Source organism: Acinetobacter sp. YH12155 (assembly GCF_013418255.1).
Taxonomy (GTDB): Bacteria; Pseudomonadota; Gammaproteobacteria; order Pseudomonadales; family Moraxellaceae; genus Acinetobacter; species Acinetobacter indicus.
In genome coordinates this window covers 1-57,671 of sequence record NZ_VPCK01000011.1, presented here as the reverse complement: position 1 = coordinate 57,671, position 57,671 = coordinate 1, and the positions used below count along the sequence as shown (strand labels likewise).

The 57,671-nt window shown below is 45.5% G+C and carries 54 protein-coding genes, 1 tRNA gene and 2 pseudogenes (1 of these 57 running past the window's edge); 37 read left to right on the top strand and 20 right to left on the bottom strand.

What is annotated here, in order from left to right; genetic code table 11:
* The 6 genes from FTU86_RS09155 to FTU86_RS09130 form a co-directional block, all read right to left on the bottom strand.
* Positions 1–139, bottom strand: partial view of a CysB family HTH-type transcriptional regulator gene (locus FTU86_RS09155; protein ID WP_075167787.1) — the beginning only. Its footprint begins 785 nt before the window's first position; the window shows 139 of its 924 coding nt (coding positions 1–139); it begins with the start codon at positions 137–139; its stop codon lies off the left edge, out of view.
* Positions 140–193: 54 nt separating this feature from the next.
* Positions 194–1,255, bottom strand: a complete 1,062-nt coding sequence (locus FTU86_RS09150) for a sulfate/molybdate ABC transporter ATP-binding protein (protein WP_005176652.1) — start codon at positions 1,253–1,255, stop codon at positions 194–196.
* 11 nt (positions 1,256–1,266) lie between these two features.
* Positions 1,267–2,160: a sulfate ABC transporter permease subunit CysW gene (gene cysW / locus FTU86_RS09145; protein ID WP_075167788.1), complete on the bottom strand. Its 894-nt coding sequence runs from the start codon at positions 2,158–2,160 to the stop codon at positions 1,267–1,269.
* Positions 2,157–2,990, bottom strand: coding sequence for a sulfate ABC transporter permease subunit CysT (cysT, locus tag FTU86_RS09140; RefSeq protein WP_005176654.1), 834 nt, complete (start codon positions 2,988–2,990; stop codon positions 2,157–2,159). Before cysT ends, cysW begins: the two co-directional genes overlap by 4 nt.
* Before the next feature lie 83 nt (positions 2,991–3,073).
* Complete coding sequence (locus tag FTU86_RS09135) at positions 3,074–3,679, bottom strand: alpha/beta hydrolase (RefSeq protein ID WP_104511212.1); 606 nt, start codon at positions 3,677–3,679, stop codon at positions 3,074–3,076.
* Positions 3,680–3,726: 47 nt separating this feature from the next.
* A complete protein-coding gene (locus FTU86_RS09130; RefSeq protein WP_180048486.1) occupies positions 3,727–4,737 on the bottom strand; it encodes a sulfate ABC transporter substrate-binding protein in 1,011 nt (336 codons plus the stop codon).
* A gap of 161 nt (positions 4,738–4,898) precedes the next feature.
* Between FTU86_RS09130 and pabC the strand changes: the two genes are divergently transcribed.
* From pabC to mtlD, 5 genes are all read left to right on the top strand, one after another.
* A complete protein-coding gene (gene pabC / locus FTU86_RS09125; protein WP_180048487.1) occupies positions 4,899–5,711 on the top strand; it encodes an aminodeoxychorismate lyase in 813 nt (270 codons plus the stop codon).
* Position 5,712: 1 nt separating this feature from the next.
* On the top strand, positions 5,713–6,771 hold the full coding sequence (mltG, locus tag FTU86_RS09120) for an endolytic transglycosylase MltG (RefSeq protein ID WP_180048488.1): 1,059 nt from the start codon (positions 5,713–5,715) through the stop codon (positions 6,769–6,771).
* Positions 6,772–6,773: 2 nt separating this feature from the next.
* Positions 6,774–7,385: a dTMP kinase gene (tmk, locus tag FTU86_RS09115; RefSeq protein WP_005176660.1), complete on the top strand. Its 612-nt coding sequence runs from the start codon at positions 6,774–6,776 to the stop codon at positions 7,383–7,385.
* A 61-nt stretch (positions 7,386–7,446) separates the two neighbouring features.
* Complete coding sequence (locus tag FTU86_RS09110) at positions 7,447–7,866, top strand: PaaI family thioesterase (RefSeq protein ID WP_045795123.1); 420 nt, start codon at positions 7,447–7,449, stop codon at positions 7,864–7,866.
* Between the two features lie 368 nt (positions 7,867–8,234).
* Positions 8,235–10,379: a bifunctional mannitol-1-phosphate dehydrogenase/phosphatase gene (gene mtlD / locus FTU86_RS09105; RefSeq protein ID WP_180048489.1), complete on the top strand. Its 2,145-nt coding sequence runs from the start codon at positions 8,235–8,237 to the stop codon at positions 10,377–10,379.
* Positions 10,380–10,483: 104 nt separating this feature from the next.
* Here mtlD and nadB read toward each other — a convergent pair whose 3' ends face one another.
* Complete coding sequence (gene nadB, locus FTU86_RS09100; RefSeq protein WP_075174747.1) at positions 10,484–12,130, bottom strand: L-aspartate oxidase; 1,647 nt, start codon at positions 12,128–12,130, stop codon at positions 10,484–10,486.
* 228 nt (positions 12,131–12,358) lie between these two features.
* Between nadB and FTU86_RS09095 the strand changes: the two genes are divergently transcribed.
* From FTU86_RS09095 to FTU86_RS09045, 11 genes are all read left to right on the top strand, one after another.
* On the top strand, positions 12,359–13,744 hold the full coding sequence (locus tag FTU86_RS09095; RefSeq protein ID WP_104469870.1) for a Do family serine endopeptidase: 1,386 nt from the start codon (positions 12,359–12,361) through the stop codon (positions 13,742–13,744).
* Between the two features lie 117 nt (positions 13,745–13,861).
* Complete coding sequence (locus tag FTU86_RS09090; protein WP_005176672.1) at positions 13,862–14,323, top strand: thioesterase family protein; 462 nt, start codon at positions 13,862–13,864, stop codon at positions 14,321–14,323.
* Between the two features lie 174 nt (positions 14,324–14,497).
* On the top strand, positions 14,498–16,315 hold the full coding sequence (gene lepA, locus FTU86_RS09085; RefSeq protein WP_180036445.1) for a translation elongation factor 4: 1,818 nt from the start codon (positions 14,498–14,500) through the stop codon (positions 16,313–16,315).
* Between the two features lie 23 nt (positions 16,316–16,338).
* Positions 16,339–17,166 (top strand): signal peptidase I, encoded by an 828-nt coding sequence (gene lepB / locus FTU86_RS09080; RefSeq protein ID WP_005176674.1) that lies wholly within the window; start codon positions 16,339–16,341, stop codon positions 17,164–17,166.
* A gap of 25 nt (positions 17,167–17,191) precedes the next feature.
* Positions 17,192–17,563 (top strand): DUF4845 domain-containing protein, encoded by a 372-nt coding sequence (locus FTU86_RS09075; protein WP_005176678.1) that lies wholly within the window; start codon positions 17,192–17,194, stop codon positions 17,561–17,563.
* Positions 17,535–18,236 carry a ribonuclease III gene (gene rnc, locus FTU86_RS09070; protein ID WP_005176685.1) on the top strand — a complete coding sequence of 234 codons (702 nt, stop codon included), beginning with the start codon at positions 17,535–17,537 and terminating at the stop codon, positions 18,234–18,236. The genes FTU86_RS09075 and rnc overlap by 29 nt, the downstream gene beginning before the upstream one ends.
* Positions 18,233–19,261, top strand: coding sequence for a GTPase Era (era, locus tag FTU86_RS09065; protein ID WP_016660033.1), 1,029 nt, complete (start codon positions 18,233–18,235; stop codon positions 19,259–19,261). The genes rnc and era overlap by 4 nt, the downstream gene beginning before the upstream one ends.
* A gap of 21 nt (positions 19,262–19,282) precedes the next feature.
* A complete protein-coding gene (locus FTU86_RS09060; protein ID WP_005176688.1) occupies positions 19,283–19,471 on the top strand; it encodes an NF038104 family lipoprotein in 189 nt (62 codons plus the stop codon).
* A gap of 17 nt (positions 19,472–19,488) precedes the next feature.
* Positions 19,489–20,199 carry a DNA repair protein RecO gene (gene recO / locus FTU86_RS09055; RefSeq protein ID WP_180036446.1) on the top strand — a complete coding sequence of 237 codons (711 nt, stop codon included), beginning with the start codon at positions 19,489–19,491 and terminating at the stop codon, positions 20,197–20,199.
* A gap of 13 nt (positions 20,200–20,212) precedes the next feature.
* Positions 20,213–20,938, top strand: coding sequence for a pyridoxine 5'-phosphate synthase (gene pdxJ, locus FTU86_RS09050; RefSeq protein WP_180036447.1), 726 nt, complete (start codon positions 20,213–20,215; stop codon positions 20,936–20,938).
* A 15-nt stretch (positions 20,939–20,953) separates the two neighbouring features.
* The gene (locus FTU86_RS09045; RefSeq protein ID WP_180036448.1) at positions 20,954–21,607 is read left to right on the top strand and encodes a tRNA-(ms[2]io[6]A)-hydroxylase; all 654 of its coding nucleotides are present in this window, start codon (positions 20,954–20,956) and stop codon (positions 21,605–21,607) included.
* 260 nt (positions 21,608–21,867) lie between these two features.
* Here FTU86_RS09045 and FTU86_RS09040 read toward each other — a convergent pair.
* Positions 21,868–21,943: transfer RNA gene (locus FTU86_RS09040), tRNA-Asn, on the bottom strand.
* A gap of 236 nt (positions 21,944–22,179) precedes the next feature.
* Here FTU86_RS09040 and FTU86_RS09035 point away from each other — a divergent pair.
* The gene (locus tag FTU86_RS09035) at positions 22,180–22,638 is read left to right on the top strand and encodes a hypothetical protein (protein ID WP_180036449.1); all 459 of its coding nucleotides are present in this window, start codon (positions 22,180–22,182) and stop codon (positions 22,636–22,638) included.
* 96 nt (positions 22,639–22,734) lie between these two features.
* On the opposite strand, the gene FTU86_RS09030 is transcribed toward FTU86_RS09035, so the two are convergent.
* A complete protein-coding gene (locus FTU86_RS09030) occupies positions 22,735–23,970 on the bottom strand; it encodes a pyridoxal phosphate-dependent aminotransferase (RefSeq protein ID WP_005176698.1) in 1,236 nt (411 codons plus the stop codon).
* A 219-nt stretch (positions 23,971–24,189) separates the two neighbouring features.
* Between FTU86_RS09030 and FTU86_RS09025 the strand changes: the two genes are divergently transcribed.
* On the top strand, positions 24,190–24,372 hold the full coding sequence (locus tag FTU86_RS09025; protein ID WP_005176699.1) for a hypothetical protein: 183 nt from the start codon (positions 24,190–24,192) through the stop codon (positions 24,370–24,372).
* Positions 24,373–24,418: 46 nt separating this feature from the next.
* Here the strand turns inward: FTU86_RS09025 and FTU86_RS09020 are convergent, their stop codons facing one another.
* Entirely contained in the window at positions 24,419–24,613 is a 195-nt protein-coding gene (locus FTU86_RS09020) for a diguanylate cyclase (protein ID WP_180036450.1), read from the bottom strand.
* Positions 24,614–24,676: 63 nt separating this feature from the next.
* Between FTU86_RS09020 and FTU86_RS09015 the strand changes: the two are divergent.
* Positions 24,677–25,290: pseudogene (locus tag FTU86_RS09015) on the top strand (IS607 family transposase).
* Positions 25,287–26,444: an RNA-guided endonuclease TnpB family protein gene (locus tag FTU86_RS09010; protein ID WP_016659040.1), complete on the top strand. Its 1,158-nt coding sequence runs from the start codon at positions 25,287–25,289 to the stop codon at positions 26,442–26,444. The pseudogene FTU86_RS09015 and the gene FTU86_RS09010 overlap by 4 nt, the downstream one beginning before the upstream one ends.
* Positions 26,445–26,578: 134 nt before the next feature.
* Here FTU86_RS09010 and FTU86_RS09005 read toward each other — a convergent pair whose 3' ends face one another.
* Positions 26,579–26,785, bottom strand: coding sequence for a hypothetical protein (locus tag FTU86_RS09005; RefSeq protein WP_225876408.1), 207 nt, complete (start codon positions 26,783–26,785; stop codon positions 26,579–26,581).
* 160 nt (positions 26,786–26,945) lie between these two features.
* Positions 26,946–27,725, bottom strand: a complete 780-nt coding sequence (locus FTU86_RS09000) for a hypothetical protein (protein WP_016660041.1) — start codon at positions 27,723–27,725, stop codon at positions 26,946–26,948.
* A 309-nt stretch (positions 27,726–28,034) separates the two neighbouring features.
* Between FTU86_RS09000 and uvrB the strand changes: the two genes are divergently transcribed.
* From uvrB to FTU86_RS08970, 6 genes and pseudogenes are all read left to right on the top strand, one after another.
* Positions 28,035–30,056: an excinuclease ABC subunit UvrB gene (uvrB, locus tag FTU86_RS08995; protein WP_035362953.1), complete on the top strand. Its 2,022-nt coding sequence runs from the start codon at positions 28,035–28,037 to the stop codon at positions 30,054–30,056.
* 124 nt (positions 30,057–30,180) lie between these two features.
* Positions 30,181–30,768, top strand: a complete 588-nt coding sequence (locus FTU86_RS08990; RefSeq protein WP_168398848.1) for a lipocalin family protein — start codon at positions 30,181–30,183, stop codon at positions 30,766–30,768.
* Positions 30,769–30,901: 133 nt separating this feature from the next.
* A complete protein-coding gene (gene rarD, locus FTU86_RS08985; protein ID WP_005176706.1) occupies positions 30,902–31,831 on the top strand; it encodes an EamA family transporter RarD in 930 nt (309 codons plus the stop codon).
* Between the two features lie 269 nt (positions 31,832–32,100).
* Positions 32,101–33,567 carry a glyceraldehyde-3-phosphate dehydrogenase gene (locus FTU86_RS08980; protein ID WP_180036975.1) on the top strand — a complete coding sequence of 489 codons (1,467 nt, stop codon included), beginning with the start codon at positions 32,101–32,103 and terminating at the stop codon, positions 33,565–33,567.
* A 166-nt stretch (positions 33,568–33,733) separates the two neighbouring features.
* Positions 33,734–34,249, top strand: a pseudogene (locus FTU86_RS08975) (MFS transporter); the annotation flags it as partial.
* 72 nt (positions 34,250–34,321) lie between these two features.
* A complete protein-coding gene (locus FTU86_RS08970) occupies positions 34,322–34,996 on the top strand; it encodes a hypothetical protein (RefSeq protein WP_180036973.1) in 675 nt (224 codons plus the stop codon).
* A gap of 13 nt (positions 34,997–35,009) precedes the next feature.
* Here FTU86_RS08970 and FTU86_RS08965 read toward each other — a convergent pair whose 3' ends face one another.
* Positions 35,010–35,861 carry an SDR family oxidoreductase gene (locus FTU86_RS08965; RefSeq protein WP_180036972.1) on the bottom strand — a complete coding sequence of 284 codons (852 nt, stop codon included), beginning with the start codon at positions 35,859–35,861 and terminating at the stop codon, positions 35,010–35,012.
* Positions 35,862–35,976: 115 nt separating this feature from the next.
* On the opposite strand from FTU86_RS08965, the gene FTU86_RS08960 reads away from it, so the two are divergent.
* Positions 35,977–36,351, top strand: a complete 375-nt coding sequence (locus FTU86_RS08960) for a helix-turn-helix domain-containing protein (protein WP_168396279.1) — start codon at positions 35,977–35,979, stop codon at positions 36,349–36,351.
* 494 nt (positions 36,352–36,845) lie between these two features.
* On the opposite strand, the gene FTU86_RS08955 is transcribed toward FTU86_RS08960, so the two are convergent.
* Positions 36,846–38,033, bottom strand: a complete 1,188-nt coding sequence (locus FTU86_RS08955; RefSeq protein ID WP_180036971.1) for an MFS transporter — start codon at positions 38,031–38,033, stop codon at positions 36,846–36,848.
* Positions 38,034–38,299: 266 nt separating this feature from the next.
* Between FTU86_RS08955 and cgtA the strand changes: the two genes are divergently transcribed.
* From cgtA to FTU86_RS08940, 3 genes are all read left to right on the top strand, one after another.
* Entirely contained in the window at positions 38,300–39,511 is a 1,212-nt protein-coding gene (cgtA, locus tag FTU86_RS08950; protein ID WP_005176732.1) for an Obg family GTPase CgtA, read from the top strand.
* A gap of 29 nt (positions 39,512–39,540) precedes the next feature.
* Entirely contained in the window at positions 39,541–40,674 is a 1,134-nt protein-coding gene (gene proB, locus FTU86_RS08945) for a glutamate 5-kinase (RefSeq protein ID WP_005176735.1), read from the top strand.
* 65 nt (positions 40,675–40,739) lie between these two features.
* Complete coding sequence (locus FTU86_RS08940) at positions 40,740–41,255, top strand: hypothetical protein (RefSeq protein ID WP_168406711.1); 516 nt, start codon at positions 40,740–40,742, stop codon at positions 41,253–41,255.
* 537 nt (positions 41,256–41,792) lie between these two features.
* Here the strand turns inward: FTU86_RS08940 and FTU86_RS08935 are convergent.
* Positions 41,793–42,500 (bottom strand): SIMPL domain-containing protein, encoded by a 708-nt coding sequence (locus FTU86_RS08935; protein ID WP_180036970.1) that lies wholly within the window; start codon positions 42,498–42,500, stop codon positions 41,793–41,795.
* Positions 42,501–42,973: 473 nt separating this feature from the next.
* On the opposite strand from FTU86_RS08935, the gene FTU86_RS08930 reads away from it, so the two are divergent.
* The 7 genes from FTU86_RS08930 (at position 42,974) to sohB (ending at position 52,684) form a co-directional block, all read left to right on the top strand.
* Positions 42,974–44,347, top strand: coding sequence for a diaminobutyrate--2-oxoglutarate transaminase (locus FTU86_RS08930; protein ID WP_005176742.1), 1,374 nt, complete (start codon positions 42,974–42,976; stop codon positions 44,345–44,347).
* 3 nt (positions 44,348–44,350) lie between these two features.
* On the top strand, positions 44,351–45,883 hold the full coding sequence (locus tag FTU86_RS08925; protein WP_180036969.1) for an aspartate aminotransferase family protein: 1,533 nt from the start codon (positions 44,351–44,353) through the stop codon (positions 45,881–45,883).
* A gap of 597 nt (positions 45,884–46,480) precedes the next feature.
* Positions 46,481–47,506: a substrate-binding domain-containing protein gene (locus FTU86_RS08920; protein WP_005176746.1), complete on the top strand. Its 1,026-nt coding sequence runs from the start codon at positions 46,481–46,483 to the stop codon at positions 47,504–47,506.
* Positions 47,507–47,607: 101 nt separating this feature from the next.
* The gene (pstC, locus tag FTU86_RS08915; RefSeq protein WP_180036968.1) at positions 47,608–48,987 is read left to right on the top strand and encodes a phosphate ABC transporter permease subunit PstC; all 1,380 of its coding nucleotides are present in this window, start codon (positions 47,608–47,610) and stop codon (positions 48,985–48,987) included.
* Positions 48,987–50,381, top strand: a complete 1,395-nt coding sequence (gene pstA / locus FTU86_RS08910) for a phosphate ABC transporter permease PstA (protein ID WP_160241466.1) — start codon at positions 48,987–48,989, stop codon at positions 50,379–50,381. The genes pstC and pstA overlap by 1 nt, the downstream gene beginning before the upstream one ends.
* Positions 50,382–50,394: 13 nt before the next feature.
* Entirely contained in the window at positions 50,395–51,324 is a 930-nt protein-coding gene (pstB, locus tag FTU86_RS08905; protein ID WP_005176754.1) for a phosphate ABC transporter ATP-binding protein PstB, read from the top strand.
* Between the two features lie 397 nt (positions 51,325–51,721).
* The gene (gene sohB, locus FTU86_RS08900; protein ID WP_075174762.1) at positions 51,722–52,684 is read left to right on the top strand and encodes a protease SohB; all 963 of its coding nucleotides are present in this window, start codon (positions 51,722–51,724) and stop codon (positions 52,682–52,684) included.
* Between the two features lie 30 nt (positions 52,685–52,714).
* Here sohB and FTU86_RS08895 read toward each other — a convergent pair whose 3' ends face one another.
* The 5 genes from FTU86_RS08895 to FTU86_RS08875 all read right to left on the bottom strand — a co-directional run bounded on the left by FTU86_RS08895 (position 52,715) and on the right by FTU86_RS08875 (position 57,312).
* Complete coding sequence (locus FTU86_RS08895) at positions 52,715–53,353, bottom strand: DUF2238 domain-containing protein (RefSeq protein WP_180036967.1); 639 nt, start codon at positions 53,351–53,353, stop codon at positions 52,715–52,717.
* A 150-nt stretch (positions 53,354–53,503) separates the two neighbouring features.
* The gene (purB, locus tag FTU86_RS08890) at positions 53,504–54,892 is read right to left on the bottom strand and encodes an adenylosuccinate lyase (RefSeq protein ID WP_005176761.1); all 1,389 of its coding nucleotides are present in this window, start codon (positions 54,890–54,892) and stop codon (positions 53,504–53,506) included.
* A gap of 50 nt (positions 54,893–54,942) precedes the next feature.
* The gene (gene hflD / locus FTU86_RS08885; RefSeq protein ID WP_005176767.1) at positions 54,943–55,674 is read right to left on the bottom strand and encodes a high frequency lysogenization protein HflD; all 732 of its coding nucleotides are present in this window, start codon (positions 55,672–55,674) and stop codon (positions 54,943–54,945) included.
* 14 nt (positions 55,675–55,688) lie between these two features.
* Positions 55,689–56,822, bottom strand: coding sequence for a tRNA 2-thiouridine(34) synthase MnmA (mnmA, locus tag FTU86_RS08880; protein WP_075166642.1), 1,134 nt, complete (start codon positions 56,820–56,822; stop codon positions 55,689–55,691).
* Positions 56,823–56,826: 4 nt separating this feature from the next.
* Entirely contained in the window at positions 56,827–57,312 is a 486-nt protein-coding gene (locus FTU86_RS08875) for an NUDIX hydrolase (protein WP_005176771.1), read from the bottom strand.
* Positions 57,313–57,671: the final 359 nt, after the last annotated feature.

Genomic DNA, 57,671 nt, shown 5'->3' with positions numbered 1-57,671 from the left:
GCACACCCAGTTCATCTTCCAGGTCTTTAATATGCTTGCTCACTCCGGACTGGGAGGTGTACAGCGCCGCAGAGGCTTCGGTTAAATTGAAGTTCTGGCGCACAGTTTCTCGAATAATTCTGAGCTGTTGGAAGTTCATGTCCTTTTTTCCCTCAAAAAAGGATGGGGCTTGAAATGCCCCATCGGTGCGCGGTTAAGCGACTTGATTTTCAAATAAATGTAATTGACTTGCTGTCAGCCAGACGGTCTGGTTTGGACGGAACTGATGCAAGCGTGCTTCTTCTGGGGTGAGGGAAATTTCAATTAAGTTCCCTTGACGGTCGTTCAGTTCTGCCAGCACTTTACCGGCAATCCAGACTTCACGTAAGAAGGTGGCCTGAATGGCATTGTCCTGTGGCTGGGCATGAATGGTCAGCTCATCCGGGCGGGCAAAGGCAATGATCTCGCCCTGAGGCCCCTGTTGTGCGCTGGCCAGCTGAATACGGTCTTCACCCAGCTGAATCAGGCCATTGCTGTTCTGACCTTCAAAACGGTTGGCCTGACCCAGGAAGTCAAACACAAACGGCGTCGCCGGTTTTTCGTAGACTTCGCGTGGTGAACCAATCTGCTCGATGTTGCCTTTGTTCATCACCACGATCTGGTCCGCCACTTCTAAGGCTTCTTCCTGATCATGGGTAACAAAAATAGAGGTAATGTGCAATTCATCATGCAGGGTACGTAACCAGCGGCGTAGTTCTTTACGCACTTTGGCATCCAGCGCACCAAACGGTTCATCCAGCAGCAGGACACGTGGTTCAACGGCTAAGGCACGCGCCAGGGCAATACGCTGACGCTGACCGCCAGACAATTGCGCCGGATAACGGTCGGCCAGAAAGCCGAGTTGTACCAGATCAAGCAGGCGGGTCACGCGTTTTTTAATTTCAGCTTCCGATGGACGAGTGGCACGCGGACGTACACGTAAACCAAAGGCAATGTTGTCAAAAACGGTCATGTGACGGAACAGCGCATAATGCTGGAAGACGAAACCGACCTGACGCTCACGCACGTGAACATCGGTGGCATCCTGACCTTCCAGAATCACCTGACCACCATCGGCAGATTCCAAACCGGCAATAATCCGCAGCAGGGTGGTTTTACCACAGCCCGATGGACCTAGGAGAGCCACCAGTTGGCCGTCTGGAAAATCAAGGGAGATGTTGTTCAGTGCATGGAATGCACCAAAGTGTTTTTCAATATTTTTAACTTGAATACTCATGAGGTCATTCCTTAAGAAACTGTTGAATCTTCATTACGTTTGTCCTGCTTTTCCTGACGGATTTCGACCCAGGTTTTCAGGATCAAGGTCACAATTGCCAGTAGGGCCAGCAGGGATGACACCGCAAACGCAGCACTGAAGGTATATTCGTTATAGAGAATCTCAACGTGTAAAGGCAAGGTATTGGTTTCACCGCGAATGTGTCCAGACACGACCGAGACCGCACCAAATTCACCCATCGCCCGGGCATTACACAGAATGACACCGTAAATCAGGCCCCATTTAATATTCGGCAAGGTAACTTTCCAGAAGGTTTGCCAGCCAGAGGCACCCAGTACAATGGCCGCTTCTTCTTCTTCGGTGCCTTGCGCTTCCATGAGTGGAATCAGTTCACGTGCCACAAACGGTACGGTAATAAAGATGGTGGCAATGACAATCGCTGGCACGGCATATAAAATCTTGATGTCGTTGTCCATTAACCAGTTGCCCATCCAGCCCTGGGTACCAAAAATCAGTACCAGCATCATCCCGGCAATGACCGGAGAGACCGAGAACGGCAAATCAATGATGGTGGTCAGAATCGATTTACCCGGGAAGTTAAACTTGGCCACCGACCAGGCTGCGGCTACACCAAACACCACGTTGAGTGGAACGGCAATGGCCGCGGTGAGTAAGGTCAGTTTGACTGCAGATAAGGTATCTGGATGTACCAGCGCCTGGGTATACACGCCCACACCTTGTTTAAAGGCTTCAACGAACACCAGAATTAACGGCAGAATCAGGCAGCTCAGGAAGAAAATCAGGGCAATGGCCAGTAAGGTGTAGCGAACCCAGGTCGGTTCACGGGTGGCATCACGCGATTGCAGCTTGTCGGCCAAAGCATTGCTGTTGGTATTTAAACTCATCGGGCTGTTCTCCCTGTACGACGGCTGGCCCATGCTTGTAACAAGTTAATCAGGAACAGCATCACAAATGAAATCAGCAGCATTACCACCGCAATAGTGGTTGCACCGGCATAATCATATTCTTCTAAACGGGAGATAATCATCAGCGGGGCAATTTCAGTTTCAAAAGGCTGGTTCCCGGCAATGAAGATTACCGAACCATATTCACCCACGCCACGGGCAAAGGCCAGGGCAAAACCAGTAATTAATGCCGGCAGTAAAATCGGGAAAATGACTTTGGTAACAATCTGCAGACGGTTTGCGCCCAGAGCAGATGCCGCTTCTTCCAGCTCGGTTTCCAAATCGCTGAGTACCGGTTGTACGGTACGCACCACAAATGGAATACCAATGAAGATCAGGGCCAAGGTAATCCCGATTGGGGTATAGGCCACCTGAATGCCTAAAGGTTCCAGATACTGACCAATCCAGCCGGTCGGTGCATATAAAGAGGTCAGGGCAATACCGGCCACGGCGGTCGGTAAGGCAAAAGGTAAATCGACCAGCGCATCAATCAGGCGTTTGCCCGGGAAGCGGTAACGCACCAGACACCAGGCCAGCAATAAACCAAAAACGACGTTCACCAGCGCTGCAATCAGCGCAGCACTAAAACTTAACTGCAAAGATTTTAAGATACGTTCAGAACTTAAAATTTCCCATAAACCTTCCCAGCCAATGTCCAGCGATTTTAAAAATACGGCAGACAAAGGAATCAGAACGATTAATGATAAATACGCTAGGGTAAAGCCTAGAGAAAGACCAAATCCTGGCAGCACTCGGGACCGCTGCGACATGATTACTCCTCAAAGAGAGAATGCGGGCTGAAATCAGCCAGCGAAAAATAAATAAATTTCGGCACAAGCATAATTTGCGAGGGTTAAATTGCAAATTTAAATAAATACTTGCTGTCATCAGTAATACTGATATGCTGCATAGCCTTTTCTGAAATCAGGTAATTCCAGAGTTCAGGAAAAGGACCAAAACCAGAGGCGACATTAATATGCCCGACATGGCCCAAGCTTACCGGTTCTAATTGCCAGGACTGCGCCAGTTCCAGTGCATGTTCGGCATTTAACCAGGGATCATTTTCACTGATCAGCATGCTGGCGGGAACCTGCACTTGCAGCTGATGAAAATAGTCCTGATAGTCATGCTGGCTGTCACGGACAAAACCTGCTTCACCAAAACGGCCCGGGTTGGCCGGCGCCACCAGCACCAGATTCTTGACCTTGCGTTGCAGCGCCGGGTATTGCGCCAGAGCGGCTACGGTAGTCAGGCAGCCAAAGCTATGCGCCACAATTTGCAGCGGTGCATCAATCGCCGCCACGGTGCTTCGGAACTGTTCTACCCAGGTTTTGAGTACCGGAGCATTCCAGTCCTGCTGCTCGACGCGGGAGCAGGACATGAGCTGTCGTTGTAACCAGGATTGCCAGTGGCTATATTCACTGCCACCTACGCCCGGAACAATTACGGTATGAATCATGTCGATGCTCCTGTGCTTACCTTACAGTTGCTGATGCTACAGCTGAATTATTTAGCGCTATTGGCTTTTACGATCTGGTCGAAAATACCGCCATTTTCAAAATGTGCAGACTGGACTTCGGCCCAGCCCCCAAATTCCTGATCTACCGTGACCAGCTTTAACGGCTTAAAGACCTGGCTGTATTTCTTTAATGCTGCTTCGCTACGAGGACGATAATAATGTTTGCCGGCTAAATCCTGTCCGAGTGGGGAATACAGGAAGTTTAAATAGCCTTGGGCCAAATATTTGTTGCCGTGTTTTTCCGCATTTTTCTCAACAATGGCCACCGGTGGTTCTGCCAGTACCGACAGGCTTGGGGTAATAATTTCAAATTTACCCGGCTGCTCACGAATGGCGAGATGCGCTTCATTTTCCCAGGCCAGCAGCACATCACCAATGCCACGCTCGGCAAAGGTGGTGGTTGAACCGCGGGCGCCCGAATCAAGGACTTTGGTGTTTTTATAAATTTTACGGACAAATTCCTGTGCGGTTTGATCATTGCCACCCGGCTGATGTTTAGCCCAAGCCCAGGCGGCCAGATAGTTCCAGCGTGCACCGCCTGAGGTTTTCGGGTTCGGGGTAATAATGCCCACACCCGGCTTGACCAGATCGCCCCAGTCCTGAATGCCTTTCGGGTTGCCTTTACGCACTAAAAATACAATGGTCGAGGTATAAGGTGTCGAGTTATGTGGTAATTTCTTTTGCCAGTCTGCCGGAAACAGTTTGGCTTTTTCCGCAATTACATCAATATCGGCGGCCAAAGCCAGTGTCACCACATCGGCACTCAGGCCATCAATCACGGCACGGGCCTGCTTGCCTGAACCGCCATGCGACTGTTTAAAATTAATTTTTTGTCCGGTCCGGCTTTCCCAGTATTTGCCGAACTGTTTATTCACATCATCATATAATTCACGGGTCGGGTCATACGACACGTTCAGAAAATCTTTTGCAGCAACACCAAAGGAGGATGCCGAAATTAATGCGGCCAGTACCCCAATTTTTAATTTTGTAAAACTCATGACTAACCTCAAACTTTTCGCTTTTTTGTAACATGAGGCAAGAATAGCGCTAGTCTTATTCCTAAAAAAATAATAAAAAATGAATTTTATATGAATAAAAAAGAAATATAAATAGATCTTCCATTCTTACACTAAAGCCAGCTCAAATGGATACTTGTTGTATGCAATGTTTTAAGAATGCTGAGGAAATATCGGCCGTTTCAGTGCTGGACCGTGCCTTTCATTATGGCGATGGCTGCTTTAGTACCGCGCGCATCCGCAATGGCCAGATTGAACTGGAGGCCTTACATTTGCTGCGGCTACAACGCGGCTGTGAGCATTTGTATTTACATGCCAATCTGGCGTTTATCCAGCAGTCGATTCAACAGCTGCAGCAGCGCTATCCGCAGGTTAACGGCACCTTAAAAATCATCATTAGTCGGGGAGATGGACAGCGCGGTTATAGCCTGCCCGCACAAGAGGCTGATGTCTGGGTCTTTTTTTATCCTAAAGCAGTGGATGATTTTCACTATGAAAAAATCGCCAGTGGTGTGTTGAAACAAGCGATGGGGCTGAGTATGCCACATCTGGTCGGCATCAAAAGCCTGAACCGTTTAGAACAAGTGATACTGAAAAAAGAAGCCGATGCGCAGGGCTGGCCAGAAGCCTTGGTGACTGATGTGCAAGGCTCGGTTGTTGAAGGGGTGAGCAGTAATTGTTTCATTCTTATAAACAATGAATGGATTACGCCGGAACTTCGCTATAATGGCGTCCACGGCGTGATGCGGGCTGAAATTCTGGCCCGTATGCAGCAGCACGGCATTTCCTGTCGCCAGCGTTATGTCGATATGGAAGAAATTGCGCAGTTCCAGAGTCTGTTTTTCTGTAATGCGCTCAGTCCGATGAAAATCGTGATCCAGCTCGATGCACGCCCTTTAGATGTTCAAGCCTGTATTGAACTGTTTAATCGTCTTCAATTGAATCAGATGCATTAATATGTCTTCATCCCGCTCTAAAACGAAAAAGAAAAACAAGCCTCGCTCCCCATTACCGATTAAAGGTATTTTAACCCTGTTATTGGGCGTACTCCTCATTGTCGTGGTGATGCTCTGGTCCAGCCTGTTTAAAGACTATCCGGTAAAAGGCCAGAAAGAATTACTGGCCATTGGCGATGGCGATACCTATTCCGGTTTTATTGATCGTCTGGAAAAAAATGATCAGGTCAGTTTTCCGATTATTCTGAAGCTGTATCAGAAAATCATGATTCATGATTCGATGAAAGCCGGGGTTTATGAAATCCAGCAGGGTATGAGCATCCGTGAAGTCATGGAAATGATCTCCAATGCAGAAAATGCGCAGATGAACCGGATTCTGGTCATTGAAGGCACCACCTTTAAACAATTGGTGCAGCATCTGCAAAAGGATGAACTGGTGACTAAAGAAGTCAGCCATCTGCCGACCGATCAGTTGTTAAAAGCGCTGAATATTCCATTTGAGCATCCGGAAGGCCTGTTTGCGCCAGATACCTATTTCTTTGCCAAGGGCGAATCGGATCGTAAAATTCTGACCGATTTATATCAGCGTCAGATGAAAGCACTGGATGAAGCCTGGGCCAACCGTGCACCAGATTTACCGTACAAGAATAAATATGAAGCGCTGGTGATGGCGTCGATTATTGAAAAAGAAACCCATGTCGATAGCGAACTGCGTCAGGTCTCTGGCGTATTTGTGCGCCGTTTAAAGATAGGCATGCGTTTACAAACTGACCCAACCGTCATTTATGGAATGGGCGACAAATATCAGGGCAATATTACCCGTAAGGATTTACGCACCCCAACGCCTTACAATACCTATACCATCTATGGTTTGCCGCCAACACCAATTGCACTGCCAAGCAAGCGCGCGATTGAAGCGGCGATGCATCCAGATGATTCCGACAATCTCTATTTTGTCGCCACCGGTGATGGCGGGCATAAATTCAGTACCAATCTGCAAGATCATAACCGCGCAGTCCAGGAATATCTGGCGGTCATTCGTGCGAAGAACAAGGAGTGAGCATGTTTATTAGCTTTGAAGGCACCGAAGGGGTAGGTAAAACCACGCTCATCCGTCGTATTTATGAACATTTGCAGGCTCAAGGCAGTGAAGTAGTGCTAACCCGTGAACCGGGTGGCACCCCGATGGCCGAGCAGATTCGCAGTCTGCTGCTTTCAGTCAATCATGACGAGCAGATGTGTAATGATACTGAATTACTGCTGATGTACGCAGCGCGCGCCCAGCATCTGGCGCAGGTAATTCTGCCTGCACTGGCAGCTGGCAAAACGGTACTCTGTGACCGCTTTACTGATGCCAGCTTTGCCTATCAGTGTGCTGGGCGTGGCCTAAGCCGGGAAAAGTTGCAATTGCTGAACCAGAATTTTGTTTCGCACATGCCGGCTCTGACTTTCTGGCTGGATGCACCGATTGAACTGGGCATGTCCCGTGCGCGTGAACGTGGTGCGCTGGACCGTTTTGAACAGGAAAAAGTCACCTTTTTTGAAAAGGTGCGTGCTGGTTATCAGGAGTTGTGGCAGGCAGAACCAGAACGGATTAAACGTTTAGATGCCACCCAAAGTCCGGATCTGGTCTTTGCCGAGGCGCTCAAATATTTACAGACAGTCGCTGCTTAAATTTGGGTCAAGACTAAAAATCTTCTATAGTAGCGTGATGATAGAGGATTTTTTGATCACAATGAAAAGTAACCGTGCTGAAATTATTGAATTTTTACAACAAGAATTTCCCCAGAGTCTGGAAAAATGTGAGATTGATGCGGTCACGCCAATGGGTGCCTGCTTGACCTATCGGGTTGGGGAAAGTGAATTACGTCCGGGTGGCACGATCTCTGGTCCGACCATGATGACGGCTGCAGATCTGGCTTTATATGTAGCCATTCTGGGCCAGATTGGGATTGTCGGGTTGGCGGTCACCACCAACCTGAATATCAATTTTTTACGCAAACCGGCCGGTGGGCAAAACCTGCGGGCGGAATGCCGGCTCATGAAACTGGGTAAAAGTTTGGCCGTGGGTGAAGTCTGGATTTATTCAGTCGGGCAGGAAGAGCCGGTGGCGCATGTGACCGGAACCTATTCAATTCCACCCCAAGTGGCTTGATTCTCAGGTCACTTGTTCTTTTGATCTGGCTCGCTTGATTTTATCCTTTTCTTACTCGTCTTAATTTTGCCTGCTTCAGTTTCTTCGCCAATCTGGCGTTTCCAGCTTTTTATTTTTTGAAGCCTATTTAATTCGCCGAAAAGCACCCTCCGAATTATTTAAAACTTATCTTTATATTTCAAAAAAATTGCTTCATTGATTTACATGATGTTACTCGGTGGTTACTTTAAGTTACATATCTTGAATCTCATTCTAATCAGGTGATTAATTTTTAACCTTAAATATTTCATTCTTTGTCTAAGGTGTTGTTCCCTCAAAAATTGCTCTAGGCTCTAGGCCTGTTGAAAAATGATCAAATGAGGGGGGAAATGCTTAAATTTAAAAATAAAATGATCCAGGGCGCAATTTTCGATATGGATGGCACAATGTTTGATACTGAGCGTTTACGGTTTCAAACCTTGAAACAGGCATCTCGGGAATTGATTGGAGTCGAGTTCAGCGATGACTATTTAATTGGTTGTCTGGGCTTGAGTGCGCGGAGTGCCAAACAGCTGGCACAGGCTGAATATGGTGAAGATATTCCCTATACCGAAATTCGCCAGCGTGCCGATGAGCTGGAACTGGAAAGTGTGCGTCAGTTTGGCGTGCCGATTAAAACCGGTTTGCTACAGGTGCTGGAGCGCTTGCGTAAATCCGGGCTGCGCATGGCAGTGGCGACGTCCAGTCGCCGTGCCATTGCCGAAGAATATTTAATTAATGCCAATGTCTATAAATTTTTTGATGTACTGGTGTGCGGAGATGAAGTCCAACGTGGCAAACCGCATCCGGAAATTTTCCTGACCGCTGCGCAAAAGCTGAATCTCTCCGCCAGTGACTGTTTCATGTTTGAAGATTCAGACAATGGTGTGACCTCGGCCTATGCAGCGCAGGGCATTACCGTGCTGCTGCGGGACATTAAAGCACCAAATGAACAGATGCTGTCTAAGGCGCATTACTACTATGAAAGCATGGAAGATTATCTGGAAGATTTAAACCTGTATATTCCGGCCTTGGGCATGCCCAGCCTGCAGGAAGCCTTTCCACAAACCTTGAACCAGCTAACTGTCGGAATCCATGGTTTTGGTGCGATTGGTGGCGGTTATCTGGCGCAGGTATTATCGCATTGGGATGGTTATACCCGTCCGAAACGGATTTACGCTTCTACCCGTAACCAGCTGTATCGCTCTGCGGTGAATGCTTTTGGCACCTATTGCATTCGTTATGGGCAAATGTCCTATGATGAACGTATTGAAAACATGAGCATTATTGATGCAGATAACCTGCAGCACATGCAGGAGATGTATATCGAATCCAGCTTGATTGCCTTATGTCTGCCAGAAAAAGCGCTGAGCAGCGAAGCTGAGGTGATTGCGCAAGGCCTGTATGCACGTTATCTGGCCCATCAGGACCAGCCGGCTGCGCCTTTAACCGTGCTGATTATTTTAAATAAAGTCGGTGCCAAGCAGTTATTGCTGGAGCATATCCGTAAAGCCCTGGTGGCCTTAAGTGATGTGCAGACCGCACAAGCCATTTTAGCGCAGCATTATTTCTGCGATACCGTGGTCAACCGTATGGTATCCAAACTGACTGACCAGAACCTGTACCGCCAGCTACGGATTAAATACAACATCTTCAAGCAGTCGCAAACGGAAGATGAAGCCGAGCCGGTTGAAATTGAGGATAACACCCGTTTGCAGCCGGAGCAGGAACGTCAGGCCAGCCTGTATGTGGAAGATTTGCGCCGTAATTTCCAGCCGAGTCATATTCTGCAAACGATGGATCTCATTCTGTTTAATGCAGAAATTGACATGCCGATTTATGTGGAAAATGCCAGTCCGTTACTGCAAAAAATGCGGCAGATGATTCTGGTCGAAGACATCAGTGAAATCCAGCTGATTAAAAACCGGCTCTGGAACGGGGTGCATGCCATGCTTGCCTGGTATGCCAGCCTGCGTGGTCATCAAACCATTGGTGTGGCTCTGGCCGACCCGCAGATTGAACAGTTCATGCAGCAGTTGTTACAGCAGGTTCAGCAGGGACTGGCGGTGGTGTTACCACACCGACAGAAAGATCTACATGCACTGGCACAAAGTTTTGCAAACTCCTGTGTCCATGCCTATAAAGACCCATGTGCGCGGGTGGCGCGTGATCCGCTACGCAAGCTCAGTGCGTCCGAACGGGTGTTAGGTTCAATTGCCAGCAATGCTCAGGCCGGGTTGCCGTATCAGTTTTTGGCACAAGGCGCCTTATTGGGCTATGTCTATGCGGTGCAAACCCATCAGCTGAATGAAACGCAGGCTTTGGCACATTTACAGACACAATTGCAGCAGCCACATTTTTCGGCACAAGTGGCATTGACTTTACGTAATTATGTGCAGACCTATCTGCCGCAATTACTGTCCGGAGTGCTAGAACCTGAGCAGTTGCCATTATTAAAGCCAACCTCGAGTGCAGCGCAATATGCTTCAACTTGAGGAACCATCCGGCTGAAACCATTTTTGGCTGATCCCAATAAAAAACCGAATCACATCCTGCGATTCGGTTTTTTATCTTTCAGAACTGAAGATGTAAAAGCATTTTAAGCCGGCACATCCTCATTCACCAATGGCGTTTCTACCTGGAAGTTTGGCGGCGTGAGGACAGTTTTACGCAGCTCATCTGCCAGTTCTGGATAATCCAGGGTGTAATGCAGGCCACGCGATTCTTTACGCTGCATGGCACAGCGCACAATCATTTCTGAAACCAGCACCAGATTACGCAGTTCAATCAGGTTTTTACTGACTTTGTAGTCCTGATAATACTCGGTAATTTCACGTTTCAGCATTTCAATACGGTGCAGGGCACGTTGTAAACGCTTGGTGGTGCGGACAATCCCGACATAGTTCCACATGGTGGCGCGCAGTTCATCCCAGTTTTGTAGAATTACCACATCTTCATCGGGATGGGTCACTTGAGAATCATCCCAGGCCGGCACATTTGGTGATTGATAATCGGGCTTGAATTCAGCCTGAATATGTTCAGCAGCACTCATGCCATATACAAAACATTCTAAAAGTGAGTTACTGGCCATACGGTTAGCACCATGCAGGCCGGTATAAGACGTTTCACCAATGGCATACAGGCCGGCAATATCGGTCTGGCTGTGTTCATCAACCACTACACCGCCACAGGTATAATGCGCTGCCGGGACCACCGGAATCATATCTTTGGTGATGTCGATGCCCAGTTCCAGTAAACGCGCATACAGGGTCGGGAAGTGTTCTTTAACAAACTCGGCCGGTTTATGGGTGATGTCTAGCCAGACATGACGAATCCCCAGACGCTTGATTTCAAAGTCAATCGCACGTGCCACAATATCACGTGGTGCCAGTTCGGCACGTTCATCGAAACGCAGCATAAAGCGTTCACCATCTGGCAGGCGTAAATAGGCGCCTTCGCCACGCATGGCTTCGGTAATCAAGAAGGAACGGGCTTGCGGATGGTATAAACAGGTCGGATGGAACTGGTTAAATTCCATATTGGCGACGCGGCAACCGGCGCGGTAGGCCATGGCAATCCCGTCACCGGTGGCAATATCCGGGTTAGAGGTGTACAGATAGGCTTTCATGGCACCGCCGCAGGCTAGGGCGGTAAAGGGCGCCAGGAAGGTATCAATCTGGTCGGTGTTTTCATCCAGGGCATACAGGCCCAATGCACGATTGTTACCGGTTTGACCGAGTTTCTGTGTGGTAATCAGGTCAATGGCAACAAAGTTTTCAAAAATCTGGATATTCTGTTTTTCTCTGGCCCGCTGGACCAGTGTCGTTGAAATGGCACGTCCCGTGGCATCTGCCGCGTGAATGATCCGGCGCTGGGAGTGGCCGCCTTCACGGGTTAAATGCAGTTGTTCCTGTTCATCGAGGGTAAATTGAACGCCATGTTCAAGCAGGAAATCGACCGAAGGTTTACCGCCCTCTACAGTTTGCTGCACGGCATTCAGTTCACATAAATGCGCGCCTGCAATCATTGTGTCATCTATATGCTGTTGAATAGAGTCGGTTTCATCCAGTACGGCTGCGACCCCACCTTGGGCATAAAAGGTGCTGGCATCAGTCAGGGCCGACTTGGCCAGCACGGCAATTTTAAAATGAGCTGGTAATGATAGTGCCAGACTTAAACCTGCGCCGCCACTACCCACAATGATCACATCAAAATGATGAGTTGCATGTAAATTAGACATGTCCATCAGCTAATTTGAAAAAAGTCTGGTAATGACAACGCTTTTTAAAACAAAAGGCAAGGGTCAAGATGCTTATTAATGATGAGAAAAAGCAATAAAACTCCATTTTATAAAAAATGGCGCAAGCACTTGTATCCTGTTGAGGAATTGAACATATTATTACGAAATCTTAAAAAGCGTTATGTTAAAAACAGAACATCACATTTTTATAAACAAATTGAGTGAATGCTATATATGAATAATCGCTACTTACAGAAGGGTCTCTATGCAGCTGTGTTCACTATGGCATCTGTTCAAGCACAGGCCTCTACTTCAGTAGATTTTTCCAACCTGGTTGAACAGGTCAGCCCCGGTGTTGTCAGTGTCAATGTGGTCAAACGTTTAAGCCAGGAAGAGCTGTTACAACAACAGGTTCCGGAACTGTTACGCCGTTTCTTTGGCGATGGGGTGGTGATTCCGCAGCGTCAGGCGCCACAGGAAAAAACCGGTTATGGCAGTGCCTTCTTTATTAGCAAAGATGGCTACCTGCTCACTAACCACCATGTGATTGAAAATGCCTCCAAAGTCACCATTGTCCTGAATGATCGCCGTGAAATTGATGCCACCGTGGTCGGCAGTGATGAACGGACCGATGTGGCTTTGCTGAAGGTATCTGGCAGCAACTTCCCTGAACTGCGTACCGGTAATGTTGATCGCCTGAAAGTCGGTGAGCCGGTGCTGGCAATTGGTTCACCATTTGGTTTTGACTATTCCGCCTCTGCTGGTATTGTCAGTGCCAAAATGCGTAACATGATGGGGGAAACCTCGGTACCGTTTATTCAGACTGACGTTGCCTTAAACCCGGGTAACTCGGGTGGACCGCTATTTAACCAGCGCGGTGAAGTGGTTGGGGTCAACTCGCGCATCTTTAGTGGAACGGGCGGCTATATGGGCCTGTCTTTCTCGATTCCGATTGATGTCGCCATGGAAGTGGCAGACCAGTTAAAACAGCATGGTAAAGTCACCCGTTCCTATTTAGGTGTGAGCCTGCAGGATATTGACCGGACGCTGGCAGAATCGTATCGACTGGATAAACCGGAAGGGTCCTTAATTACCCAGGTGGCACCGGATTCTCCAGCCTCCAAAGCCGGCTTGCGTGCGGGTGATGTGATCTTAAAATACAACGGTACCCCAATTTCGCGCACCAGCGAATTACTCAATTATCTGAACCGTACTGCACCTAAACAGACCATCCAGCTGGAAGTTTTACGCGATGACCGTCGCCGGAATATCTCGGCCACTTTAAGCACCGCACCGGATGACACCCCGGCCAAGAGCAATGTGACGCCAAGCCAGAATAAAGGCCCGGTACTTGGGGTCGCAATCCGGAATCTGTCAGCAGCAGAAATGCGTCAGCTGGAAATTAAAGGCGGCGTGCTGATTCAGGAAGTCCGTCCGGGCAGTATTGCAGCGCAGTCGCGAATTTTACCGGGTGATGTCATCGTACAGCTGAACAATAGCCCAGTCACCGACAGCAACAGCTTTGTTCAGGCGGTTTCGCAGCTGAAAAAGGGCAGCGTGGCGCGTGTGACCTTAATCCGTCAGGGACAACGTGCTATTGTCGGCATGCGAATTTCCTGATCTGAGCCAGTTAAAAACCACAGCCTGCTGTGGTTTTTTTATTTTTCAATTTATCCAGGGCCAATTTTCAGTAGACTAGGGGCCTCAATAGCCGATACCACAGTACAGTAACAGAGCATGAGCAGTACATTTTTTGATTTAAAACTTCAGGTTCAACCCGAGCATATTGACAGTCTGGGCCATGTCAACAACGTGGTTTATGTGCAGTGGATGCAGGATGTGGCTAGCGCCCATATTGAAACCTTAGGCCTGGGCATGGCGCAGTTTCTGGAAATGAAACATGCCATGGTGGCGGTGGAGCATCATGTGCAGTATCGCAAGGCTGCATTTGCCGGTGAAGAGCTGATTTTAAGAACCTGGCTCAGTGAAATTAATGCGTTGTACCTGTTTCGCCAGTATGTGTTTTATCGTCCGCAGGACCAGAGCGTGCTGTTTGTCGCGCAGACCAAATGGGCCTGTGTGGAAATTGACAGCGGCCGTCCAAAACGCATGTCGCCAAGTTTTTCCCAGGCGTATCAGCCTATTCCAGCCGATCTGAATCCGATGGATTTTAACCAGTATCCGCCACAGCCGGCATAAGCATCGTCACTGGCCGGTTTGTATCGGATGATCTAAAACCGGCCGGGCCGAAAAGCTTTGCATTATTTTGGATACTTTAAAAAATCCATCTGCTATAATCCTTCGCAATTTCTATTCGGCTTTTGCTGTGCACTGAATCTGGTTTGCATAGCGCGTTATTTTTTAAGGTAGCCCATGGCGCAAGCTAAAAAATCTGTTGATATTAAAAACATTCGTAACTTCTCGATCATTGCACATATCGATCATGGCAAGTCGACCCTTGCGGATCGTTTCATTCAGACCTGTGGCGGTTTGCAGGATCGCGAAATGCAGGCGCAAGTACTGGACTCAATGGAACTTGAGCGTGAACGTGGGATTACCATTAAAGCGACTTCGGTGACCTTGTACTATACCCATCCGAATGGTCAGGAATACCAGTTAAATTTCATTGACACCCCGGGACACGTTGACTTTTCTTATGAAGTTTCACGTTCACTGGCAGCGTGTGAAGGCGCACTACTGGTGGTTGATGCTGCCCAGGGCGTAGAAGCACAATCGGTTGCCAACTGCTATACCGCGATTGAGCAAGGGCTGGAAGTTTTACCAATTCTGAACAAGATTGACCTGCCGCAAGCAGAGCCTGAACGTGTGATTCAGGAAATTGAAGATATTATTGGTATTGAAGCAACCGATGCGCCGACCTGTTCAGCCAAAACCGGTCTGGGGATTGCGAGTGTGTTAGAGCGTCTGGTCGATGTCATTCCAGCACCAACCGGTGATCGTGATGCGCCATTGCAAGCTTTAATTGTCGACTCATGGTTTGATAACTACCTGGGCGTTGTGTCTCTGGTGCGTGTGAAGCAGGGACGTGTGCGTAAAGGCGACAAGATGTTGATGAAATCAACCGGTCAAACGCACATCATTACCTCGGTGGGTATTTTCAATCCGAAACATACTGAAACCGATATTCTGGAAGCGGGCGAAGTCGGCTTCGTGATTGCCGGCATTAAAGACATTTTTGGTGCACCAGTTGGCGATACCATCACTTTGGCAACCACGCCAGAAGTGGAAGTGTTACCGGGCTTCAAGAAAGTAAAACCGCAGGTCTATGCCGGTTTGTTCCCGATTGATGCCAGCGATTTTGAACCGTTCCGTGAAGCACTGCAAAAGCTGCAAATCAATGACTCGGCGCTATTCTTCGAACCGGAAAGTTCAGATGCGCTCGGTTTTGGTTTCCGCTGTGGCTTCCTTGGTATGCTGCACATGGAAATCGTTCAGGAACGTTTAGAACGTGAATACGATCTGGACCTGATTTCTTCTGCGCCAACGGTTATTTATGAAGCCGTAATGAAAAATGGCCAGACCGTATATATTGACAGTCCATCGAAAATGCCAGACGGTTCCACCGTTGAAGACTTACGTGAACCGATTGCCGAATGTCATATTCTGGTGCCGCAAGAATACTTGGGTAACGTCATGACCTTGTGTATCGAGCGTCGTGGTGTGCAAAAAGATATGAAATTCATGAGTAATCAGGTATCCATTACCTTTGAAATTCCAATGGCCGAAGTGGTGATGGATTTCTTTGATAAATTGAAATCCTGCTCACGTGGTTTTGCATCACTAGATTACAACTTCGTGCGTTTTGAAAGTTCATCGCTGGTGAAAGTCGATGTCTTGATTAACGGTGAAAAAGTCGATGCGCTGGCAATGATCTGTCACCGTCAGGATGCCCGTCATCGTGGTATTGCACTGGTTGAAAAAATGAAAGACCTGATTCCACGTCAGATGTTTGATGTCGCAATTCAGGCGGCCATTGGGGCGCAAATTATTGCTCGTTCAACGGTAAAAGCCATGCGTAAGAACGTATTGGCCAAATGTTATGGCGGTGACGTGTCGCGTAAGAAGAAACTGCTGGCCAAGCAGAAAGAAGGTAAGAAACGTATGAAGCAAGTGGGTAGCGTTGAAATCCCACAAGAAGCGTTCTTAGCTGTATTAAAAGTCGAACGCTAATAAGATTAGAAGGATAAACGCCCATGGATTTTGATTTTAATTTGATCCTCGTTCCTGCCACGCTGTTTTTTATTGCTGTGTGGTTGCTGGATAAATTTGTCTTCAAGCAAAGACAGACCAAAGGGCGGGGCAATGAAAATTTCATTATCACATGGGCGTATGACTTCTGGCCGGTACTGGCCGTTGTGCTGGTGCTGCGTTCGTTTTTATATGAGCCGTTTAACATCCCGTCAGATTCAATGGTGCCAACCCTGGAGACCGGGGATTTTATTCTGGTAAATAAATTTGACTATGGCGTGCGTTTGCCAATCGTCAACAGCAAAATTATTGATACCGGTTCGCCAGAACGCGGTGATGTGGCGGTGTTCCGTTATCCGCCACAACCAAGCATTAGCTACATTAAGCGGATTGTGGGTTTACCGGGTGATCATATTGTTTATGATCATGGCCAATTTACCATTAACGGCGAAAAGGTGCAGAAAGTTGCACTGGAATTTAGCCGTGAAAAAGACAGCCTCGATACACCCAACTCGATTTACCATCAGGAAACTTTAGGCAAGCATACTTTTACCATGCGTGAACTGGAAGGCGTAAACGTGGCGCGTCAGGCACCCTTTATTAATTATGTCGAAAATGGTAAATATGCTTCTACAAATGGTTTATATTGGGAAGTCAAAGTTCCAGAAGGTCATTACTTCGCGTTAGGGGATAACCGCGATCAGAGTGCTGACAGCCGTTTCTGGGGTTTTGTACCTGAAGAAAACCTGACCGGCCGTGCCGTCTATATCTGGATGCACAAAGAGCCTGGTTTTAAATTGCCGTCTTTTAGCCGAAACGGCAGCATAGATTAAAATCATCCATTAGGAAAATAACAAAATGCGTCATCAACAAGGGGCATCGTATATTGCAATTCTGGTTGCAATTATTGGTTTTGCTTTTATGGCAAAAATTGCAGTTGCGGTTTGGGGACCGTATTTCGATGATCGAATGCTGGATAACCAGATTAAAGAGCAGTTGATTCATGGACCCAAAAACCTGAGTCCGCAAAAATTCATTGGGGAAATGGATAAGCGTTTAAGTATGAACAATATTCGTGATATTAAATTTGCGGATGTTGCCCAGGTCACCAATGTAGATGGTCTACAGGTGAAGAAAGACTATGAGATAAGAAAACCGTTCTTATTGAATATTGATATTGTCATGAAATTCGAGAAAAGTTTTGATCAAAGCTCAGTCCAAGCTCAATGAAACGCGTTTGGCCAGCCGCATCGGATACCAGTTTAAACAGCCGGATCTGCTCAAGCTGGCGCTGACGCATCGTTCGGTCAGTCACAAACACAACTATGAACGCCTAGAATTTCTAGGCGATTCACTTTTAGGGATGATTATTGCCAATTATCTCTACACCGCCTATCCGCAGGAAAACGAAGGGCGGCTGACCCGTATGCGCGCAACGCTGGTGCGTCAGGAAGCGCTGGGTAAAATCGCCAATGATTTAAAACTCAGTCAAAATTTAATTCTCAGTACCGGTGAATTGAAATCAGGCGGTCATCATCGCGAGTCTATACTTGCAGATGCAGTCGAGGCGATTATTGGTGCGATTTATATCGACTGTGGGGATTTAAACCTGCTACAGACGATTGTGTTAAAATGGTACGTGCCTTATCTGGATCATATTGAGCCAACCGATCAGCTCAAAGATCCGAAATCACGCCTACAAGAGTATTTACAAGCACGTAAAAAACCTCTCCCAGTTTACGAGGTTGTAGATATTCAGGGTGATGCCCCGAACCAGCATTTCAAGGTGGAATGCCGGGTCGATGCTTTACCGGTAATGAAAGGTGAAGGTTCTAGCCGCCGCTTTGCCGAGCAGGCAGTTGCCGCGGAAATTTTAAAACTCTTGGAGCAAACGTCTCAATGACAATCCATTCCGATCACAACGATGCTGATCACGAGTCGCAAAGCGACAGCCACGATTTAATCAATCAATTCTTCAGTTCACAAGGTCAGGAAATTCCATCGGATTACCGTAGCGGATTTGTGGCCATTGTGGGCCGGCCAAACGTGGGTAAATCTACCCTGATGAACCACTTGTTGGGTCAAAAACTGTCTATTACCTCGCGTAAGCCGCAAACCACCCGCCATAAAATTGTCGGGATTGATTCGCGTGAAAAATCTCAGGCGGTCTATGTCGATACCCCGGGGATGCACAAAAAAGAAGTGCGTGCCATCAACAAAATGATGAACCGTGCCGCGCACTCGGCGCTGCGTGATGTGAACCTGGTATTATTCGTCGTCGATGCACAAAAATGGACCCAGAACGATGAACTCGTACTGGAGAAATTGAAAAATGCAGACATGCCAGTCATTCTGGTGATCAATAAACTGGATACCTTCGAGAATAAAAATCAGGCGCTGCCGCTGATTCAGGAGCGCGCCAAGCTGATGAACTTCGCAGAAATTGTACCGGTATCTGCGCTGCGTGGTGCCAATCTGGAACATCTGCGTGACACCATTGAGCAATATCTGCCATTCCAGCCACCGCTATATTCATTTGATCAGGTTACCGACCGTTCCGAGCGCTTCCTGGCCTCTGAAATTATTCGTGAAAAAATCATGCGTCAGCTCGGTGAAGAGTTGCCATACGATTTAACCGTACAGATTGAATCATTTAAAACCGAAGAGCCGGCTTTAAATGAAAAAACCGGTCGTATGAAACCGGCCTGTACTTATATTGATGCCACCATCTTCGTAGACCGTCCGGGCCAAAAAGCCATTGTGATTGGTGAAAAAGGTGCTAAGCTGAAAAAAATCGGGATGGATGCCCGTGTCGATATGGAAAAAATGTTCGAACAGAAAATCATGCTCACGCTTTGGGTGAAAGTCAAAGGTGGCTGGTCAGATGATGAACGTGCATTAAAAAGCTTGGGATATAGCGATATCTAAGCCATGAAACGAGGAACTGTAATGACCAAAATTGCTGTGATTTTAGCCTGCATGTTCATGCTGCAGGGCTGTATTCATAAGGTGGTTACAGTTCCGGTTAAAGTGGCCTATAAAACCACCAAAGGCGTGGTCAAAGGCACGGCCGCTGTGGTCGGTGCAGTCATTCCCGATGGGGATGAAGAAGATGAAAGCAAAAAGAAAGATGATTAGGCTGATATCCTGCCCGCATGCGTAATGAAGTCTTGCATGGCTACCTGATCCATCATCGTAAATACCGCGAGCGTAGTCATATTGTGCATCTGTTTACCCAGGAATATGGGCGGATTGATGGTATTTTAAGACAAACCCCGCCACCACAATATCAACCGATTAGCCTGCAGGCCTCGGGTAAATCTGAACTGAAAAATTTTACCAAACTGGAAATTATCAACCAGCCCGTATTTTTCTTTGGCGATGCCTTTTTTTCCGGTTTTTATCTGAATGAAATTTTGCTGCGTCTATGTCCGCTCGAAGTAGAGATGCCCGAGACTTTTCTGCAATATGCCACCACTTTGCAGCAATTGCAGCAGCTGTCAAGCCATCCGCAGCCGAACAGCTTTTTAAGACAGATTCTGCGCCAGTTTGAGTATGTATTGCTGCAAGAGCTGGGTTATGCCATCGACTTTGAAGTGGATGCCAACCAGCAGCCGATTGGTGCAACGCAGCAGTACCAGTTTTTATTAAATGAAGGCTTTATGCCAACGGCGCAGGCTTCCCGTTCCAGTTTAAGTGGTGTGCAGATTTTGAGTATGCGTGACCATGAAAAGGGTAGGGATTTTAATCCAGAACAGTTACAATTACTGTCTAAATTATATCGGCAGATGATCAGCTCCCTGCTGGGAGATCGGCCGTTAAAAAGTCGTCAATTGTGGATACAGAACTCCCAAACACAATCGTAATTAGGAAAAGAGTATGGCTGCATTACTTGGTGTAAATATTGACCATGTTGCAACATTGCGACAAGCACGTGGCACCACTTACCCAGATCCGGTCAATGCCGCACTGATTTGTGAACAGGCCGGTGCAGAGGGTATTACCTTGCATCTGCGTGAAGATCGTCGTCATATTCAGGATGATGATGTGCGTCGTATGCGTCCATTGCTGAAAACCCGCATGAATCTGGAAATGGCGGTGACTGATGAAATGGTCGAGTTTGCTAAAGAAATCAAACCACATCATGTTTGCTTTGTCCCTGAAAAACGCCAGGAAGTCACCACAGAAGGTGGACTGGATGTGGTCGGTAATTTTGCTGCAGTCCAAGCGGCAACACAGGCTCTCTCTGTTCTGGGCTGTGATGTATCCCTGTTTATTGATGCCGACTTTGCCCAGATTGATGCTGCAGTTGCTTGTGGTGCACCGACCATTGAAATTCATACCGGTGCCTACGCCGATGCTGAAACCGCAGAGGCGCAGCAGGCCGAGCTGGAGCGTATTGTGAAAGGCGCCGAATATGCCGCGGCCAAAGGTCTGGTGGTGAATGCCGGCCATGGCCTGAATTTAGATAACGTGACGCCGATTGCTGCAATTCCGCAAATTCATGAACTGAATATTGGTCACTCGCTCATTGCCGATGCCGTGTTTGTGGGTCTGGCCCAAGCTGTACAGCAAATGAAAGCAGCGATTAAAGCTGCACGATAATTCTGAAGTTTTTGTATGTCGACAATCAATTATGATGAACTCATGAAGCCGGTGATCGGCTTCCTGGGCTGTGAAACCCCGCAAGCCTGGCTGGATGAAGCATTGAGCAATTTGGAAATCCTGATGCAGGATCATGCCAACTGCGAGAAAAAAGCCGCGGGCACGGCCATGAACCTGATGTTCCGCTATAGCTTCTTTACCGATTTGCAGGTCAAACTGGCGCAACTGGTTCGAGAAGAAATGCTGCACTATGAACAGGTGCTGGAATTCATGAACAAACGCGGACAGGAGTGGAAAGGCTTGAGCGCAGGCCGTTATGCCGGCGGCTTACGCAAAGAAATCCGTACCTATGAGCCTGAAGCGTTAATTGATGTACTGGTGATTGGTGCCTTTGTAGAAGCACGTTCCTGCGAACGTTTTTATGCCTTGGCACCGCATGTTGATGAAGAGCTGGGGCGCTACTACCGCTATTTGCTGAAATCTGAATCGCGTCATTATGAAGATTATCTGGCACTAGCATTGGACGTTGCCAAAACTGCCAAGCTAAAAAATCCGGAAGAAGATATTCAGGGCCGGATTCAGCATATTCGTGAAGTGGAAAAAAATCTGATTTTAAGCCCGGATGATACTTTCCGTTTCCATAGCGGTGTGCCGGCGCAGGCAGCTTGAAACAGTCAATATTTTTTGAGAGAAAACGGGACTTCGGTTCCGTTTTTTTATGGCTGCGAGAAGGGAATCGGGATTGATCTGCCTGTTTGAAGATAGAACTGATCTGCTGATGGACGTCTTGCTATTAGATCGCTCGGGAAGATGTCATCCTCTTTTGGCAGCCTTCAGATGTGAATCGCTGTGGGAATTAAAAAGATTGGAAGCTATAAATTTTGGCAATAAAAAAGCCCAAGTCTTAAATGCTTGGGCTTTCTTGAATTTGGCTCTCCCACCTGGGCTCGAACCAGGGACCTGCGGATTAACAGTCCGTCGCTCTACCGACTGAGCTATGGGAGAATCTGAATGCGATTATAGAGGGATTTTGGCAGGGGTCAAGCGAAAACTGTCATCTTTTTTACATTTAAAGTTTATATGCTTTTTATTTGTGCAAAATAAAATAAAACACGAAAAAATCTTGCAAAGCAAAAAATCTGTTGTTAGATTAAATCCAGAAAGTCGTTTGACCAAATGGTTAAACAGTGTGGATTTAAACCAACTTGCCAGCACAAAAATGGCTAAATCGGAGACAGCGAATGAATACGCTCAGCATCCCTGAAATTTTTGCAAACCTCAATTTTTACAAAGACAACTACCTTTCTCTTATCAGCAATCCAGAAGATTATTATACGCCTGTTGCTTCGGCCTATATCAACGTATGGCCAGTCGGGCATGTCGATCTGTATCTGGGCGATTTGCTGCAGCTGTGGTTTAGTGAAAAATGGCTGATCAATGGGCCATGTTTCCAGCTTTCAGAGCATCCGGATCATGCGATCCGCACGCCATTACAGCGCAGCCAGGATTTATACCTGTATCAGCTTGCCGGCAGTGCCTTGTCGGGTAGTAACCGCTGCCGGGTCTGGTCGGCTTCTGAACAAAAAGAACTGCGGGTGAGTCTGGATAGTGCCTTTAAATATTACTGTATTTATAAGGGTACAGACCGTCCTGACATCTCACGCAGTCAGCTCATTCAGGCGCTGAAAAAGGCCATCTAACCGTTATCTATGGTCCGCTGAATTGAGCGTTTAGAGTTAAATCAGGCCATAAAAAAACCGCGAACAGGTCGCGGTTTTTTTATTGCTCAGAAGAGATTATTGAGCAGCTTTTTCAGCTTCGATAGACGCAATCGCTTCATCAACGCCTTCGATTGAATCCGCCGCTTTCTTGATACGCGCTAACGCATCTACCAGCACTTCATCAGCTGTTGCATAAGAGATACGCATGAAACCGCCTAAACCGAATGCATCACCTGGAACCACGGCAACGCCCGTTTCTTCCAGTAACCATGCAGAGAATTCTGTGCAAGATTTTAAGCCTTTAGCACGAATCAGTGGTTTGATGTTGGCGTAAGCATAGAACGCACCATCTGCAGGTAAGCAAGAAATACCTTTGATGTCGTTCAGGCCGTTTACCACCAGGTCATGACGGCGTTTGAACGCTTCAATCATTGGTTGTAGAACGTCTTGAGGGCCGTTTAATGCAGCTTCTGCAGCCACTTGTGAAATAGACGTCGGGTTAGAGGTTGACTGAGACTGGATTTTTTTCATCGCACCGATCAGTTTAGCAGGGCCCGCTGCATAGCCGATACGCCAGCCAGTCATGGCATAGGCTTTAGACACACCATTTAACACGATAGTGCGGTCATACAGGTCTGGTGCAACAGTAGCGATGTTGTAGAACTCGTCATCCCAGCGGATTGGTTCGTACATGTCGTCAGATGCGATATACACTTCTGGGTATTTACGCAGTACTTCAGCCAGAGCTTCCAGTTCAGCTTTGGTGTAGATCATGCCTGTCGGGTTAGACGGGCTGTTCAGTACCACTAAACGGGTTTTGTCTGTGATGGCTGCTTCTAACTGAGCAGGAGTGATTTTGAAGCGTTGTTCTTCGCCACATTTTACAATCACTGGCACGCCTTCAGCGATGATGACCATATCTGGATAGCTTACCCAGAATGGCGCAGGGATGATCACTTCATCACCTTTGTTTAACAGTGCAAGTGCCAAGTTAAAGAATGATTGTTTACCACCGCAAGACACCAGAATCTGGTTGGCTTGGTAGTCAAGGTTATTGTCACGTTTTAGTTTCGCAATAATGGCTTTTTTCAGGCCTGGCGTACCGTCAACAGCGGTATATTTGGTAAAACCGTTGTTAATCGCTGCAATTGCTGCATCTTTGATGTGTTGTGGTGTATCGAAATCCGGTTCGCCTGCACCCAAGCCAATTACGTTATGACCAGCAGCTTTCAATTCAGCAGCTTTGTTTGTCACAGCAAGCGTTGGGGACGGTTTGATGGCATTTACACGATCAGAGAGACGTACGTCCACGGCAGTATTCCTTCTTATAGGGATTAAAAAATAAAAAGCACACTATCTTAGCTCAAAAATAGTCACTTCGTCGTTTAAAATCTCAACAAATTAATAAAAAATCACGAAATTTGTGCTTCTGCGCCTCAAAATAAGGCATTTTTGAGAATAAAAAGCCGGAGGCTCGCTTCTGACTGCAAAAAACCTTAAAATAGCGCTAATTTGATTTGAGTTATCGTCATGAGTAAGCAGCAGCCTACTTCAAAAAAACCTGTGGTAAAACTCCCATTCCCAATGCCATCTGCGGAAGAAAAAGCCCAGATGGATGCCTTGCATAATCAGGTTCGTCCTAAAGATGAAGGTTATGCCGACAAGCTGTTTCCACCACCACGTGGGACCCGTAAATCTATGGGTAAACGCTAAGAAAAATGCCACGTTCTGTGGCATTTTTTATGGGCACTTGATGGGTTTAATCCTGGGTTTCACGCCGGTCAAACTGGACATAATAGGCGCGTTTTTGGGTGTACATGGCCTGATCGGCGCGTTTTAGCATCTCTTCAATACTTTCCTGTGGTAGTGTGGTCGCAGACCCAATCGACAGATTCAGCATCTGATTACCATGAAACTGACTGTCAATTAACAGCAGTTCCTGCAAGCCTGCCAAACAGTTGTGCAGGGTTAATAACTGCTAATTGAAATCTACTTATTTCTATATTATTATATACAAATGAGTAGATATGTTAGTATTGGCGTTGCAGCTAAAACACTGGGTGTTTCCATCCAAACCCTAAGAAGATGGGATGAGGAAGGCACTTTAGTCGCAGATAGAACCCCAAAAAATCACAGACGTTACGATCTAAGCAAGATCACACCTGAACTTATCCATGATCTATCAATCCAGAACAGCCGAAAAACTATTGCTTATGCAAGAGTATCTAGTCACGATCAAAAGGCTGATCTTGAGCGACAAAAACAAGTTTTGGAAATGTACTGTGCCAAGCAGGGATGGACATTTGAGATTATTAGTGATTTAGGCTCAGGGATGAATTATCACAAAAAAGGCTTAAGGCTCTTTTGGATGGAATTATTAATAATGAAATTGGTCGATTGGTTTTAACCCACAAAGATCGATTATTACGTTTTGGTGCTGAATTGGTTTTTGCTTTATGTGAAGCTCGGAATGTTGAAATTGTAATTATTAATCAGGGTGAAAATTTGAGTTTTGAGGAGGAACTGGCTCAAGATGTCCTGGAAATTATTACTGTATTTTCAGCACGATTATATGGAAGCCGAAGTAAAAAGAACCAAAAGTTAATACAGGCGGTCAAAGAAGCACTATGAGTCGATTTATACGAGGGCATATCATTGAATTGATGCCCAATAATAAACAAGCAAGCCATTTTGCTCAGGCAAGTGGTGTTGCTCGTTTGTCGTATAATTGGGCTTTAAGAGAGTGGCAGCGACAATACAAGGCTGATAAGGAATATCGAGATCAGTGTGAGTATTATGATGTTGCGGTGAATGAAATGCTTCTTAATAGACCTAAAGAGAGTAAATTAAGAAAACACCTAAACACTTTTAAATTTGAAAAATATCCTTTCATGAAGAAAGTGACTAAGTGCGCACCACAGTTGGCGATTAAGCAGTTGGGTAGTGCTTTTGATAGATTTTTTAACGGCAAATCAGGATACCCCAAGCCAAGAAAAAAAGGCAAGGATGACCGTTTTTCATTATCAAATGATCAATTTAGCGTCAAGGGTCGGTCTATTAAAATCCCTAATTTGGGTTGGGTGAAAATGACTGAGAATCTGCGCTATAAGGGTAAAATTCTCTCGGCCAAAATATTTAAACAAGGTGGTAAGTGGTTTGTATCAATCGCTGTCGAACTCACCCAGATCGAAAAGCTTAAACCGAAAACAGGTTTAAGTATCGGTGTTGATTTGGGTGTCTCTAATCTTGCCACCCTTTCAAATGGTGAGGTTATTCCTTCTAACGCACCACTTAAAAGACAGCTTGCAAAACTAAGACGACTCAACAAGTCTTTTAGTCGTAAGAAAAAAGGTAGTCAGAATCGAGAAAAAGCAAAAGCCAAGCTATCTCGCCTGCACTATAAAATTGTCTGTCTACGCAAGAATAATCTTCATCAAGTCACAACGGATTTGGTAACACGTTTTGATGTGATTGCGATTGAAGATTTGAATGTTAAAGGCATGTTGAGGAATCGTAAACTCGCAAGAGCTATATCCGATATGGGTTTTTATGAGTTTAAAAGGCAGTTGATTTATAAAGCCAAACAGCATGGAAAATCGGTACTTTCGGTTGGTCGATTCTTCCCAAGTAGTAAAATGTGTTCGTGCTGTGGTGAATTAAATCAATCTCTCACACTTTCTGCGCGAGAGTGGAAGTGCTTAGTTTGCCAAACCATCCAAAATCGTGATGTTAATGCATCAATTAATATCCTGCGATATGCGGATAAAGATTTAATCACTGCATAAGTGGTGATTAAGGCGGTGAGTTACACCGTGACAGCCTATGGAATTGAGGTAATCCCTAAAGCAAATGCTTTAGGTTCTTGATGGTGAAGTAGGAATTAAACATCAAACCCACATTGAGTAGGTTTGAGTAGGTTTTAAATAACGGTTTTCTGGTTTACGCTCAGAATTTTAATTTTACGGGCACATTCAATGACACGGCTTGGATCTTCCAGTAAATAGCCACGTAAATCCTGAATGCCTTGTGCGCGCCACAGCTCAAACTGTTTTTTAATTTCACTAAAGTCTTCCAGCCACAGGGCAATCGGCGCAAGGGTAAAAACAGGCGTGTCCAGTATTGTCATAGTCTGAAGCTCGATTATTCTAGTGAATGAAAAATAGAATTATAATCAAGTTTTTTATTATGTGATAAGAATTTTATTTATTTTTATAAATGTGATTTGCATCACTGAATTAAAAAGCAGCCGGCTCAGTGGCCGGCTGCTCTGGTATTAAAAAGAGGGATTATTTTTTGGCCCGATGCGCCGGACGCGGTGGGGTAATTTCACGTTGACCATGCCAGACTTCGGCAAAATCCTGTTCATTAATACTATACAGTTCCAGTAAGGCTAGAATCACCCCGCCAAACAGCATGGAACCTTCAGAGTTGCTTTGCCATTCGAAGACCTTGCCTTTCAGGCCATATAAAATATCTTCAATTTCAAAAATCCGGTCACGGCCATTGCTGTCGGTCGGGTACATCTGGGTATTCAGCAAAATTTTAGCCAGACTTTTTTCATTGTCATTTAAAGCCAGTACTTCAATCAGCTCATCCGGATTGCTGGCAAAAATCACCGGATCACGAAAAATGGTATGCAGAAAATGCTGGTTCAGTTTCGGTAAAGATTTCTCGACAAAAGGCCGGAAGGAGGCCGGGAAAATCACATTGTGGGAAATGCCTTTAAACATCGGGGCGATTTCCTCGACTTTATAACCGGCAATACCACAGCCAATTGAAGTCAGAAAATACTTCATTTTCGGATGATTTTTGGTATAGGTTTTAAAGTCATCTATATAGTGCTGAATTTGCGACAGCGGCATTTGCTGCAAATGCTCGTTCATGGTTGGAATGGCAAAGCTTTGTCCGGCCCAGCCACGCCCTACGCCGCGCACGGCGCCAAAGTGTTGCAGGGCAGTGCGCGCTGCACCGCCGGCATGATCACCCGCCAGATTACTGCCAAAGACAAAAATCGTATCTTCAGGCAAGCTTTTAATAATACTTTCATCATGATATCGGTAAGTCATTGTCATTAAATCTATGTGATCCCTTGTGTTCATGTTGCCCGTGAAGCGGGGCAGAATCAAGTGAAAAAGCACAAGACGAGGGTGTTTTTCTGTTTCACATGAAGATTTTGCTTTGATCTGGGTATGTCTGGTGAGAGTGTGCCAAACAGCAGCGGGTGAAGGTCTTTATTTCAGTTGCACTGCGGACTAAAAACAGAACCTTGCCGATGCTGCCGGTGACAAGAAAGTGTACAAAAATTACAATCTGAAGCCAGATAATAGGCTGAATCTGTTAGACTATTTTTTTCGATCTGTATGAGTACGCTATCCGTGAGTGATCATCAACCTTTTGAATTGGTTACCCATTATCAACCTGCTGGAGATCAGCCACAGGCCATTGAAAAGCTGGTGCAGGGAATTCAAAAGGGCATGCATGATCAGTTGCTGCTGGGGGTAACCGGTTCCGGCAAGACCTATACCATGGCCAACGTGATTGCCCAGTTACAGCGGCCAACTATTGTGATGGCGCATAACAAGACTCTGGCGGCCCAGCTCTACGGCGAATTTAAAGCCTTTTTCCCGCATAACTCGGTTGAATATTTTGTCAGTTATTATGACTACTATCAGCCGGAAGCCTATGTGCCATCTTCCGATACCTTTATTGAAAAAGATGCTGCCATTAATGATCACATTGACCAGATGCGACTGTCGGCGACGCGGGCATTACTGGAACGTCGTGACTCGATTATTGTGGCATCGGTATCGGCTATTTACGGTCTGGGTGATCCGAATGCCTATATGAGCATGTTGCTGCATGTGGTGCAGGGCGACCGGATTCAACGTGAAGACATCATCCGCCGGCTGGTGGAAATGCAATATAGCCGCAATGAACTAGAGTTTTTGCGCGGGACCTACCGGATTCGCGGTGAAATTATTGATATTTTCCCGGCAGAATCGGAGCAGAATGCCATCCGGATTGAACTGTTTGATGATGAAGTCGATTCGATCCGCTGGTTTGATCCGCTGACCGGCAAAATGATCCGCAAAGTGCCACGCGTCACCATCTACCCGAAAAGCCACTATGTCACGCCTAAAGACCATCTGCAGCGCGCCATTGAAACCATTCGTGAAGAACTGAAAGAACGTTTAGGCTTTTTCCGTGCACATGACAAGCTGCTGGAAGCACAGCGCATCGAGCAGCGTACCCGTTATGATCTGGAAATGATGCAGCAGCTCGGCTATACCAACGGCATTGAAAACTATTCCCGTCATTTATCCGGTCGTCCGGCCGGTGAAGCGCCACCAACCCTGTTTGATTATGTGCCGGATGATGCCTTGCTGATTATTGATGAGTCGCATGTTACCGTGCCACAAATTGGCGCCATGTATAAAGGTGACCGTTCGCGTAAGGAAAACCTGGTCAATTATGGTTTCCGTTTGCCAAGTGCGTTGGATAACCGGCCAATGAAATTTGAAGAATGGGAACGGATTATTCCAAGCACTATTTATGTCAGTGCCACACCGGCGCAGTATGAACTGGAAAAAGCTGAACAGATTGTCGAGCAGGTGGTGCGTCCAACCGGTCTGATTGACCCGGAAATTGAAATCCGTCCGGTGCTGACCCAGGTCGATGATGTCCTGTCGGAAATTAACCTGCGTAAAGATAAAAACGAGCGGGTTCTGGTCACGACCTTAACCAAGCGCATGGCCGAAGATTTAAGTTCCTATTTAAAAGAATACGGCATTAAAGTGGCCTATCTGCATTCCGATATTGATACGGTCGAGCGGGTCAAGATTATTCATGAGCTGCGTACCGGGATTTATGATGTGCTGGTGGGGATTAACCTGCTGCGTGAAGGTCTGGATATGCCAGAAGTCTCGCTGGTGGCGATTCTGGATGCCGACAAGGAAGGCTTCCTGCGTTCCGAACGTTCGCTGATTCAGACTATTGGTCGTGCTGCGCGGAATATTGCCGGTAAGGCGATTTTATATGCTGACCGGATAACCGATTCCATGCAAAAAGCCATTGATGAAACTGAACGTCGCCGAGCCAAGCAAATTGAATTTAACCAGCTACATGGTATTACTCCGCGCAGTGCTGTGCGTCAGGTCATTAAAGAAATTGATACCGGCGAGGTGCTGGAAGAAGATGTAATTGATGAGCAGATGGCAGCACAAACCTTGGCATTAACCGCGGATGAACGGCATATCGTGTCGGACCCGAAACTGTTTGCCAAGCATGTGGCCAAGCTGGAAAAAGAGATGCTCAAAGCCTCAAAAGAATTGCAGTTTGAACAAGCCGCACGTCTGCGTGATGAAATTATTCGTTTGAAGGCACAAATGCTGCAGTAAAGAAAAGTGTGGGAACTGTTAAAAAACTCCTTACATAACACAACAGTAAATACCTGAATTTACCGTTAATTTAGCCAAGTATGCTGAGAACTCCAGAACAATATTGAAGGTATAAGGTGACCTGATGAAAACGAATAATCTCCCTAAAGCGAGTTATAAATTGGCAAAAATTGCCGTAGGCGGGGCAGTGCTGGTCGGTTTAGGGCTGGCCACCATGGCTTATGCCCAGAAAGAGCCACTACCCACCGTTGAAAAAGTGGAATTGGATCGTTACCTAGGGGTCTGGTATGAGGTGGCACGTAAACCGATGTCCTTCCAGAATAAATGTGATCGGGATGTCACGGCGACCTATACCTTAAATGAAAATGGCAATATCAAGGTCGATAATCGCTGTATCACCAAAAATGGCGAACAAACCATCTCTATTGGTGAAGCCTTTGTACAAAATGCGCCGTTTAATACCAAACTGAAAGTCAGCTTCCTGCCAGAATTTATCCGCTGGATGCCAATTGGTCGCGGTGATTACTGGGTGCTAAAACTGGATGAAGAGTATCAGACTGTGCTGGTCGGTGAGCCACATCGTAAATATATGTGGGTGTTGTCGCGTACCCCGCAGGCCAATCCGGAAGTGATCAATGAATATCTCGAGTATGCCAAATCTTTAGGCTATAACCTGGATGATATTATTCACACCAAACAGACAGCCCGTTAAAGCAATCTCCTACTAAAAATACACCATGCTCCGGCATGGTTTTTTATTTTTCGGTCAATAATTCATGCACGAACAGAGTTTTCCGGAGATGAACTGAGTATAATCAGCGCTCGGCAAAGATCAGGAGTGAAAGATGTATAAAGGCGTTGCTTTGTCTGTATTGGCATCCATCACTTTTGGTGTGCTGTATTTCTATACCCAGTTTCTGCAACCTTTAGACAGTGAAGAAACTTTTGCCTGGCGCATGCTGTCCACCTTGCCTTTTATCACCCTGTTTATGTGGTGGAGTGGTGATTTAAAGCATGTGGCCGAGATTTTCAGGCGGGTGCTACAACAGCCGCTTTTATTGCTGTGGCTGCTGATCAGTTCGTTCTTATGTACCACGCAACTGTGGCTGTTTTTATGGGGGCCAATTAACGGCCGTGGTCTGGAAGTGTCGCTCGGTTATTTCCTGTTGCCACTGGTGATGGTGCTGGTTGGCTGTGTGCTGTATAAGGAAAAACTGTCCAGCTGGCAAATGCTGGCGGTGGCGCTAGCCGTACTGGGCGTCGGACATGAAATCTGGCGCATTGGCAGTGTGGCCTGGGAAACTGTGTATGTGGCGCTGGCTTATCCTTTGTATTTCTTTTTACGCCGTCAGTTTAAAACCGACAATTTAGGCGGTTTCTGGTGGGATCTGTTCCTGATTTTACCAGTCGCGTTTTATCTGGGCTTTGTCTATAGCGACAGCATGGCATTGCTGTTGAATTACTCGCATCTGATCTGGGCTGTGCTGGGACTGGGCTTTTTAAGTGCCTTAGGTTTGGGCAGTTATATTCTGGCCAGCCGTTATTTGCCTTTTGTGATTTTTGGTTTGCTTAGCTATCTGGAACCGGTGTTGCTGGCTTTCGCCTCGATGATGCTGGGCGAGCGTGTTGAAGCCGATGAATGGCTGACCTATATTCCAATCTGGCTGGCGGTATTGCTGCTGGTGATTGAAGGTGTACTGCATGTACTGAAACAGAAACGGCAGGAACGGGCCTTGCAAAAAAATGTCCAGAACTATCAGGACCGGCTGGAATAGCAAAAAAATATTGTTATCAGTCGGTAAAACTTGTCTGATAAAGCAACAAACAGATAACTTGCTCTTTTTTATATGAAAAATAGCGGTTTTTAAAGATTTAGGAGCGAAATCATAAAAATAATTACAACTATTTTGCAAATTTATACTGAATATATAGCAAAATAGAGCGGTCTTAGACAGCTTTTGATTCAATCTTGCCGCCAATTCCATTACAATTGTCGGGTTTTGAATTTTATGCCTAGATATACAATTAATTAGAGGACGTATCTGTGAGCAAAGAGACTATCATCGCCCTACACGCAGAGCACCAAGGTCGCTGGAAAAACCGTGAAGAAATCGCGGAACAAATGATCGCTTTGATCGGTAAGCTGTACCGTGAGAAAAATATTGTTGTTTCAGTATTTGGACGTTCTTTAGTTAACCGTTCAGTGATTCAGATTTTAAAAGCACACCGTTTCACGCGTATGATGGACGTTGAGCTTTCAGTTGTACACACTTTCCCGATTCTTGAAGCATTAGCAAAAGTTGAAAACATTGGTACTGCTGAAATCGACCTGGGTAAACTTGCGGTTGCCTTTAAAGAGCAAGGCGGCGATGCAGATGCATTTGTAGCAGCTGCAGTCAAAGCGGTTGAAGGTCGTCCAACTTCTGTAGAAGGCCGTGATGTTGTACTTTACGGTTTCGGTCGTATTGGTCGTATCCTGGCACGTTTAATGATTGGTCAGTCTGGTCTTGGCCGTGGCTTGAACTTAAAAGCCATCGTAGTGCGTAAATCTGCAGATGGTGATTTGGAAAAACGTGCGTCTTTATTACGTCGTGACTCGATCCATGGTCCATTCTCTGGCACCATTTCTGTTGATGAAGAAAACGAAGCAATTATTGCGAACGGTCAGTTCATTAAAGTGATCTATGCATCTAACCCGTCTGAAGTAGATTACACTGCATACGGTATTAACAATGCACTGGTAATCGACAACACCGGTAAATGGCGTGATGCTGACGGTCTGGCTCAGCACCTGCAATGCCCAGGCGCAGCACGTGTCATTCTGACTGCACCTGGTAAAGGTGACATGAAGAACGTTGTTTATGGTGTAAACCAGGGCGACATTCTTGATGAAGATGCCATCATCTCTGCAGCAAGCTGTACTACAAACGCAATCACGCCAACCTTGAAAGTGTTAGACGACAAATACAAGGTGCTTAACGGTCACGTTGAAACAGTTCACTCGTTCACTAACGACCAGAACCTGATCGACAACTACCACAAAGCTGACCGTCGTGGCCGTGCTGCTACATTGAACATGGTAATTACTGAAACTGGCGCAGCGAAAGCAGTTGCGAAAGCACTTCCAGCGCTGAAAGGCAAGTTAACCGGTAACTCTGTACGTGTTCCAACACCAAACGTATCACTGGCGATTCTGAACCTGACGCTTGAGAAAGAAGTTGAGCGTGACGAAGTGAACGAATACATCCGTCAAATCTCAATCAGCTCGAACCTGCAAGGTCAGATCGGTTATACCAACTCGACTGAAGTGGTATCTTCTGACTTCATCGGTTCACGTACTGCAGGTGTATTCGACGCGCAAGCAACCATCACTTCAGGTAACCGTTTAACGGCTTATGTATGGTACGACAACGAAGTTGGCTATAGCTGCCAGGTACTGCGTATCGCTGAACAGATGGGTGGCGTAAGCTATCCAAAAGTTCCTGCTGAAACAAATGCTTATAATTTGTAGTGCAGATCAGAAAGAGCCTCATTTGAGGCTCTTTTTTTATCTTCCATTAAAATAATAAGCAAAGATGCTATACAAAAAATTGCAAACCGTATCACGGTTTTTGGGCACAATTTCTGTCGAGAAAAACAAAAATGACAGATAGGATAAACCGTTGCCAAACAGATTGATGCTCCGCGGCATAATCTTGATGGTGCTGGCAGCCATGGTAGGTGTAGCAATTGCCTTATGGATTTTTCGGCATTTTCAGATTTATATTCCGCTCGAAAACCAGCAGGTCAATATTGATTTGCAGGAAGCACTCCAAGCCGAAGTTAAAATTCATGATGCACTGGATGTCGATGTCAGTGGCCGGGTCAATGCGGTTATTCCCATTCAGGAAAATCTGGATATTCCGCTGACCCAAACCTTAAATCCACGGGTGTATTTTGATACGCATGTCCCAATTCGTACCACCATTCCGGTGCGGGAAACCCTAAAAATTAACCAGCCCTTGGCGGTTGATACCCAGGTCAAAGTCAGGTTAATGGGTAAAGACATCAGTTTGCCGCTCAAAGGCACCATTCCCATTGTGCTGGATGTCCCCATTTATATGGATGTGCCGCTGGCGCAAAAAGTCCATTTAAAATTTAATGCGCCGGTGAAAACGGTATTAAAAGAAAACCTGAATATTCCTTTAAACAGTATCCGTCTGGCGACGGCCGAAACGGCGCAGCCACAGACTACTGTACAAATGGTCGAGTAGAGGAGCGTGTAGATGTTTTCTTCACTTCGCCATCAGCTTGTGTTGGGCTTGATTGTGGCTGCGCTGATCGCACTTCTGTTCTGGCTGTATTTAAATATTCAGGCCTCGATGTATGTCAATGCCCAAAAAGCGCGGTTGTTGTTACCGGAAGATTTACCTACTCATATTGAGGTCGGCAATTATTTACAGGCCCATACCCAAGGCCATTTAGATACTGAAATTCAGCTGGATCAGCAGGTGCAATTGCCTTTGGAAGGTAAATATCCGGCCAATCTGCAATTTGTGGTCACCACACCGATTGATGTAAAAGTGGACTATAAAACCCATATTCAAATTGATCAGCTGATGCCGCTACAGACCAGCACCGATTTAATCTATCAGAATCCGTTATTGCCCAAACTGCCGTTACAGCTGGATATTCCAATTAAAATGAGTGTGCCGTTTCATTTGCAGCGCACCTATCGGCTGCCAGTGAAGATTTTATTTAATGGCCCGGTCGGTCTGGAACTTCATGAGCTGTTAAAGGTCCGCTTGCTGCATCAATTTGCGCCGCAATTAAATCTGAATGATCCAATGACCTTGCAGAAAGTTTCCGGTTTTAATGCCACGATGCGTAATGTTGAACGACGCACACAAGCCAATCTGGATATGAAAATGGATCTGAAACTGAGCCAGATCCATCCATAAACTGAAGCTGACTTTAGATCAGTTTTTGTAAAATGCTTGTGATATTTGCCGTTGGACGTCCCAGTAATGTTTGCAAATCCTGGCTTTGGCTATACATGACGCCATCTTGGGTTTGAGCATCGACATCCGCCAAGAAACTGGCAAAACCCTTGTCTAAGCCCACCTGTAGCAACAGTTGCTCAAAGGCTTCAGGGCTTAAGTTATTGTACTGCACTGGTTGTTGACTCACCTCGGAGATGGCTTGAGCAAGATCAGCCTTGGTAAAGCTTTGGCTTGATGCCAACTCATAGGTTTTATTCAGATGGGTATCCGTGAGTAATACACGTGCAATTGCTTCAGCATATTCGTCACGAGACGCGGCACTAATTTGACCATCCCCACTTGCACCATATATTGCGCCATGTTGGATCTCTTGGGTTAACGCACCCAAATAGTTCTCGATATACCAGTTGTTGCGAAGCAGGGTATAGCTCAATCCACTTTCTTGAATCAATTTTTCAGTTTCACGATGTTCCTGTGCCAAGCCTAAACTGGAGTGATCTGCATTTAACAAACTGGTATAGGCAATATAGGGAACTTGACTCGCCTGGGCGGCTTCAATTACAGCTTGGTGTTGTGCAGTACGACGACCAATTTCATTGGCTGAAATTAAAAGTAACTTATCTACGCCCAATAATGCGGTACTTAAACTGTCAGCTTTGTCGTAGTCGAAATGGCGGATTTCGATGCCTTGCGGTAATTGTGCCTGGGCTTTTTCAATATTACGGACCAACGCAATAAGGTGATGTTCTGAACTTAAATTTAGAAGATGGTGGATCACCAATTGACCCAACTGACCAGTTGCACCTGTAATCGCAATATTCATATCTAACTCCAATATTGTTTGAAAAATAATCTTGATGGTTAAATACTAATCTGTTAACTTACTAAATGTAAGTACATACCAAAAAGTAAGCTTATTACCCACAGGAAAGATTTTTATGTCAGCTTATGAAACCAGTAAATTGCTTGGTCAAGTTTTATCCATAGATTGTCCATCGCGTGAAATTTTGGAACACTTAACCAATAAATGGTCGGTATTGGTTCTGCGCTGTTTAAGTGATGGTGTACATCGTTTTAGCGAGTTAAAGCAGCGTATTGAAGGGGTGAGCGAGAAAATGTTAGCGCAGACTTTAAAAATGCTGGAACAAGATGGTTTTATATTAAGAACGGTTTATCCCGTTGTGCCACCAAAAGTAGAATATCAGCTGACGATTTTGGGTTCGCAAGCGTCTGAAAAGTTAAATTACTTGATTGGATGGGTAGAGCGTAGTTTGCCTGAGATTTTAGAGAATAAAGCGCGTGTTTCAAAATAGATATTAAGTTGCTTGTGGGGAAGCAATAATGAAACCATCTGGTCGCGTCGCTTTTAGTGGTCTATGTCATTATTTTGACTTTTATTTCATAGATGAATTTTATAACTTAAGCGCAAATATATTGGGTTCATTTTCTATTTCTGGAAGAGGCGACTGGAGATCAAAGATTCAAGGAGAGGATTAAGCAATTTAATCATAAAAGCTTAGGATTATATTCAAGCTATTCGCGGAGGTTAACGTCGAAAAATATCGAGTTTATTGATTATCGAGTATCTAGGCTTGGAAAAGAAATGGGTCATACTTTTATCGCGTTAGGTCAGAAGTTAATGCGCTATGCAATTGATCAACAATAATAAAAAGAAATATTTTTATAAGCTAGTTTAAACTTCTCATTCAGCATAACAGCCCCTCATCCTAGCCTTCTCCCAAAGGGAGAAGGAACTTGCAGGATTTATCTTATGAATGAGTCATGAGCAGTGATGAATCAAAATATTTTAAGCCTGTTTCATCTTTTTAAAATCAAAACGGTCAATCACTAAAATACCAAGCGCAAAGACTAGTCCAAGTGCCACACAGCCAATCCATTCAAAATGTTCCCAGGCATACACCGCACCGAGTGAACCAATGGCTGCCCCTGAAAAGTAAATGGTCATATATACCGCATTAATTCTTGAACGCGCTTTAATATCAATCCGATAGACCAGGTTCTGGTTTAATACGTGAAATGCGGTCAGGCCAAAATAGCTCATCAGTACCCCAATCGCGTAGACCACAATATTCTGCTGGGCAAAAAACAGCGGAATACAGGACAACAGCATCAGGGAAATACATAGCGTCGCAACCAGATTTTCCTTGCCTTGTCCCACGGTTTTCCCCGACCAGCTGGCCGAATAAATCCCGATCACGCCAAGTAAGCCAAACAGGCCAATTTCAAAATCACTAAAATGATAAGGCGCGCTGCCCAAGACAAAGGTCATTGAGGTAAAGACCATCGACAAAATACCGAAGCCCAAGGCGCCGGCACAGGCACGGCGAATTAAATGCGGATGATGCTGCGCCAGTTTAAATAAGGAACGGTAAATTCCCATCACCGTTAAACCGGATTGTGGCTCGGTATTCGGCAGTTTGTGCCACATCAGCAGGGCAAAGCCCAAGGTCAGCATTCCGCTAGATAAATACACACCTTCCCATGACCAGTAAGTCGATACAAAACCGGCAAAGGTGCGCGACAGAATAATCCCCATTACCAGACCACTCATCAGTTTACCCACAATGGCAGCACTCGATTCCGGCGGACTAATGGTCGAGGCAAACGGAATTAACACCTGCGCAGAAATCGCACCAAAAGTGGCACATAAGGTAAAGAAATACAGTCCAGACAGGCTGCTGCTCAAAGACAGCAGGATTTGTGAAATTGCCGCGAAGACCATCAGACTAACAATTAGCTTGCGTTTATTGAGTAAATCACCCAGTGGCACCAATAGCATAAGTCCTAAACCATAACCAATTTGCGCGACTACTACAGCAAAGCCGGCTTGACTGGTGCTAATGCCCAGACTTTTTTCAATTGAATAAATGAGTGGCTGGTTAAAATAGGCAGAACCGGCACAGAGGCCACAGGCCAGCGCCATCAGTAATACAAATTGAGGGGACAGCACTGGCGTGGCGGTTGGGGAGGACATAACAATTTCTCAAGTCAGCGAGTAGCACACTATAGGTGTTGTGGACTGAAAATAGAAATAAGAAAAAACAATCATTTGATTGCTGAATATCATGCTTGGAAAAAAATAAGCGCTGTCCGGTTTTAGCTAGATTGCGCTTTTTAGATGGCGACACACAAATTGTAAAAAGAATTGTGAGCACAATAGATTTGCTGCATAAATTATTCGAGAAATCCTTTAAAATATGGCAGAATAGGCGGTTTTAAAGTTTTTAGAGGATTGGCAAGATGCGCTTTGTTGATGAAGCAGTCATTACCGTAGAGGCTGGCGACGGTGGCAATGGCGTAGCCAGTTTTCGCCGTGAAAAATTCGTACCATTTGGTGGTCCAGATGGTGGTGATGGTGGTCGTGGCGGTAGCATTTATATTCAGGCCGATGACGACACCAGTACACTCGTAGATTATCGTTATACCCGTAAATTCCGTGCTGAGCGCGGTAAAAATGGTGCAGGCGCAAACTGTGCTGGCCGTGGTGGTGAATCTGTGGTGCTGAAAGTACCGGTAGGCACCACGATTGTAGATACAGATTCTGGTGACATTATTGCTGACTTGGTCGAAGACGGTCAGAAAGTACTGGTTGCCCAGGGCGGTGATGGTGGTTTGGGGAATACTCACTTCAAATCATCGACTAACCGTACCCCGCGTAAATTTACCACAGGTGTGAAAGGTGAATTCCGCGAAATCCGTTTAGAGCTGAAAGTGCTGGCAGATGTTGGCTTACTGGGTATGCCAAACGCCGGTAAATCAACCTTTATTCGTGCAGTATCGGCAGCAAAACCAAAAGTTGCAGACTATCCGTTTACCACCATGGTGCCAAACCTGGGTGTGGTCGATGCCGATCGTCATCGTTCTTTTGTGATGGCCGATATTCCAGGTCTGATTGAAGGTGCGGCAGAAGGGGCCGGTTTAGGGATTCGCTTCCTGAAACACCTGGCGCGTACCCGTATTCTGCTTCACATTGTCGATGTACAGCCAATTGATGGTTCAGATCCGGCACACAATGCCCGTGCCATTTTGAACGAGCTGGAAAAATTCTCGCCAACGCTGGCCAAATTGCCAGTAGTCTTGGTGCTGAACAAGCTCGACCAATTACCGGAAGATTCACGCGAAGAATGGTGTAAACATATTCTGGAAGAACTGCAATGGGATGGTCCGGTATTCCAGACCTCGGGCCTAATGTCTGAAGGTACCAAAGAAGTGGTGTACTACCTGATGGATCAGATTGAACAGCAACGCGAACGCGAAGTTGAAGATCCAGACTATGCAGCAGAAATGAAAGCCTTCCGTGATCAGCTTGAAGCTGAAACACGCGAGCAAACCATCGCCGCTAAAGAAGCTTATCGTGAAATGCGTCGTCAGCAACGTCTGGCGGGTCAGGGCGATGACTTCGATGATGACGATGAAGATGATGGCGAAATGGAAGTATATTACGTACGTTAAGCTCTTGATGAAGAGTAACTGAGGACAAGATGATAGAAGTGGTAGATGGGCAACGTCAGCTCCAGGGTTGTAAACGAATCGTTGTTAAAATCGGATCATCTTTACTCACAGCAAACGGGAAAGGCTTAGATCTGGATGCAATTTCGCATTGGGCGAATCAGATTGCAGATCTGCATAATGCAGGACACGAGATTATTCTGGTGTCCTCCGGTGCTGTGGCTGAAGGCATGGTTCGAATGAAACTAGAGAATCGACCCACTGATCTACCCAGTCTTCAGGCTTGTGCGGCCATTGGTCAAATGGGCCTGGTACAAACCTGGTCCAGCGTGCTGGAAAAACACGACATTAAAACTGCGCAAGTGTTATTAACTCATGATGACCTGGCAGATCGTCGCCGTTATCTCAATTCATGTGATGCCTTGCAGCACCTGATTGACTGGCGCGTGATTCCGGTGATTAATGAAAATGACACGGTTTCCACTGATGAAATCCGTTTTGGTGATAACGATACCCTGGCAGCTATGGTGGCCGGACAGGTACATGCGGATCTGTTGATTATTCTGACCGATCAGCAAGGCATGTTTGATTCTGATCCGCGCTCTAATCCAGATGCCAAACTGTTCCATACCGTACGTGCTTTAGATGAAAGCCTGTTCGATATGGCCGGTGGCGGTGGCAAGTTTGGTCGTGGCGGTATGCTGACCAAAGTCCGTGCTGCGCGTTTAGCGGCCAAATCGGGCTGTCCAACCTTAATTGCCAGCGGTGAAAGTGATAATGTACTGGCCCGTCTGATGGATGGCGAAATGCTCGGTACGCTGTTTATTACCGACAATGATCGTATCACCGCACATCAGCAATGGCTAGCGGCGCATCTGCAAACCGCAGGCCGTCTGGTATTGGATGAAGGTGCGGTAAAAGCCATCAAGGAAAATCATCGTAGCCTGTTACCGGTGGGTGTACGCGCCGTGGAAGGGCATTTCGAGCGTGGTGATGTAGTGGAATGTGTCGATCGTCAAGGCCATCGGGTGGCTGTCGGGCGGGTGAACTTTAGCTCGCGTTCAGCAGACATTATTAAAGGTCTGGCCTCGGACAAAGTGCATCAGGTGTTAGGTGAAGCACGTTCGCTGGAAATGATCCATCGCAATCATATGGCGATTTATTAATTTTTCGTATATAAAAAAAGACAGTCCTTCGGGGCTGTTTTTTTTATTGTAAAAGAGTGAGATAGATGTCAAAAGAAGAAAGATTAAATTCATTTAGTATCGAAAATATGCGCATCTTTGCATGTGGATCAGCGTTATTGAGTTTAATTTTTATCTTCATTACAGATTATACCTATGCTTTATGTTTGGGGCTTGGTTCGGTATTTCTATTTTTATTCGCGAACTTCAGAAAAAGTTTTAGTGCTGAATTACCACGATCTTTCGTTTGGTTGAGCTTTATTGTTATTATTATCGTTTCAGTAATGGTGGGTTCTAAAGTAGGCAGTTATATAAACAAATCAGCGATGCAGCAAAAAATGTGCGGGCAGGTAGAAAACATATATATTCCTACACGTAAAGGCATTGAAACATTTGATTTAGTGAACCATAAGCAGCATGTGAAAAAACTACCTTATTATCGTTATAAAGATCAGATTCAAGAAGCAAATCATCAAATTTGTATCATCTACTCGCATGCAGAACATTGGGATCAGCATCCTTATATTCATACTTTAAGTGCAAATAAAAAATCCCGTGTATAAACGGGATTTTTTGATTTCTATTTATCGAATCCATTTTTTACGAATCAATACGCCAAATAACTGGTGATGTATCCATAAAATTCCATCCATTAATTTTTCTGAATATTTCCACCATAAAAGCAAACCTATCAAATTGACTATTAAAACAACCAATAATGCACCGAGCATATCAATTGGGAAGTGTACACCGACATACACCCGTGATCATGCCACTAAAATGGCAATCCAAATTAAGACTTTTCCAAATGCACGTTGTGGTGAAAAATAATAGGAAAAAGCAATACCACTAAAAATACTCATGTGATTACTTGGGAATCAGCCCGTTGGTGAATGTTCCATCAGCGTATTTCATAGATATAACTCAAGGCAATGTCTCAGAAAAGCTGTATTTAAAGTACGGTTTTCAGCCAGCTGGCACGATTCCTCAGTTTGCTTTAAGTCATACGGGTGAGTTAGCAGCCACCCAACTGTTTTATAAGTTGATTTAAACAACATTCGGCAGATGAGGGCTACCGAATATTGCACAATCAGTTATCGTTATTTCATCTGAATAGCACCATTTACCACGACTGTAATGCTTGATTCACCGGCTTGTAGTTCTTGTTCTGGTACAGCGACATCGGCAGAAGATGCTGCTTTTAGCATTGCCATACGTGGGATCGGTTGGCTGCTATATTGGTTGGTATTGATGTTTAAATTAACCACCTGATAATTGGCTTTATTCCATGCTTGAGTCAAAGTTTTTGCCCGTTGTTGGAAGCTTTTGGAAGCTTCAATCATCAGTTCATTTTCAACATTGGTACGTTTTTCATTGGAAATAGAAAAGTTCAAGGATTGGGTCTGGAAGTGCTGTTGTAATTCAGCAATTAATTGAGATGTCGCTTTAAAATCTTTTGATTCTAGACGAATCTGGGCACGACCACGCCATTCTTTCAATTTACGGTTGTCATTGTCATAAATAGGGTAAGTACTTTGTGCCCCAGTCTCGATTTTCACAGTTGGATATTTGCGTGCTGTGGCAATTGCTTGATTCATCAGCTGGTTAATTTGAGTGGCTAGTTCAGCCGGCTGTTTGTTGGATTTTTCAATATAAAGCACAGCATGCATTTCATCATTTGAGATTTCACGGCTAGCCTCTGCTGAAAGATTAACAACATTATAATTCATGGATTCGGCAGGAGCTGCAAATGCGCCTGTGGCGAGGGTGCTGGCAAGGATCAAACTGGTAAGTGCTAAGAGACGCATGAAATTGTCCTGTTTTTCTTAAAATTGGCCATCTAAGCCGTTGTTAAAATATTAAATCTCAATTGTGATCTTTTTACGAAATATTTGTGGTAAGAGTGTTAAGTTTTCGATTATTTTTTCTGTAGTTTTAAAGTTTAATTATTTTAAAAATTATATATTTATTAATGCATTATTAAAGTAATTGCAAACTTTTCTGAAAGGCTACAAAAAAGTATAAAAGAAGCTGCTTTTCTTTCCTTTGTCACACGTTAAGATGATAATTTAGAGCTTAGACAGGCATGATATTTTTTTTCGATAAATTTTCAGGTAAATTGAGTTGAAAGTTATTTATTTTCCTGAAAAAAACTGTATCATCCGCCTCTCCTAGTTACTGAATAGAAAATTGTCTAACTAGATTATATAAAGCACCGAGTCAAAGGACCACAAGTCACCCGACTTATTTCTTCAACCCATATCAGAGATGGTAATTCGATATGAGCGTTACTTCTGTAAACCCTGCCACCAATTCCACAAACGAATACTACTTGACTCGCCAAAGTCAGATGGAATCGAATGTGCGTAGTTATCCTCGTAAATTACCGTTAGCGATAGCGAAGGCACAAGGTTGCTGGGTTACCGATGTTGAGGGTACGACGTACCTAGATTGTTTAGCTGGGGCAGGTACATTGGCTTTGGGCCATAATCATCCTGCGGTGATTCAAAGTATTCAAGACACCATCGCGAGTGGTCTTCCTTTACATACTTTAGATTTAACTACACCTTTAAAAGATGCATTTACTGAAGCGCTTCTTGCTTACCTGCCAGGTGGTAAAGAAGAGTATTGCTTGCAGTTCTGTGGTCCATCTGGTGCAGATGCAACAGAAGCAGCAATCAAGCTTGCAAAAACATTTACCGGCCGTAGCTCTGTAATCAGCTTCTCAGGTGGCTACCACGGTATGACTCACGGTTCGCTGGCAATGACAGGTAACCTGTCTGCCAAAAATGCCGTAAACGGTTTAATGCCGGGCGTACAATTTATGCCGTATCCACATGAATACCGTTGCCCGTTGGGTCTTGGCGGTGAAGCAGGTGTGGATGCACTAACTTACTATTTCGAAAACTTCATTGAAGATGTGGAAAGCGGTGTTACTAAACCGGCTGCTGTAATTCTTGAAGCAATTCAGGGTGAAGGCGGTGTGGTTACTGCGCCTACCAAATGGCTGAAAAAAATCCGTGAAGTGACTGAAAAACACAACATCGTGTTGATTCTTGACGAAGTTCAAGCAGGCTTTGCGCGTTCAGGCAAAATGTTTGCTTATGAACATGCAGGTATTGAACCAGACGTAGTGGTTATGTCGAAAGCGGTTGGTGGTAGCTTGCCACTGGCAGTGTTAGGGATTAAACGTAAGTTTGATGCTTGGCAACCAGCAGGTCATACCGGTACTTTCCGTGGTAACCAGCTGGCAATGGGTACTGGTCTGGCGACCATCAACACCATTAAAGAACAAAACCTGGCGCAAAATGCGCAAGAGCGTGGCGACTTCCTGCAAGCTGAACTGAAAAAACTGGCAGTTGAATTCCCATGTATCGGTAACGTACGTGGCCGCGGTTTAATGATTGGTGTTGAAATTGTAGATGAGCGTCAGGAAAAAGACCGTTTAGGTGCTTATCCTGCAGATTCACAACTGGCTGCTGCAATTCAGGCTGCATGTTTTGACAACAAACTGTTGTTAGAAAAAGGTGGTCGTGGCGGTACGGTAATCCGTTTACTTTGCCCGCTGATCATTAATCAGGAAGAGTGTGTAGAAGTGATTGCCCGCTTCAAGAAAGCTGTGGCTGAAGCACTGAAAGCAGTACGAGGCGCATAATACATGGTAGATTTTGCAGAACATCGTAAAGCCTTACTCTGCAATGATGCTCAATCTATTGCTGACTATGAGTCAGCAATGGACCAAGCGACAAAAGCTGTCGCAGCATGGTTGCAAAACGATAAAATGTACACCGGTGGTAGCATTAAAGAGCTACGCAGTGCCATTTCATTCAATCCATCGAAAGAAGGTCTGGGTGTACAGAAATCTTTAGAGCGCATGGTCGAGCTGTTCCTGAACAAGAGCTTGAAAGTTCACCATCCGCATTCACTGGCGCATTTGCACTGTCCAACCATGGTGGCCAGCCAGATCGCAGAAGTGTTAATTAACGCCACTAACCAGTCCATGGACTCATGGGATCAAAGCCCGGCCGGTTCATTAATGGAAGTGCAGTTAATCGACTGGTTACGCCAAAAAGTCGGTTACGGTTCAGGTCAGGCCGGTGTATTCACTTCAGGTGGTACGCAGTCTAACCTGATGGGTGTACTGCTGGCGCGTGATGCCTGCATCGCGAAAAACTGGAAAGATGAAAACGGCAAGCCGTGGTCAGTGCAGCGTGATGGTGTACCGGCGGATGCAATGCGTAATGTCAAAGTTATCTGTTCTGAAAACGCACACTTCTCTGTGCAAAAGAACATGGCGATGATGGGCATGGGCTTCCAGTCTGTGGTGACCGTTCCTGTGAATGACAATGCACAGATGGATGTGGTTGCACTTGAGAAAACCATGGCACACCTTCAGTCTGAAGGCAAAATTGTGGCATGTGTGGTGGCAACTGCAGGTACAACCGATGCGGGCGCGATTGATCCATTAAAAGAAATTCGTGAAATCACCAACAAATATGGCGCGTGGATGCACATTGACGCGGCGTGGGGTGGTGCACTGATTCTGTCGAATGACTATCGTTCTATGCTCGATGGCATCGAATTGTCGGATTCTGTGACGCTTGATTTCCACAAGCATTATTTCCAGACCATTTCATGTGGTGCGTTCTTGTTAAAAGACGAAGCCAACTACCGTTTCATGCATTATGAAGCTGAGTACTTGAACTCTGCTTATGATGAAGAGCACGGCGTACCAAACCTGGTATCGAAGTCACTGCAAACCACGCGTCGTTTTGATGCCTTGAAATTGTGGATGACAGTTGAAGCCTTGGGCGAAGAGCTTTATGGTTCAATGATCGATCATGGTGTGGATTTAACCCGTGATGTTGCTGCTTATATTAGAGCAACAGATGGTCTTGAGCTGCTGGTAGAGCCGCAATTTGCATCGGTATTGTTCCGTGTGGTGCCTGAAGGCTATCCGGCTGAATTTGTCGATGCCTTGAACCAGAACGTCGCAGATGAACTGTTTGCGCGTGGTGAAGCCAATATTGGTGTAACCAAAGTGGGTCAGGTTCAGTCATTGAAAATGACCACGTTAAGCCCGGTTGCAACACTAGACAACGTGAAAAACCTGCTGGCACTTGTACTGGCAGAAGCAGAGCGTATTAAAGCTTCAATTGCAGATGGTACTTACACACCACCAATCGCTTAATCGCATGCTGCAAAGAAAGAGAGGCCTACAAGGCCTCTTTTTTTATCTCGGGTCATTGAATTGAAAAAAATGAAGATGAATGTCATGTATCTGTTAACAAGCCAAACGGGCCAAAAGAAGGGGATAGAAATGAATAAAGTGGCTGAGTACAGTGAAGTGATCAATTGGCTGAGAACGTGTGTTTCAGGCAACAGATGAATATATTAAGTTTAAGAAAAACAATCAATTTCGCTTTTTATAGAATATCGGGTGATTGTCATCAACCAGAGAGAATTATGACAATTGTAAGAAAGCGAACCGGTGCTGGATTGGCATTTTGTCATATTTTTACAGCGCTTTCATATTTTTTTAGACATCTTTCGAAATTTTAATAAGGTAGTGAAATGTTATTAAAATCATTATCTTAAATTAATATTTTGATATAAAGCAGGCTTCTAGAAACTATAAAAACAAGCTGCAAAATAAAACATCATTAAAGTGTCATAAAGGTGTAACTTTATTGTCATATTTTAAACTCACAATGCACATAACGAAATAAGTACAAAACTTAATAAAAAGTGGCGTACTCCGAATTTGCATAAATTGAGAGAGAACAGAATGCGCTTTACCAATATCGCACTTGCATTAGCACTATCTGGGGCAGCTGTAGCAACAACTGCGAACGCAGCTCGTGACACCATCCAAATCGCTGGTTCTTCTACAGTATTGCCATACGCAAGTATTGTAGCAGAAGAGTTCGGTAACACATTCCCACAATTCAAAGCGCCTGTTGTTGGTTCTGGCGGTTCTTCAGGTGGTTTGAAACAATTCTGTAACGGTGTGGGCGATAACACAATTGATATCGCAAACTCATCTCGTCAAATTAAAGATTCAGAAATCGCTGCATGTAAAAAAGCAGGCGTGAACCAGATCTTAGAAGTTAAAATTGGTTATGACGGTATCGTATTCGCGTCAAACTCAAACAAAGCTGCTTATAAATTAAAACCTTACCATGTATTTGCTGCTTTGGCTGCTGAGCTTCCATCGAAAGGTAAAATGGTTGCTAACCCATATACACGTTGGAACCAGATTGACAAATCACTTCCAAACGAACCAATTACTCTGGTAATTCCAGCATCTAACCACGGTACACGTGAAGTGTTCCAGGAGAAAATGGTTGATGCAGGTTGTGAAGCTTATGCAGCAATCAAAGCATTAGACAAAGATGCGAAGAAAAAAGCATGTACAACTTTCCGTAAAGATGGCCGTGTGATTGAAATCGCTGGTGACTACACTGAAACACTGGCACGTTTAAGAACTTCTCCAAGTGCAGTGGGTGTATTCGGTCTAGGTTTCTATGACCAAAACCGTGACAAGCTACGTGTTGCAACTGTAAACAATGTTGCGCCATCTGAGCAAACAATCCTGAACGGTTCTTACCCTGTTTCACGTCCATTGTTCTTCTACGTGAAAGGTGAGCACCTTAAATCAATCAAAGGCCTACAACAGTACACAGAATTCTTCTTAAGCAAGAAAGTATCTGGTAAAGGTTCTAAGTTAGACAAAGCAGGTCTGATCTCTTTATCTGACAAAGAACGTGCGCAAATCCTGGCGAACTTCAAAGCAGGTAAAGCTGTTAAATAATTGTGGTTAAAACAGCTGATGGCAGGGTTTCCTGCCATCAGCTTTTTGCGAAGAGAAATGTTTTTTCAAATAATGAAAATTGAAAAAACGGTGGAGAATACATGAATCTGCTACTCATAGGTGTGTTACTGGCAATTATTGCCATAGCCTATCAAATCGGGTTAAGCAAAAGCCGTAACCTAGCAGGTAAGGGAAATAATTCTGCAATGTTGCACTCACGCCCTGGTTATTATGGTGCGTTGGTGGCGTTGTGGTGTGCGATCCCTGCTTTTTTAATTTTGATTGTTTGGAATCTGGTTGAACCAACCATTTTGGAACAGGTAGTACTGAGTCATGTACCGGCAGATGTTGCTGCCAACCTGAATGCAGCCAGCACCAGCGTTCTGGTAGACCGTGTGCAAGCACTGGCTTCTGGCTTTGGTGTCACTGATACACCAGCCGCCTATGAACTGGCAGCTGCTGAACAATTAGCAAAATTTGAAACCATTGGTTCTTATATCAAACTGGCCGTTGTGATTTGTGCAGCGTTAATTGGTTTGCTATGGGCGAAAAAACGTGTCTCTCAACAGTACCGTGCCCGTAACCAGGTTGAAAAGATCATTAACATTTCTTTAGCCCTCTGTTCTGGTGTGGCCATTCTGACCACCGTTGGTATCGTGATGTCGATGTTCGGGGAAGCCATACGCTTCTTTAGCTTCGTCAGCCCAATGGACTTCTTCTTTGGTACCCAGTGGAACCCAGGTTTTAGTACCACCGGTAGTGCCGATGGTGAATATGGTCTGTTACCGCTGTTATGGGGAACCTTGCTGGTCAGTGCGATTGCATTGCTGGTTGCAGTACCTATTGGTCTGATGATTGCCATTTACCTGGCAGAGTATGCATCTTCGAAATTCCGTTCATGGGCAAAACCGACCATTGAAGTGTTGGCCGGTATTCCGACCATTGTATATGGTGTATTTGCCTTAATGATTATTGGTCCATTCCTGAAAAGTGCCGGTGCACTGCTGGGTATTGATATCAATGCTACCAGTGCTTTAACTGCCGGTCTGGTAATGGGCATCATGATCATTCCATTTGTATCGTCTTTATCTGATGACATCATTACCCAGGTACCACGTGCTCTACGTGATGGTTCTTTGGGCCTGGGTGCGACTAAGTCGGAAACCATTCGTAAAGTGGTGATGCCGGCTGCCTTGCCAGGGATTATCGGTGCCTTCTTGCTGGCTGCATCTCGTGCAATTGGTGAAACCATGATTGTGGTCCTGGCCGCAGGTAACAGTCCGTTACTACATGCCAACCCGCTAGAAGCGGTTGCAACCGTGACCATGACGATTGTTAACCAGTTAACCGGTGATACCGACTTCGCAAGTCCGCAGGCATTGGTGGCGTTCGCATTAGGTTTAACCCTGTTTGTTATTACCCTGTGTTTGAACATTGTGGCACTTTACATCGTGCGTAAATATCGTGAGCAATACGACTAATGAGTACTTCAAATACTACTTCAATGGATCAACAACCGCTTGATCCACGGGCGGCCGCTGAATTACGCGCACAACGTAAACAGAAAATTGAAAGCTCGTTAGCAAAACGCCATCGTAAAGAAAGCACTTTCCGCATGTTTGGTCTGGCCTCGGTACTGGCAGGTTTATTCTTTGTCGTGTTACTGTTCGGCAGTATTCTGGCCAAAGGTTTACCGGCATTCTGGCAAAGCAGTATGGCAGTGCCAGTCTACTTTGACCCAAGCATTATTAATGTGGGCGCCCAGCCAAAACAGCAGGCAGGCGAATCTCCGGCGCAGTTTAATGACCGTATGATTGCTTGGCAGACTGAAATGGGTATGGTCGATTGGGATGCGCTTATCGTTAATGGTATCGTCGCTAAAGATGCGGCGCTTGAAGCCAAGCGTGATGATTTAGGCTACATGTACACCAGTTCTGAAACCTATCGCTTACGTGATATGGTACTGGCAGATCCATCACTGATTGGTCAAACCAAAGAAGTGAAAATTCTGGCCGATGCCAATGTAGATGTATGGCTTGCGGGCAATATTGACCGTGACCTGCCGGCAGAACAGCAGCAGCTAAGCCCGGAAATCCGTCAGCTGGCAGATGATCTGAAAGCCCAAGGTATTATAGAAAATACTTTCAATACCAACATCTTTGTCAGCCCGGACTCGCGTAGTTCGCCTGCAACTTCTGGTTTGGCTGGTGCCTTCATGGGTTCATTGTTCATGATGCTGATCGTGATCTTTATCTCGATTCCAATTGGTGTGGCATCTGCAATTTATCTGGAAGAATTTGCACCAAAAAATGTCATTACTGATATTATTGAAGTGAACATTAACAACCTGGCCGCAGTTCCATCGATTGTATTTGGTCTGTTGGGTGCTGCCATCTTCATTGGCTGGATGCATTTACCGTTATCTGCGCCATTGGTGGGGGGTCTGGTTCTAAGTTTAATGACTTTACCGACTGTAATTATTACCACACGTGCTTCACTGAAAGCAGTGCCGCCATCTATTCGTCAGGCTGCATTGGGCTTGGGTGCATCACGTCTACAAACCGTATTCCATCATGTATTGCCACTGGCATTACCAGGGATTTTAACCGGTGCGATTATTGGTGTTGCACAAGCATTGGGTGAAACCGCACCACTTCTATTAATTGGTATGAGTGCCTTCGTTGCGAGCGTACCGGCATCTCCATTTGATCAATCTACCGCATTACCGGTACAAATTTTCCTATGGCAGGGCAATGAATTGCGTAACTTCTTTGAAGGACGTACCGCTGCCGCCATTATCGTACTTCTTGCACTCATGATCGGCCTGAACAGTCTGGCGATCTGGTTACGTAAGAAATTTGAAGTACGTTGGTAATTGAGGGCAAAATATGACTACTGTATTAAGCACAGACAAACCGAATTCCTTAGAACAGGATAAAGCAGTGAATCCAGAGCAAACACAATTTACGTCAACTGAAGGCGAAGAACACAAACAGCCTGCAACTTCGTTTGTGTCTCAGTTTGATACCCAGGCGGCGAGCAAAAAAGAAGCCAAATCGAACAATGTCAAACTCAGCACCTCCGATGTTCATGTGTACTATGGTGAATCTGAAGCAATTAAAGGCATTGACCTGAACATTTATGAAAATGAAGTCATTGCCTTCATTGGTCCATCAGGTTGTGGTAAATCGACTTTCCTTCGTACCTTAAACCGGATGAATGACACCATTGATTCATGCCGCGTTACCGGTAAAGTCATGCTGGATAATCAGGATATTTATGATCCGAACCTGGACGTGGTGTTGCTACGTGCTCAGGTGGGTATGGTGTTCCAGAAGCCAAACCCGTTCCCGAAATCAATTTTTGAAAACGTAGCTTACGGCCCGAAACTGCACGGTTTGGCGCGTGACAAATACGATCTTGAAGAAATTGTTGAAAACAGCCTGCGTAAAGCTGGTCTGTGGGATGAAGTTAAAGACCGTTTAAGCCAGCCAGGTACCGGTCTATCAGGTGGTCAGCAGCAACGTTTATGTATCGCGCGTACCATTGCGGTTTCACCAGAAGTCATTCTGATGGATGAACCATGTTCCGCACTGGACCCGATTGCAACTGCAAAAGTTGAAGAACTGATTTCTGAACTGTCTACCCAGTACACTATTGCGATTGTTACGCACTCGATGCAACAGGCAGCGCGTGTATCAGACCGTACCGCATACTTCCACCTGGGTGATCTGATTGAAGTGAACTCGACTGAAAAAGTCTTTACTCAACCAGACCATCAATTAACGGAAGCGTACATTACAGGTCGTTTTGGTTAATTGCCAACCGCTGTATATCAAAAAACCGCAAATCAATATTTGCGGTTTTTTTATGGCTCTGGTTGAGGGGTAGGGGGAGGGTCATAGCGGATCTGGTGGATTATCCATCTATCAACACGCTTAAAACAAAGCTCAAAATAGATTTCAGTTTGAAGGGCTGAATCCGGAGCAGATCATTCCATCTGCTATCCAGTTGGTGGTTTTAATGTTGAGCTTTCCCAGCTTTTAAAAATCCCGTCCTGTTCAACAGGGCTGTATTTTTTAGTTGTTGCAAAAATGACACTACGGTTAACACTGAAGTAGATTAAATTAAGCAAATAAATGCGCTAATATTGAATTCTCAATATCCGCCCTCATCTAAAGTTGAGCCAAAATAAAATTGAGAACAGATTTTTATATGTTATTTCATTCCCCAAAACTACCTGCCGAAATTCGTATCCGTCATTTAAATGCGCGTATTAACGAACAACGAAAAAAAATAGCGCAGACTACGGCCTCCAAACTGGAGCTGTTGCAATTTAGCCAGCAATTGTCCAAAGAGGCACGCCTGCGTAAAAAGAATAACCAGAAAATTTACGTACTCGATTTTAAAGGGGATATGGCCGCCTCTGCGGTAGAAAATCTGCGTGAAGAAATTACCTTAATTCTGGCCACCGCCAAAGCTGGACGTGACCGCGTGGTGGTACGTTTGGAAAGTCCGGGCGGGATGGTACATGGTTATGGTTTAGCCGCTGCACAACTGGTACGTCTGCGTGATGCCGGTTTTCATTTGACCATCTGTGTTGATAAGGTCGCAGCCAGCGGTGGCTATATGATGGCTTGTATCGCCAATGAAATTATCTCTGCACCGTTTGCTATTGTGGGTTCAATTGGCGTAGTGGCACAGGTGCCAAACTTTAACCGCCTGCTGAAACAGCACAATATAGATTTTGAACTGTATACGGCTGGTCAATACAAACGCACCGTGACCATGTTTGGTGAAAATACCGAAGAAGGCAAGGCCAAGTTTGAAGAAGAGTTGCAACAAACTCACAGCCTGTTCAAGCACTTTGTTGAAAAGTACCGTCCGCAGCTCAATGTTGAAAAAGTCGCTACAGGTGAACACTGGTATGGTCAGGATGCTTCCGATCTGAACCTGGTCGATAAACTGCAAACCTCAGATGAATACCTGTTAGGGTTATTGCCACAGCATGATGTTTATGTCATTGAAACCCGTCGCAAGCCAACCTTGGGTGAAAAACTCGGCCTACAAGCCGCACAGGTGGCAGATTCTCTGGTACCTGCGGTCATGAATAAAGTCATGGATACTTTAAGCAAAGCCAGTGCCAACCTGGTGCAAATGCGCGATCCTAAGCTCTAATCCAATTTTGTCCTGAAACATGAAAAGCACTCAATCGAGTGCTTTTTTTCTGTCTTTGTATAAGTTCCAGCTTCCTGCCAGAATCGCGCCGAGCGTAGCCAGGAGCATATCTTTATGTGCATCCCAGACATCACCTTGCTGACCGTTATAATTTTCAGCCGCTTCCGGGGAGAGGGTTACCGCGAGTAACCATTCCAGCCATTCGTAAATCAAACTGCTGCTCATGACCCATTGCACGACCAGCAGAAAAATCACCAAGTCTTTGGCTTTTGGAAAGCAGAGCCGATGTAAGCGGAAAAACAGCGGGTAGAGCAGCACCCCATAGGCAAAATGCACAAAGCGATCATACATATTGCGTTCCCAGCCCAGCCACTGATTTAAATCAAAGCCGAAGTATTGCAGCAGCCAGTCGTTATAGGGCACATAAGAATAGAGATAATGCGCGCCTAAAATATGAATCAACAGAAAGATGAGATAGAAAACAAAACTGGAAAAGTTTAGACCGACTTTTTTGAAGAGCAATAGCAGCACAATTAGCATGAGGATCGTTCCAACCTGATGTAGCACATAGGCTGAAAATTCCATCGGGTTGATACTGGCAAGCAGCATGGTCAGGCCTAACAGGACCAGCATCAGCCAATGTTTGGCTTGTAATTGGTAGTCGATCATTCTGGTTATAGGATTGGGATTTGTAATTATCATAATAAAAAAGCGAAACCGGAGCTTCGCTTTTTGATGCTGAGTTTTTCAAAATTACACCCTCTTTATGTTGCTTCCAGAGGAAGAAAGAAGATGTTGTGAAAAACTCAAATCATTTCATTAGATTTTAGCAATCAAATCTTTAATTTGTTTTGCCTGTTCAGCGGCATTACCGGTGTAAGACGCAGGGGTCATTTCAGCTAAACGTGCACGATCCGCAGCCGGAACAGCTTCGAGTTCGTTACCGTTGACGAAGCTCACCATCATGTCGCGAGTCATCGCTTGACCACGAGTCAGCGCTTTTAATTTTTCGTATGGTTTTTCAACGTTGTAACGACGCATAACCGTTTGAATCGGTTCAGCCAATACTTCTTGTGCATTGTCCAGGTCTTCCAGAATACGGTCAGCATTCAGTTCTAGTTTACCAATACCTTTTAAGCAGGCTTCAAATGCGATCAAGCTCTGTGCAAAACCAACACCCATGTTACGAAGTACAGTTGAGTCGGTTAAGTCACGCTGCCAGCGAGAAATTGGAAGTTTTTCGCCCAGGTGCGCAAGAACAGCATTGGCAATACCCAGGTTACCTTCAGAGTTTTCGAAGTCAATCGGGTTGACTTTGTGCGGCATGGTTGAAGAACCGACTTCGCCTTCTTTCAGTTTTTGTTTGAAGAAGCCCAGCGAGATATAACCCCAAACGTCACGGTTAAAGTCGATTAAGATGGTGTTGAAACGACGCAGCGCATCAAACAGTTCCGCCATATAGTCATGCGGTTCAATTTGCGTGGTGTACGGGTTGAAAGTTAAACCTAAAGATTCAACAAATGCTTGTGAATGTGCAGGCCAGTTGATGTCTGGATAGGCAGACAGGTGAGCGTTGTAGTTACCCACTGCACCGTTGATTTTACCCAGCAGTTCAACATTGTTGAATTGCTTGATTTGACGCGCTAAACGGTACGCCACGTTGGCCATTTCTTTACCCAAAGTGGTTGGGCTAGCTGTTTGACCGTGTGTACGAGACAGCATGGGTTGATCAGCATGTTTTTCAGCCAGCGCCACAATTGAGTCAATGATTTGCTGCATAGATGCAACCAGTACATCACGGCCGTTTTTCAGCATTAACGCGTGTGACAGGTTGTTGATGTCTTCAGAAGTACAAGCAAAGTGAATGAATTCACCGGCATTTTTCAGCTCGTCGATGTTGGCGATTTTTTCTTTCAGGAAATATTCAACCGCTTTAACGTCGTGGTTAGTGGTACGTTCAATCTCTTTAATGCGGTTCGCATCTTCTTCAGAGAAATTTGCCACAATCGCATCTAAGGCCGCATTGGTTTCTGCAGAAAAAGCTGGGACTTCAGTAATTTCCGGACGGTTCGCAAGCGCTTGTAACCAACGCACTTCAACAGTCACACGAGCATGGATTAAACCAAACTCAGAAAGGAAAGGACGAAGAGCATCACATTTGCTCGCATAACGTCCATCTAATGGAGAAAGTGCAGTTAAAGCGTTCATAACGATTCCTTAAACTTTGGAACTAAACCTAAAACAAATGTCCGTACAGATCAGACCACCTGATACTGTAAACGGGCAAGATCCTGAATATCTTGAAGCAGTTTGCGTTTGCTAAAAATCATCGCCCATGAGCTGCCACCGAGTTGACGCCACAAATGTGCCATTTGCAGGCCGGTAAATAGCGAGGCACGAATACGGTTGGTATGGGCAGAATCTTTAAAGGCCTCGGCATTGCCACGCACCATAATCCGCGGATTAATCTGTCCGGCAGTATCCACATAGGTTTGGGCAAGATTGGCGAGAATACTTGGATGTAAATAATTATTATCAAAAAAAGACAGCTGTTTTAAGATTTTTTGCTGGGATTGCTCAATAATTTCAACAAATTGCGGATTACTATAGACTTTCTTTTCCAGTTGCAGCAACGCCATGGCATAGGACATCGGCAACTTGGCATTGGACATTTTCGGTAATCTGGATTTGGGTGAAGTGGTAAACGGATGGGTAATGCTATTTTCGAGGGTTTTTAAACCAAGGGAGATATCGGCCAGCTGACTAAAAAAGTCCAAGGTCTGGCCACTCTGATTATTACTTGGACGGATATTTAGGCTGGCCTGAATCAGGCGCTCCAGATAAAAGTTACCGCTATCGCCAATGCTTTGTCGGCCAGTCAGTGCAGTCATGTGGGTCAGCTGCGTGGCTTGAAACACAGCAGCGAGGGCCAAAGCACGATTCTGGCGAACATTCAGAGTTCGAGGCTGTTGAAACGGTAACTCTGTCATGCCGAAACAATCCTTTAAACAAAATCCGGGTGAGGGGCATTGGTATGATGGATCACGCCACCCCCTAAGCACACTTCACCTGCGTAGAACACCACGCTTTGACCTGGTGTTACTGCACGTTGTGGCTGATCAAATTCAACACGTACACCATTTGGTGTTTCTGGATCTTTAAATAATACGCAGTCTTGGTCAGGTTGGCGATAGCGGGTTTTTGCCGTGCAGCGGAAACCGGTGTCAGGAATATCCTGTTCACCTGCGACCCAATCAATGGATTCGCTCCACAGAATCGTGCTTTGCATCAGTGGATGATCATGACCTTGACCAACCACCAGACGATTGCCGGCTACATCTTTATGCAGTACAAACCAGGCACCTTCAGCTGCACCTTTCATGCCGCCAATACCAATACCACCGCGTTGACCGAGCGTATAGTACATTAAGCCGTGATGTTCACCAACCTCTTTGCCATCTTCCAGCACGATTTTTCCGGGTTGTGCGGGTAAATATTGTTTTAAGAAGTCATTAAAGCGGCGTTCACCAATAAAACAGATACCGGTGGAGTCTTTTTTCTTTGCAGTCGCCAAGCCCAATTCTTCTGCAATTTTACGTACTTGTGGCTTTTCAATTTCACCGACAGGGAACAGGGTCTTGTTAATTTCACGACCATGCACCGCGTGCAGGAAGTAAGTCTGATCTTTGTTGTTGTCGACACCACGCAATAAAGGTGCATATTGATCACCTTTAGAGTTGGTCATGGTTTCACCACGACGGCAGTAGTGACCCGTTGCAATAAAATCAGCACCCAGGTTAATGGCATGATCTAAAAACGCACGGAACTTGATTTCTTTATTGCACAAAATATCCGGGTTAGGGGTACGACCGGCTGCGTATTCTGCCAGGAAATGCTCGAAAACCCGATCCCAGTATTCCATGGCAAAGTTGGCGGTGTGCAGTTTGATGCCAATTTTATCGCATACGGCCTGGGCATCGGCCAGATCTTCCATGGCTGTACAGTATTCCGTGCCATCATCTTCTTCCCAGTTTTTCATGAACAATCCTTCAACCTGATAACCTTGTTGAAGGAGGAGTGCTGCAGAAACAGAAGAATCTACACCACCTGACATACCGACGATGACACGTTGTTGCATAGGATTAGGCATCCACACTATGAATTAAGGGAGAATTTTGGTGCTCGTAAATGAGCGATAAAGGATATTTTTGTCCGGTCTGAGCATCCTGTACGGCTTTAATCACCAAAGGACTGCGGGCGCGGGCCGATTCAAGCAGTTCATCCGGGCTCATCCAGACGGCACGGACAATACCAGTGTCTAGCTGTGCATCTGCATGATGGTGAATGGCTTCGGCCAGAAAGCAGAAACGGTAATAGGTACGATCTGGAAACATGGGCGGGGTATAGGTATAAATGCCCAGTAAAGCCTGAATACGTACATCGTATCCGGTTTCTTCCAGGGTTTCGCGAACCGCTGCTTCAATAATGGTTTCACCGGCTTCTACATGACCTGCAGGCTGGTTAAAGACGGTATGTGTAACGCCTTCAGTCTGTTCTTCTACGAACAGAAATTTACCGTCTTTTTCAACAACGGTGGCAACAGTCACATGCGCAGTCCAAGCGGTCATAAAAAAGCACCATGGGGTAAAACGCATATTCTACAAAATTTAGGGGGATGTGGCTATGAGGGAAGGGGATTTCTTTGGAGAAGATGTTTTTTGTGTTTGAGTAAAAAATTGTGTGAAACAAGGACTTAATAATGAGCGTGGAACATGAGAAATCCATAAAGAAGTTCAAATCAGGTGATTTTGACTTCTTAGTATGAGCTAATATGCTGATTTAAAAAGAGAAGTAAAAATATGTTATTCCCAAGTAGAAATGTCCTACCTAATAACCAAATAGAAATGTCCTATACAGACATTTCCAAGTCAAGCACAGGATTCAGATTTCGTTGTTGAATTGCTGTTTTCTGTGCTCGTCTACGTGG

Excerpts from the sequence above, each read along its gene's own strand:
- FTU86_RS09150 (WP_005176652.1), bottom strand. The coding sequence starts at position 1,255 with ATGAGTATTCAAGTTAAAAATATTGAAAAACACTTTGGTGCATTCCAT.
- cysW (WP_075167788.1), bottom strand. The coding sequence starts at position 2,160 with ATGAGTTTAAATACCAACAGCAATGCTTTGGCCGACAAGCTGCAATCG.
- cysT (WP_005176654.1), bottom strand. The coding sequence starts at position 2,990 with ATGTCGCAGCGGTCCCGAGTGCTGCCAGGATTTGGTCTTTCTCTAGGC.
- FTU86_RS09135 (WP_104511212.1), bottom strand. The coding sequence starts at position 3,679 with ATGATTCATACCGTAATTGTTCCGGGCGTAGGTGGCAGTGAATATAGC.
- FTU86_RS09130 (WP_180048486.1), bottom strand. The coding sequence starts at position 4,737 with ATGAGTTTTACAAAATTAAAAATTGGGGTACTGGCCGCATTAATTTCG.
- pabC (WP_180048487.1), top strand. The coding sequence starts at position 4,899 with ATGCAATGTTTTAAGAATGCTGAGGAAATATCGGCCGTTTCAGTGCTG.
- mltG (WP_180048488.1), top strand. The coding sequence starts at position 5,713 with ATGTCTTCATCCCGCTCTAAAACGAAAAAGAAAAACAAGCCTCGCTCC.
- tmk (WP_005176660.1), top strand. The coding sequence starts at position 6,774 with ATGTTTATTAGCTTTGAAGGCACCGAAGGGGTAGGTAAAACCACGCTC.
- FTU86_RS09110 (WP_045795123.1), top strand. The coding sequence starts at position 7,447 with ATGAAAAGTAACCGTGCTGAAATTATTGAATTTTTACAACAAGAATTT.
- mtlD (WP_180048489.1), top strand. The coding sequence starts at position 8,235 with ATGCTTAAATTTAAAAATAAAATGATCCAGGGCGCAATTTTCGATATG.
- nadB (WP_075174747.1), bottom strand. The coding sequence starts at position 12,130 with ATGGACATGTCTAATTTACATGCAACTCATCATTTTGATGTGATCATT.
- FTU86_RS09095 (WP_104469870.1), top strand. The coding sequence starts at position 12,359 with ATGAATAATCGCTACTTACAGAAGGGTCTCTATGCAGCTGTGTTCACT.
- FTU86_RS09090 (WP_005176672.1), top strand. The coding sequence starts at position 13,862 with ATGAGCAGTACATTTTTTGATTTAAAACTTCAGGTTCAACCCGAGCAT.
- lepA (WP_180036445.1), top strand. The coding sequence starts at position 14,498 with ATGGCGCAAGCTAAAAAATCTGTTGATATTAAAAACATTCGTAACTTC.
- lepB (WP_005176674.1), top strand. The coding sequence starts at position 16,339 with ATGGATTTTGATTTTAATTTGATCCTCGTTCCTGCCACGCTGTTTTTT.
- FTU86_RS09075 (WP_005176678.1), top strand. The coding sequence starts at position 17,192 with ATGCGTCATCAACAAGGGGCATCGTATATTGCAATTCTGGTTGCAATT.
- era (WP_016660033.1), top strand. The coding sequence starts at position 18,233 with ATGACAATCCATTCCGATCACAACGATGCTGATCACGAGTCGCAAAGC.
- FTU86_RS09060 (WP_005176688.1), top strand. The coding sequence starts at position 19,283 with ATGACCAAAATTGCTGTGATTTTAGCCTGCATGTTCATGCTGCAGGGC.
- recO (WP_180036446.1), top strand. The coding sequence starts at position 19,489 with ATGCGTAATGAAGTCTTGCATGGCTACCTGATCCATCATCGTAAATAC.
- pdxJ (WP_180036447.1), top strand. The coding sequence starts at position 20,213 with ATGGCTGCATTACTTGGTGTAAATATTGACCATGTTGCAACATTGCGA.
- FTU86_RS09045 (WP_180036448.1), top strand. The coding sequence starts at position 20,954 with ATGTCGACAATCAATTATGATGAACTCATGAAGCCGGTGATCGGCTTC.
- FTU86_RS09035 (WP_180036449.1), top strand. The coding sequence starts at position 22,180 with ATGAATACGCTCAGCATCCCTGAAATTTTTGCAAACCTCAATTTTTAC.
- FTU86_RS09025 (WP_005176699.1), top strand. The coding sequence starts at position 24,190 with ATGAGTAAGCAGCAGCCTACTTCAAAAAAACCTGTGGTAAAACTCCCA.
- FTU86_RS09010 (WP_016659040.1), top strand. The coding sequence starts at position 25,287 with ATGAGTCGATTTATACGAGGGCATATCATTGAATTGATGCCCAATAAT.
- FTU86_RS09005 (WP_225876408.1), bottom strand. The coding sequence starts at position 26,785 with ATGACAATACTGGACACGCCTGTTTTTACCCTTGCGCCGATTGCCCTG.
- FTU86_RS09000 (WP_016660041.1), bottom strand. The coding sequence starts at position 27,725 with ATGACTTACCGATATCATGATGAAAGTATTATTAAAAGCTTGCCTGAA.
- FTU86_RS08990 (WP_168398848.1), top strand. The coding sequence starts at position 30,181 with ATGAAAACGAATAATCTCCCTAAAGCGAGTTATAAATTGGCAAAAATT.
- rarD (WP_005176706.1), top strand. The coding sequence starts at position 30,902 with ATGTATAAAGGCGTTGCTTTGTCTGTATTGGCATCCATCACTTTTGGT.
- FTU86_RS08970 (WP_180036973.1), top strand. The coding sequence starts at position 34,322 with ATGTTTTCTTCACTTCGCCATCAGCTTGTGTTGGGCTTGATTGTGGCT.
- FTU86_RS08965 (WP_180036972.1), bottom strand. The coding sequence starts at position 35,861 with ATGAATATTGCGATTACAGGTGCAACTGGTCAGTTGGGTCAATTGGTG.
- FTU86_RS08960 (WP_168396279.1), top strand. The coding sequence starts at position 35,977 with ATGTCAGCTTATGAAACCAGTAAATTGCTTGGTCAAGTTTTATCCATA.
- FTU86_RS08955 (WP_180036971.1), bottom strand. The coding sequence starts at position 38,033 with ATGTCCTCCCCAACCGCCACGCCAGTGCTGTCCCCTCAATTTGTATTA.
- cgtA (WP_005176732.1), top strand. The coding sequence starts at position 38,300 with ATGCGCTTTGTTGATGAAGCAGTCATTACCGTAGAGGCTGGCGACGGT.
- proB (WP_005176735.1), top strand. The coding sequence starts at position 39,541 with ATGATAGAAGTGGTAGATGGGCAACGTCAGCTCCAGGGTTGTAAACGA.
- FTU86_RS08940 (WP_168406711.1), top strand. The coding sequence starts at position 40,740 with ATGTCAAAAGAAGAAAGATTAAATTCATTTAGTATCGAAAATATGCGC.
- FTU86_RS08935 (WP_180036970.1), bottom strand. The coding sequence starts at position 42,500 with ATGCGTCTCTTAGCACTTACCAGTTTGATCCTTGCCAGCACCCTCGCC.
- FTU86_RS08930 (WP_005176742.1), top strand. The coding sequence starts at position 42,974 with ATGAGCGTTACTTCTGTAAACCCTGCCACCAATTCCACAAACGAATAC.
- FTU86_RS08925 (WP_180036969.1), top strand. The coding sequence starts at position 44,351 with ATGGTAGATTTTGCAGAACATCGTAAAGCCTTACTCTGCAATGATGCT.
- FTU86_RS08920 (WP_005176746.1), top strand. The coding sequence starts at position 46,481 with ATGCGCTTTACCAATATCGCACTTGCATTAGCACTATCTGGGGCAGCT.
- pstC (WP_180036968.1), top strand. The coding sequence starts at position 47,608 with ATGAATCTGCTACTCATAGGTGTGTTACTGGCAATTATTGCCATAGCC.
- pstA (WP_160241466.1), top strand. The coding sequence starts at position 48,987 with ATGAGTACTTCAAATACTACTTCAATGGATCAACAACCGCTTGATCCA.
- pstB (WP_005176754.1), top strand. The coding sequence starts at position 50,395 with ATGACTACTGTATTAAGCACAGACAAACCGAATTCCTTAGAACAGGAT.
- sohB (WP_075174762.1), top strand. The coding sequence starts at position 51,722 with ATGTTATTTCATTCCCCAAAACTACCTGCCGAAATTCGTATCCGTCAT.
- FTU86_RS08895 (WP_180036967.1), bottom strand. The coding sequence starts at position 53,353 with ATGATCGACTACCAATTACAAGCCAAACATTGGCTGATGCTGGTCCTG.
- purB (WP_005176761.1), bottom strand. The coding sequence starts at position 54,892 with ATGAACGCTTTAACTGCACTTTCTCCATTAGATGGACGTTATGCGAGC.
- hflD (WP_005176767.1), bottom strand. The coding sequence starts at position 55,674 with ATGACAGAGTTACCGTTTCAACAGCCTCGAACTCTGAATGTTCGCCAG.
- mnmA (WP_075166642.1), bottom strand. The coding sequence starts at position 56,822 with ATGCAACAACGTGTCATCGTCGGTATGTCAGGTGGTGTAGATTCTTCT.
- FTU86_RS08875 (WP_005176771.1), bottom strand. The coding sequence starts at position 57,312 with ATGACCGCTTGGACTGCGCATGTGACTGTTGCCACCGTTGTTGAAAAA.